Raw genomic sequence first — 47,423 nt, forward strand, 5'->3', positions numbered from 1 at the left:
GGGCGGGCCACCTCTTCTGATGAATCGAGCGTCTGCGGATTGTCGCTCTCGCCGATGCGCAGATCCAGCGCTTGGCGGTGGCGCCTTTGAGAAGGCGGCTTCAAACCTCGACCGCTCTGTTCCACCCGATCTTCATTTCACCGGTGGAGGAGTGGCTGGGAATCTTGGCGGTGGTTTGCGGATCAAGGTCGAAAACAACACTCGAGGGGTCGCTTGGGGTCTTTGTCCTCGCCGAGGCTGCCGGGCTTGCGCGCCCAGCTGTAGAGATCGAGCAGCCCGAGCGCCACCCGATCCGGGGTCACGGCCAGGGTCGGATGCAGATACAGGCCCCAGCGGCGCTCATCGTTCAGCGGCCCAAGCCCGGCAATGCCCTTCTTGGTGGAATAATCCAGCTCGGTCGTATCTTGGATGCACAGCACCCGGGGATGCGCACGCAAGCGCGCCTCGGTACAGGCGATATGCGGTGCCAGCACGCGCTCGGCGGTGACCGCCTCATGGTCGAACAGGCGGTAGGCGGCGCGGGTCTCGTCCCAGCCTCCACAGGCGGCGGGAAAATACTCACCGTCGGTTTGTCTCCCAATTTCTCCAGCAACTCTCGGGCGCGGCGATTCAGACGTTGATCACCCAGATGGATCCCCGCAAACTCGGCGGCCAGTGCACTCATGCCGCCACCCCCAGCGCGGTGCGAAAGTCCACGCGCAGCGGGTAGACATAGACCGTCTTGCGCGGCAAGGCGGCGCGGTGGTGGCGATCGAGCTTGCCACGCCCGGTGGTCTCGCCCAGCGCCTGCCAGTTCGCGGCCCGGTAGCAGGTGCCGGCAAAGCGTGGTGCCTCGACAAAGGTCTCCAGCAGCACCACCGCCTCACCATAGCGCGCCGAGAAGTCCTGCGCGACGCGACGCGCGGCCAATGCCAAGACCTTCGAGGCCAGGTGCTTGACCTGCACCCAGGGCAGGATGAGAAATCGGGCGTTATTCAGGACCCGCCCCAGATGCGCCTCGCGCGCCTGGCGCGTCCAGCCGATCCAGGTATCACGCGCGGCGACCTTCCAGGCCGCGGCACCGAAGCCGACGGCACCCAGCACCCCGTGGTCCCACTGAATCAGGTAGCGCAGTTGGGCGCCAGGTAGCGGTTTGTAGCCGAGATAGTGGTAGCGATCGATGAGCCCGTTCCACAGCCGTGAGGCGCGTTGATCGGCCACCGGCTCAAGGCGCAGGCCGCTCAGCTCCCTGAGCTTGCCGGTCACCGGCATCGGTTCGGGCCAGCTCTCCGGCCCATGCACGAGACCACGACCATTGCCGTTGCCTCGGCTCGGCGCCGGCAGCTCAAAGGCCAGCGCGATGCAGGCGCAGCAGTCCGACCCGGGCGCTCATGAGCTTGGGGCGGCCTTGCACATCCGTCCAGTCCAAAACCTGGCAGACGCGGTGCGCAATCTCGGCGCGTCGCGGCGGCTGCGCCTCGGTGATCGCTTGGTGAATCTGCGCCAGATCCGCCTTGTTAAACGCCCGCCCGCACAGCCGGCTTGGAATCCTGTTGTCCATCCGCTCTCGCCCCCCATCAGGTGTGATAGGCGGCTATCTCAGCAGATGCGGGATTGTGTCTCCAGCGCCAGTTGGCTCTGACCCTTTTGAGATATGGGTAATGGCATGGTTCTGATCGGGCATCTTTTTACTCCAGCCGACATCGTGATCCGATGAGTTTAGCAAGACTGATGACCAACCCCACAAACAGGCTCGCTGAATACGATGGCGACTTCTATGCTTGGACCCTACAAACCGCGCAACAGCTGCGTTCAGGCCAACTTGATCAGGTCGATCTCACGCAGGTCGCCGAGGAGATCGAAGACATGGGCAAGAGCGACCGCCGCGCACTGGAGAGTCATTTGAAGATCCTGATGCGGCACCTGCTCAAGTGGCATCATCAGCCCAGCCGTCGCGGTGTCGGTTGGCGCTTCTCCATCGCTATTGTCCTGACTTGTGTGATCCGGACATCAAGATGCCTCCGGATACTGATAACAAGGGCTTCTGCCGTCTGGATTAGTGCTGGCGGGACAATAATGCGCGCGATGAGATCGCCGCCATCCTGCGCGATAGCCCGAGCCTCCGGCCGGGACTCGACGAACTCGCCGCCAGCCGTTATCCGGGCGCGCGCAAACAAGCGATCCTCGAGACCGGACTTGCGCCATCCAGCTTTCCAGAGACCTGCCCGTTCAGCGTCGAGCAACTGCTCGAAGAAGACGAACTTGCGAACTGATCCTCGACCCAGTTCGGCTCGCACGGAAAGATGACCCTCGCCCGAGCCCGCCTCACAACAGCCGCTCGATGATCAGGCGCGAATCGACCTCGCGCACCCCGGGGATATTTCCGGCAATGGTCTCGGCAACGCTGCGCTCGGCCGATGAGGTCACTGAGCCGCTTAGCGTCACCACCGCTTCGCGCACCTTGATCTCGATCGCGCGCGCGTTGACCGTCGTATCCGACTGCAACAAGGCCCGCAAACGACCCCTGATCCAGTCGTCCTCGCGCTCCAATTGCTCGGCACGTCCCTGCCGCTCGCGCTCACCGGGGATCAAGCCGGGATCGACACTGATGTAATTGAAGACCTCGTTGACGCCCTCGGTGCTCTCGGCCATCGCCGCCATGCGATCCTTGGTCGCCGAGGCGCCGACCTGACCATGTAAGCGCACCACCCCGCGCTCGACCTCCGCCCGCACATCCAGCGGGATGTTCCTGACCTGCCAGCGCAGCCGCTGTTGCAGCCGGGCGGCGGTGGTTCGATCCTGTACCTCGGTGATCAAGCCGCTGTTCGCCTCCGGCATCGGCGCCTCGAGATCCAACGCCGACGCAACCTCGGTGTCCTCGCCGGCGATCAGCCGCGCGAGCTGCGTGGCGAGCGTGGCCTCGATCTCATTGGCAACCGCGCCTTCGAGACGTAATCCAGCATCGCTTGCTTGCACCTCGATGCGATAGCCACCCAGCAAGGGGTTCATATCGATCAGCACCTGTGCCTTGGCCGCGCGCTCGGCGGGCGCGGCGCTCTCGGCACTCACTGGCAGACTCATGGCGCCGAGCACGAGCGCTGCTGCGAAACGGCTTATACGCATACCCATCTCCTGATCACCTGCCCGATCAACTGATCGTCGAAACACAAAGAAAGCCGCCGAACACAATGGCCGGCGGCTCACTTGCGACGCCTTCAGCAAGCGCCGCTCAACAAGCCCGAGAGGGCTTGCGTTGGGTGGATGCCCACGCGATCAACGGGCCTCATTGACGGCCGTCTTCACCCGCTCGGCGAGTTCCGGATCTTGGCGCATGCCAACGGCGATATCATTGTACTGCTCCACCGAGATGCCGCTGTCCTCGACGCTTTTCGCCATCTCATCCTGAGCTTCCCGCTGCATGGTCTGAGCGGCCTCGGCGCTCGGCGCCTCGGATAGCTTCTCGGTCAGATCCTCGCTGATCTCCTGCACCGACAGGAAGGCATCAGCGAATTCCGAGACCGTCGCATCGTCGACATCCAGCGGAGCGCTGGGCGCGGGCGCCTGATAGCCCGCGCCTTGGGCGCCGGCTCCAGCACCCTGCTGAGCCCCAGGTTGGCCAGCCCCGCCCTGAGCAAAGGCAGCGCCCGTGGCGCTCAGCAGGGCAACCGTCGCCAGTGCGGTGATAAGCGGATTGAGTGTCATCGTTTTCATCGTCAAACCTCCAGGTGAGACGTTTGTGAATGGCATTTTCACTCTTTCACTTGCCGTGCCAACTTTGAAAACAGGATGCACCGCCGATCAATCAATGGCTTATAACTCCTGGCCCGCTCCGGCACCGACACGGGACAGTCCGGCAAGCGAGTCATTTCGACACATGTGGCGTTGTGCTACGTGACATCCTGACTCTGTTGATCGAGCTTGCGGGAGTGCTCCCCTGAGCGTCCCAGGGCAATCGCATCAAATATTACTTATATTCTGAATCTTTAATATCTTTTAATTCAATGCGTTATATCTGCTATGCGACGGATCTCGGTTCCATCCAGCAGAAATGCTGCTGGATTCTCCCGCAGACCCCGTGCGACGAGTGTCTCCGAGCGTCGATTGCTGGCAAGGACTTTGAACCCTCGCTCTATCCACGCTCAGAAATTCGGGCTCTACGTTCTCCACCATGCTGATTTCGCTAGCATATAAGTGCTCTTTAATATTAGCGTATCTTGATGCGATTGCCCTGCTGAGCGTCCCGCCGAGCCCCATGCCTGACTTGATGGCCTTCAACCCCCTGCGCATTCATGGAAGATCCGCTTGTCGCAGGTTGCACAGACCGCCTTATCGAGCTTCTGGTAGATCGCATGGATCGCCGCCTCCTTGCCCCGGAACACATTGCGGGCGCCCCTCGCCTCGATACAACCACAGGCTTCGAGCGTCTCCCACAGCCCCTGCTTGACGTTGATCAGGTACAGGTCGCCGCCCTCGCGCTGGCGGCGCTTGGCCTCATCTGCCAAGGCCTGTCCGCCCTGAAGATCGACAAAATTGATGCCATCGGCCAGGATGGCCAGATGTTTTTGGGTCGGATGACGCGCGCGCAGCAGATCAAAGCCGCGCTCGACATGGGCGACCGAGCCGAAGAACAGCGAGCCATCGATACGGATGAAGCGCAGCTGCGGACACTGAGTCACCTCCGGCTCGCTGGAGAAGGCATGCTTGGGCAACCGCGGATCGGGGGCCAGGGTCACGATGCGCGGCTTCGAGGTCCGCTCCAGATAGAGCACCAATGACAGCAACACCCCGGCGAAGATCGCAAACTCCAGTTCCAGGAACAACGCGGAAAAGAAGGTGACGCTGAGGACCGCCGTCTCGCGCTTGGAGGCCACCAGGATGTGGCGGATCTCTTTGCGATCGACCAGCCCCCAAGCGACCAGGAACAGAATCCCGGCCATTGCCGCTGTGGGCAGGTAACTCGCCAGCGGGGCGACCAGCAGCACGATGACCATCAACAGCAGGGCGGCAAAGATCGCTGCTAATGGCGTCCGCGCACCCGCCTCGAAGTTGACGCCGCTGCGATTGAACGAACCAGTGGCGACATAGCCGGAGAAGAACGAACCGGCAATGTTCGACAACCCCTGTCCGATGAACTCCTGATTGCCATCGATGCGATAGCCACCGCGCGCCGCGAGCGCACGCGCAATCGAGACCGCTTCGGTGAGCGCGAATAGGGTCACCGCGAGTGCGGTCGGTGCCAGCTGCTTGATCTGATCGAAGGTCGAGATCGGCGCCGAGAGCGGCGGCAGGCTTGCCGGCAAGGCGCCGACCGTGGCGATGCCCGTGTTTGCCTCACCCAGCCAGGCATTGAGTCCCAGGGCGACCAGGCTGCCACCCAGCATCGCCGCGATCATATAGGGCATCCTTGGCAACCAACGTTTGACCGCAATGCCGACCAGCAAGGTGGAAACGGCAACCGCCGTGGCGCTGGGGTTGATGTCGATCGCATGCTGGCCGAACTCGATCAGGATGTCGTGGAAGTGGCCACTGCTGTCCATCTCCAAGCCAAAAAAGTGCTTCAGCTGCTTGGCGGCGATCAGAAACGCTGCCCCGGCGGTGAAGCCGACCACGACCGAGTGCGAAATGAAATTGACCAGCGCCCCGAGGCGCGCAAACCCGAGCGCCAATTCGAGCACGCCGACCATGAAGGTCAGGGTCAGCGCCAGGCTCACATAGTCCGGTGTCCCCGGCACCGCGAGCAGCGAGAGCGACGAGAACAGCACCACCGAGGCCGCCGTCGTCGGCCCGGAGACCAGGTGGCGCGACGAGCCGAAGAGCGCGGCGATGATCGCCGGCACCATGCCGGCATAGAGGCCATATTCCGGCGGCATGCCGGCGATGGTCGCGAAGGCCACGCCTTGCGGCAGCACGATGATGGCGCCAGTCAGCGCCGCCATGAGGTCGGCGCGCAGATCCTCCGGGCGCACCTTGGGCAGCCAGATCAGGAAGGGAAACAGCCACGTCAGTCGGCCGCGGAGTCGTGCAGGGGCCATAGGCGTCTGACCTCAACTTGCTCATCAGGAGTCAGTTTGACACGGGTCGGATCGACACATGTATCCAATCAATACGCCCGCCTCTCTCTTGCGGGTGCGACTGCTCGGCCTGTGCAGTGCAGCCTGTTGGGGTCTTGCGGCGATCCCAACGCTTGGCATGTCATCTGCATTGCGCTTGGTTCACTGAAAAACCACGGAGCATGATGACGATGAATGATGAACGGCATTCGACGGCGCGCCCGTTTGCAACCTTGACGACGATCAGCCTTGGGCTGTTAGCGAGCGCTGCCCTGGCGCTCACCGTCGGCTGCAACGGAACCGATATGGGTACGCTGGAAGAGCAGGATCTCCCGGAGCCGAAGCAGCCGGAGTGGAATTACAAACAGCCCGAGTCACCGCAAGCACCCGACCCGAACCCAAGCGCGGGTGGCACGATGGGCAACCCGAATGATGGCGCACCCTACGGTGCCCCGGCTGATGAGCCAGCAGGGGATCTAACCGACGGCCAGAGCCAACGCTGACTCTAAACGCATCCGCACCAGGGCGCAGGCATGAACGTGACAGCCGAGCGAGTCATTCCGACATGTGTGGCGTTGTGCTACGTGACATCCTGGCCCTGTTCATCGAGCTTGCGGTAGAGCGTCTTGCGGCCGATCCCGAGGATCTTGGCCGCGCGCTGCTTGTTGCCTTCGGTCCAATCCAGCACCGAGCGGATATAACGCGCCTCGACCTCGGCCAGCGTGTGCCAGTCTTCATCTGAGCGCGCCGCCGATGGCACAGGAGCACCTGCATGAGCGCTGCCCTGATCACCTCGCTGAGCCCGGAACTCGGCGCGCACCCGCTCGGGCAGATCCTCGAGCCCGATCACCGCGTCCGGCGCCAGGGTCACGGCGCGCTCGACCAGACTTGCCAGCTCGCGCACGTTGCCGGGATAGCCGTAGCCCAACAAGGCACGCCAGGCCTCGGGCGCGAAGCGTCGCGCGGGACGCTCGCGCGCGACTGTCTGTGCCTTCAGGAAATGCTGCAACAAGGCGGCGATGTCCTCGCCCCGCTCACGCAGCGGCGGTACCTGGATGCGGAAGGTCTCCAAACGGTAGAACAGATCCTCCCGGAACTGCCCCTCGGCGATGCGCTCGCCGATCTTGCGATGGGTCGCGGCGATGATGCGCACATCGGTGCTGATCTCGCTATTAGCGCCGACCGGGCGCACCTGACCGTCTTGCAACAGCCGCAGCAGCTTGGTCTGCATCGCGGGCGGCATCTCGGCGATCTCATCGAGGAACAGGGTGCCACCATCGGCCTCGACGAACAGCCCCTGACGCGCGCCCCGCGCACCGCTGAAGGCACCGGCGGCATGACCGAGCAGCTCGGATTCGAGCAAGGCCTCCGGGATGCCGGCGCAGTTGAGCGCGACGAAGGGCGCGGCGGCCCGCGGGCTTTCGGCATGCAGCGCCCGCGCGACCAGCTCCTTGCCGGTGCCGGACTCGCCGGTGATCAACACACTGCTGTCGGACTGGGCGACGCGGCGGATCAGGTCATAGAGCGCGCGCATCGCCGGACTCTGACCGCGCATGCCATGGAACTCGCCGCCGGCGAGCACCTCTCGATACTGCGCCACCTCGGCCTGTAATTGCCGGTTCTCCAGTACCCGCGCCACCGCCAGGCGCAGATGCTCGAGATCGACCGGCTTGGTCAGGAAGTCATCGGCGCCGGCCTTGAGCGCGGCCACCGCCTGGCCGATGGTGCCGAAACCGGTCAGCATGATGAAGCCTGGCCTCGGGGTCAGCGCGCGGGTCGCTTGCAAGACCGCGAGCCCATCCTCGCCCGGCAGCCGCAGATCGCTCAGCACCAAGGCCACGCTTTGATGCGCGAGCACGGCGCGCGCGGCGGCGGCATCACCGGCCCCGGTGAGCGCATAACCAGCGTCCTCGAGTTCCTCGATCAAGAGCTGACGATAGCCGCTATCGTCCTCGACCACTAGGATCACATCAGCTTCAGTCATGTCAGCCTCACTGCTCGTTCGACGTCGGCCGAGGCGCGCTCCGACAGCGGCAAACAGATCAGGAAACAGGCACCCCGTTGTTGTTTGGGCTCGAGCACGAGGCGGCCACCATGCTCGGCAATGGCCGCGCGCGCCACCGCCAGCCCAAGGCCGGTGCCCTGTCCAGCTGGCTTGGTGGTAAAGAACGGCTCGAACAAGCGCTCGACGGCCTCGGCGCCGATCCCGGGCCCATCATCACGCACCCGCAACAGCAGTCGATCATCGACGCGCTCGGCGCTGATCTCGACCCAGCTCGCCGCCGCCTGCACGGCATTGTCGAGCAGATTCCCCAAGGCCTGCTCCAGGCGCAGCGGGTCGGCCAGCAGCCTGAGTTCGGCCAGGGCCTCGGGCCGCTCGATCGCCACCTCTACATCCTGGCGCGACGAGGCCTGCCGCGAACGCGCGACGACGCCATCGATCAAGGCCGCCAGTTCGACCGGGCGACGATTCAACGGCCCCTGGCGGGCGAAATCGAGCAATTCGCGCACGATGCGCTCGACGCGTGCGAGCTCGGCCAACAGTTGCGCGAGTTCGGCCTGCGCCGGCGCATCGGCCGGCAAGCGGCGCGCGGCGCGTTGAGCGCGTCCGGCGACGCTGCCGAGCGGGGTGCCAAGCTCATGCGCCAGACCCGCCGCCAGCCGCCCGATCGCCGCCAGCTTCTCCGATTGGCGCAGCTCGCGTTCGAGTTGTGCCTCGCGCGCGCGTTGCTCGCGCAGACCTTGCTCGGAGGCCTCCCAGCGCCCGATCATGGCGTTGATGCTGGTACCGAGACGGCGTAATTCATCCGGTCCACGCTGCGGCACGCGCAGGCCGGCCTGACCGGTCCCGATCGGCTCCATGGCCCCGGTGAGGGCGCGCACATGGCGGCCGACGGCGCGATGATGGCCGATCAGCACCACCAGCACGAAGACCACCGCCAGCAACCCCAACGCGCTGCCACCGAGCCAGCGCAGGCGCGCTAGATAGTCGTGGAAGCGCGACAGATCGCGCGTCACTTGCAGCAGCCCGACCACCTGCCCAGCCGGATCGGACAGCGGCAGAAAGAACGAGAACACCTCACGGCCACGGCGCTCTTCGACACTGCCCTGGGTGCCCTCGGCGGTCACCGCGCGGGCATCGCGGCGGCGCTCCAACAACGGGCTGCGCGGGCCGCTGGTCGCGACCCGCTCGCCGGCGCTGTCATAGACATAGGCGCCGAACACCTGATCGATCTGGAACACCGAGTCCAAGGCCTCGTGGACTGCATCGGTCTCGCCGCGCACCATGGCCGCCGCGATCGGCAGCCGGATCGAGCGCGCCACCAGTTCGATGTCATCCTGCAGGCGCCGCATCATCTGCCCCTCGAGTTCGCGCAGCCCGAGCATGCCCACGGCCACCAGGATGCCGAGCAGCGGCAGCAGCACGAACAGCAGGACGGCGTTGCGCAGGGAGTTGAAACGTTGCATGCCGGGCATTGTGCCGCAGAGCGCCGGCGCGCGTCGCACCGGGCACGGGCGCTGGCGCCCAGCATTGTCATTCATCGATACCTTGCCCTCTTAAACGTCAATGATCGATCCAGGACCAGTAGGCTAGAATCGAGGCCACGAGAACACCGATGACCTGACGTATCGAACTCCGAGACGCCCCATGCGCCCCAACCTGTTGAATAGCTTCTTCCCGTTCCTGCGCTGGTTCCCGCTCTCGGGGGATCAACTGCGTGGGGATCTCATCGCCGGCATCACCGTTGCGCTCGTCCTGGTGCCGCAGAGCATGGCCTATGCCCAGCTCGCCGGTTTGCCGGTGGTCTATGGTCTCTACGCCTCCTTCATGCCGGTGATCGTCGCCTCGCTCTGGGGCTCGCTGCCGCAGCTGCATACCGGCCCGGTGGCGATGCTCTCGCTGATGTCGGCCGCCGCCGTGCTGCCGCTGGCGGCCATCGGCAGTGAGGACTTCATCGTGCTCTCGGTGATGCTGGCGCTGATGGTCGGCGTGCTGCGCCTGGTTCTCGGGCTGCTGCGCATGGGCATCCTGGTCAACTTCCTCTCCAGTCCGGTGATCGTCGGCTTCACCAATGCCGCCGCCCTGATCATCGGCCTGTCACAGCTGAGCAAGATCCTCAATGTGCCCTTCCCGCGCACCGATAACTTCGTGCTCGATCTCTGGACCGTGGTCGAGCAACTGCCGCAGACCCATCTGCCGACCCTGCTGTTCGCGATCGCGACCTTCGCCATCATCCTCGGCGCGCGCCGGGTGATCCCGAAGATTCCCGGCGTCTTGCTCGCCGTGGTGCTGACGACGCTAGTGAGCTGGGGGATCGCCTTCGAGCGCAATCAACTGGTGCCGATCGATGCGCTGCAGGATCAAGAGGCGCGCGAGCTGGCCACTGGCTATGCCAGCACCGCGCGCGCCATCGACTCGCTCGGCGTCACCACCGCGCGCATGAATCAGGAGCTGCGCACGCTGATCAACGCCGATGATCCCGAGCGTTTCAACGAACTGGCGCTGTTGGAGGCCGATCTGCGCGTGCTCAACCGCGAGATGAACCAGCGCAAGCTCGCCAACAACGAGCGCCAGGTGGCGCTGCACAACCTGCGCTTCGAGCATGTGCTGAGCGAGGACGGTCAGGATCTGTTCTATCGTCATGGCAAGGTGCCCGATGCGGTCGACGCGGACGGCCACACCTGGCGTATCAACACCGTCGATGGCGACCAGATCAAGATGATGGGCGGCGGCGCGGTGGTCGGCGCCATCCCGGCCGGGCTGCCGAGCTTCCAGATGCCCGAGATGCGCATGGACTTCTTCTGGACCCTGCTGCCCTCGGCGCTGGTGATGGCGCTGATCGGTTTCATGGAGGCGACCTCGATCTCCAAGGCCATCGCCGCCCAGACTCGCGAGCGAGTCGATACCAGTAAGGAGCTCGTCGGTCAGGGCCTGGCCAACATCGTCGGCAGCTTCTTCAGCTCCTACACCGTCAGCGGCTCCTTCTCACGCTCGGCGGTGGCGGCCAAGAACGGCGCCAAGACCGGCCTGTTCGCGATCATCAGCGCCATCGCCGTGATGTTGGTGCTGCTGTTCCTGACCCCGCTGCTCTATCACTTGCCGCAAGCCGTGCTGGCGGTGATCGTGATGATGGCGGTGTTCGGGCTGATCAACCTGCGCTCCTTGGTGCGCGCCTGGAAGATCGAGCGCCAAGAGGCCGTGGTCGGCATGATCACCTTTCTCGCCACCCTGGCCATGGCACCGCAGCTGGCCAACGGCATCCTGCTCGGTGCCGGCCTGGCCATCATCCTGTTCCTGGTGCGTACCATGAAGCCGCGCACCGATATCCTCGGGCGCCTGCCCGATGGCAGCCTGGGCGGGATCAGCATCAATAAGGTCGAGCCGATCGGCAAACGCTTCATGGCCGTGCGCTTCGACGGTTCGCTCAACTTCGTCAACGCCTCGCGCTTCGAGGACGTGTTGCTCGAGGCGCGCTCGCAGAATCCGCAGGCGCGCGCGGTGTTGATCGACGGCAGTGGCATCAACGATGTCGATGTCACCGGCGAGGAGCGGCTGCGCGATGTGATCGAGACCTTCCGCGACAATGGCGTCGAACTCTACTTCTGCAGCCTTAAGGCCCAGGTCTACGAGACCCTGCACCGCGGCCGACTCTTCGATCTGCTCGATGAGTCGCACTTCATCCGCACCCGGCAGCGGGCGCTCGCGTTCATGGAGGAGACCTTCGACGATGACGACAGCACCCATCCGCCCGCGCCAGCGGTTGGTCCGAGTACGCCGGTGCTCGGATGATCGCTGCGCGGGTTGTCTCGGGCGCCAGCGTCGGTTAGGGTCGGGTCGATGAAATTCTCCGAGTTCGACACCGACGCCGGGCCCCTGATCGAGGCCTACGGGCCTGGGCAGGTGCGTATCCAGGGCCAAGACTACCAGCGCAGTCTGGCGGTGACCGCTGGGCAAGTGCTCAGCGACTGGGGTCCACCCAGGTTCGAGGCGCTTGAGCCCGCGCATTTCGAGGCCCTCGCCGCGCTCGCACCACAGGTGGTGGTGCTCGGCACCGGCGCTCGGCAGCGGTTTCCCGATCCGGCGCTCTATGCCGCGCTGCTCGCGCAAGGCATCGGCATCGAGATCATGGACACCGGCGCCGCCTGTCGCACCTACAACATCCTCGCCGGCGAGGGCCGGCGGGTGGTCGCGGCCCTGATCAACGACGCCTGATGGACCGCAAGATCCTGCTCTCGGTGCTGACCGGCGCCCTGCTCGCCTTCATCGGCCTCTGGATGCTGCTCTCGGCCTTTCCCGACCAGCGCGCGGGCCTGCGGCTCTACCCCTGGGAGGTCGCGCGCACGCCAAGCGGGCAGGTGCAGGTGTTTGGGCTCACCCTCGGCGAGAGCACGCTCGCCGATCTGCGCGCGCTGCTCGGGGAGGACGGCAAGCTGAATCTGTTCGCCGAGACCGCGCCCGATGCGCCCGATACCGATTTCGCCGTCGAGGCCTACTTCGACAACATCCTGCTCAGCAATCTGAAGGCCGATTGGGTGGCCTCGCTCGCCGTCCAGCAGGATCGGCTCAGTGGGATGTATGATCGAGGTCTGCGCGCCAGTAAGCTCGCCAGCGGCAGCCGCAAGGTCAAGCTCGATCCCGACGACGCCGAGGCTCTGAGCGAGGCGCCGATCCGCTCGCTCACCTATCTGCCCTGGAAGAGCCTGCGCCCGGAGGATATCGTCGGGCGTTTCGGTGAGCCACGGCAGCGGATCACCGAGGAACGCGGCGTGGTCCATTGGCTCTATCCGGAGCAGGGCCTCGACATCGCCCGCGATCCCGATGGTGGCGTCGTCATCCAGTACCTGAACCCGGCCGACTTCGAGCGCGCCTTAGCGCCCCTCGACACGGAAACGCACAGCTGAGCGTCACAGCGCACGCGCCATCAGCACCGCGTCTTCGCGGCTGGCTCGGCTTGAGTCGGTGCCCGGACCGGCGTTCGCATCGGCGCTGGGGTAATAGCCCTTGCGCAGGCCGATCTCATCGAACCCCTCGGCCTGGTAGAGCCGGATCGCACCCTGGTTCGAGGCGCGCACCTCGAGGAAGGCGGTATCCGCCTCGCGTTGGCGCGCGAGCGCGAGCGCTCGGCGCAGCAGACGACGTCCCAAGCCACGGCCTTGATGGCTCGGCGCCACGCACAGGTTCAGGATGTGGCACTCGCCTGCGGCCACCGACATCACCGCGTGCCCAATCAAGCGTCCGGCCCGATCGGCCACCAGACAGTAATAGCTTGCACGCAAACAGTCGCGGAAGATGCCCTCGCTCCAGGGCACTGCATAGGCCGCGCACTCGACCTGCATCACCTCGGTGAGATCGGCCTCGGTCATGCGCCGCAAGGCGATCGCGCGCTCCGGTGTCAGGGGTAGAGTCATGCGCCGATTATAGCCAGCCGCGAGATCGCCAACAGTATCATCAGGGAACCGCCAAGGTGTTAATCAATAATGAGATTTAACCCAAACCGAAAGAGACGGAAGGTCTCCCCGAGCCGTTTGGGAGCAACCGTCTCGATTTCCTGACACGGATCATGTGCAAGGTGAATTCCTGGCCGTTCTTGAACCGAGATCAGCCGATGAAGGCCGGAATCTCGTTATAGTTTCGCCGAGTTCTCCGTCTCCGGCCGAGCCGGTGCAACGGGCTCCTCGGCCGGAGCACCCATCACCCATCCAACGTGGTAACACGATGTCGCAACAGCACATGGTCACCATCGACGGCAACGAAGCCGCCGCTTACGTCGCACACTTGACCAACGAGGTCATCGCCATCTACCCCATCACGCCCTCGTCCAACATGGGCGAATGGGCCGATGAATGGTCCTCGTTGGGGGTCAAGAATCTTTGGGGCACGGTCCCCAGTGTCATCGAGATGCAGAGTGAAGCTGGCGCCGCCGGGGCCATCCACGGCGCGCTCCAGGCCGGGTCCCTGTCGACCACCTTCACCGCCTCGCAGGGGCTGCTGCTGATGATCCCGAACATGTACAAGATCGCCGGCGAGCTGACCCCGGCGGTGTTCCATGTCTCGGCACGCTCGCTGGCCGCCCAAGGCCTGTCGATCTTCGGCGATCACTCCGACGTGATGGCCTGCCGCGCCACCGGCTATGCGATGTTCTGCTCCGGCTCGGTGCAGGAGGTCATGGACTTTTCCCTGATCGCGCAGGCGGCGACGCTCGAGTCGCGGGTGCCCTTCCTACACTTCTTCGATGGCTTCCGCAGCTCGCACGAAGTCAACAAGATCGCAAAGCTCTCGCACGAGCAGATCCGCGCCATGATCGACGAGGATTTGGTCAAGGCCCATCGCGAGCGGGCGATGAATCCGGACCATCCGATCATTCGCGGCACCAGCCAGAACCCGGATGTCTACTTCCAGGGCCGCGAGACGGTGAATCCGTACTATGCCGCGCTGCCCGACATCATCCAACAGCGCATGGATCAGCTCGCCGAGCTGACCGGCCGCCAGTACACGCTCTTCGAGTACGTCGGCGCCGAGGATGCCGAACAGGTCATCCTGTTGATGGGCTCCAGCATCGGCGCCGCGCAGGAGGCCGTCGAGCATCTCGCCGCCGAGGGCCAGAAGGTCGGCCTGATCAAGGTCCGGCTGTTCCGCCCGTTCAGCAAGGCGCATCTGCTCGAGGCCCTGCCGGTCACGGTCAAGACCGTCGGTGTGCTCGATCGCTGCAAGGAGCCCGGCTCCAATGGCGAGCCGCTCTATCTGGACGTGATCACGGCACTGGCCGAGGCCGTCGCCGAGGGCAACATGGCGACGATGCCGCGCGTGGTCGGCGGGCGCTACGGCCTGTCGTCGAAGGAGTTCACCCCGGCCATGGTCAAGTTCGTCTTCGACGAGCTGGCCAAGGACACGCCGAAGAACAAGTTCACCGTCGGCATCATCGACGATGTCAGCCACAGCAGCCTGGAGTGGGAGCCCGGTTTCAAGCCAGCCGTGACCCAGGGCGTGACCGAGTGCGTGTTCTATGGTCTCGGCTCGGACGGCACCGTCTCGGCGAACAAGAACTCGATCAAGATCATCGCCGAGGAGACGCCGAACTTCGGCCAGGGCTACTTCGAGTACGACTCCAAGAAGGCCGGCGCGGTGACCATCTCGCACCTGCGCTTCGGCCCCAACCCGATCAACAGCACCTATCTGATCGGTGACGACGAGGCCAGCTTCGTCGCCTGCCATCAGCCGACCTTCCTGACCCGCTACGACATGCTCGCCAAGGCCAAGGACGGCGCGACCTTCCTGCTCAACTCGCCGACCCCGGCGGATCGGATCTGGGATGATCTGCCCAAGTCGATGCAGCAGCAGATCATCGACAAGGGCCTGACGTTCTATGTCGTCGATGCCTACGACATCGCCGAGAAGACCGGCATGGGGCGGCGCATCAACACCATCATGCAGACCTGCTTCTTCGCCATCTCCGGCATCCTGCCCAAGGACGAGGCGATCGCCAAGATCAAGGACGCGGTGAAGAAGACCTACGGCAAGAAGGGCCAACGCCTGCTCGATCGCAACTATGCCGCCATCGATGCCACGCTCGAGGGTCTGCACCAGGTGGCTGTCCCTGGCAGCGCCAGCAGCAGTTTCGAGCGCCCGCCAGTGGTCCCGGCCAATGCCCCGGATTTCGTCCAGCGCGTCACCTCCACTCTGATCGCGAACAAGGGCAACAGCCTGCCGGTGAGCCTGATGCCGGCCGATGGCACCTGGCCGACCGGCACCACGCGCTACGAGAAGCGCAACATCGCCCTCGAGCTGCCGCAATGGGAAGACGATCTCTGCACCCAATGCGGCAAGTGCCCCATGGTCTGTCCGCATGCGGCGATTCGCGCCAAGGTGTTCTCGGAGGAGGCCCTTGCCGCCGCCCCGGAGGGCTTCCAGAGCGCCAAGCTCAAGGGCAAGGATTTCCCCGAGGGCTACCGCGTCAGCTATCAGGTCGCGCCTGATGATTGCACCGGCTGCGGGCTCTGTGTCGAGGTCTGCCCGATCCGCGACCGCAAGGACCCCAGCCGCAAGGCGCTGAACATGCGCCCGGCCGAGGAGCGCCACGACCTCGAGGTGCCGAACTGGGAGTTCTTCCTGTCGCTGCCCGAGTACGACCGCAGCAAGCTCGACGCGAGCAAGATCAAGCACGCGATGATGCTGCAGCCGCTGTTCGAGTTCTCCGGCGCCTGCGTCGGCTGCGGCGAGACGCCCTACATCAAGCTCGCCACCCAACTGTTCGGCGACCGCATGCTGATGGGCAACGCCACCGGCTGTTCGTCGATCTACGGCGGCAACCTGCCGACCACGCCCTACACCACCAATCCCGACGGTCGCGGTCCGACCTGGAACAACTCGCTGTTCGAGGACACCGCCGAGTTCGGCCTTGGCTTGCGCATGGCGGTCGACAAGCAGACCGAGCAGGCGCGCGAATATGTCGCCCTGCTCGCCGACAAGATCGGCACCGACCTGGCCGACGGGCTGCTGACGACCGATCAGAGCACCGAGACCGGGATCTTCGAGCAACGTCAACGGGTCGCCGCGCTCAAGGACAAGCTCGCCGGCATGGACAGCCGCGAGGCCAAGGTCCTGCTCAGCGTCTGCGAGAACCTGGTCAAGCGCAGCGTCTGGATCGTCGGCGGTGACGGCTGGGCCTACGATATCGGCTACGGCGGTGTCGACCACGTCCTCTCGACCGGGCGCGATGTCAATCTGCTGGTGCTCGACACCGAGGTCTACTCCAACACCGGTGGCCAGACCTCGAAGGCCACACCGATGGGCGCGGTGGCCAAGTTCGCCGCTGGTGGTAAGCCGACCTTCAAGAAGGATCTGGCGATGATGGCGATGGCCTACGAGAACGTCTATGTCGCCCAGATCGCCTTTGGCGCCAAGGACGTGCAGACCATCCGTGCCTTCCTCGAGGCCGAGTCCTACCCCGGCCCCTCGGTGCTGATCTGCTACTCGCCCTGCATCGCGCACGGTGTCGACATGTCGAACAACCTGCGCCAGCAGGACATGGCGGTCAACTCTGGCCATTGGCCGCTGTTCCGCTATGATCCGCGCAAGATCGCGCAGGGCGACAACCCATTGCACATGGACAGCAAGGCGCCGAGCATCCCGTATCGGGACTATCTGGCCAGCGAGACCCGCTTCAGCGTGCTCAACCGCACGCACCCGGATGACGCCGAGCGCTTCCTGAAGCTCGCGCAGAAGCACGTCGAGAGCAAGTACTCGCTCTATGAGCAACTCGCCCATCTGGCCTGGCAGAAGGCGGAGAAGCCCGCGAACGCCGAGTGAGACCCTGAACTGCTGTCAGCGCGCGGGGTGCCAAGGCCCCTCGCGCGCGCAGTCACCCGACGACGACCTTCGCCCCGGAGATCCCCATGGACCTGACCACCAACTACCTCGGCTTCACCCTCAAGAACCCGATCGTTCCCTCTTCATCGCCGCTGTCCAAGAGCATCGCGCAAGCGAAGGAGCTCGAGGACCAGGGCGCCTCGGCGCTGATCATGTACTCGCTATTCGAGGAGGCCGTGACCACCGAGACCGAGACCATGAACCGCTTCCTGCACCAGCAGGACACCGGCTTCGCTGAGATCGGCGAGGGCTTCATCCCGGACTGGAACGACTTCAGTACCGGGCTCGACAACTACCTGGACAATGTTCGCAAGCTCAAAGAAGCGCTCGATATCCCGATCATCGCCAGCCTCAACGGCGTCACCCCGGGCGGCTGGATCGCGCATGCCAAGGAGCTCGAGCAGGCCGGTGCCGATGCACTCGAGCTCAACGTCTACTATGTCGCCGCCGACATCAACCTCGATGGCAGCCAGGTCGAGGAGCGCTATCTCGAGATCCTGCGGCTGCTCAAGAGCCAGATCAGCATCCCGATCAACATGAAGCTCTCGCCGAGCTTCAGCTCGGTCGGCAGCATGGTGCGGCGTCTGGCCGAAGGCGGCGCCGATGGCGTGTCGCTGTTCAACCGCTTCTATCAGCCCGACATCAATATCGACAGCCTGCGATTGCAGCCGAGCCTGCATCCCTCGACCTCGGCCGAGGCGCTGCTGGCGATGCGCTGGATCGCGATCCTCTACGGGCGCATCGATGGCCTCTCGCTCGGTGCCACCGGCGGCATCCATACCGCCGAGGATGCCATCAAGCTGCTGCTCGCCGGTACCGATGCGGTGCATCTGTGCAGCACGCTGCTCAAGAACGGCGCCCCGCAGGTCGCGCGCATCCTCGAGGGCATCACGCACTGGATGGAGGAGCAGAGCTTCGAGTCGATCGCTGATATGCGCGGTCGTGTCAGCGCGCTCGCGGTGCCGAATCCGGCCGATTTCGAGCGTGCCAACTACGTCAACATCATCGACAGCTACAGCTTCTCGCCCGGCGTGCTGGTCTGAGGCCGAAGAGGCACATCCACCCAATCACCCAATAACAACGGCCCCGCGTACGTTTGGCGCGGGGCCGCGCTGTGGCGACAATTTCAAACCAGGTCGTGATCCTCAAGCCGGAAGCCCAGCAGCTCGAGAATGAGCCCCGTCACGGCACCACCGAGCATCCCGCCCAAAGCCCCGGAGGGGACCTCGCTCAACACCTGATCGATCACCGAACGCTCGTCGCCGAAGAGCATCGGCGTCGTCATCCCCGCCATCAGCCAGACCCCGGCGCCAACCACCGAGGCGATCAGCCCCGCGACCAAAGGCGCGGCCAGGCTATCCGGCAGCCAGCCATGGCAGGCCTGCACGATCCAATGCTCGTTCAATTGGTACAGCGTACCGACGATGGCCACCACGCCAGCGGCCATCACGAAAGGGCCCACGGGCGTTTCCAGGGTTGTCAGCACCACCACCAGTGCTAAACCGGCACCAAAACCAGCGAGCATCCCGGTCAGCGTCTCGGCTAGGGGTCGGGCATTCTGCCTGCCGGTCCAGGCGAAAAAGGCGCCGGCCGCGATCCCGGTAGCGGCAGCCAAGAGCGTGATCATCGCTAGCTCGATCTGCTGTCCGGAGGTCACAAGGTAGCCGATCGACGCCAAGACACCAGCCGTCGCTCCCACCAGGGCCAAGGGCATGGCGCTGTAGAACGCGGCCGTCGTCATTGCCGCGGCAACGGCCCCAACCACCAGCGGCTGCCAACCGCCGAGCCCGAGCACCACCAAGACCTCATATAAGCCGATGAACAAGCCGCCGAACAAGGCCCCGGCCAGGCTCCAAACCAACAGCGATACGATGATCGCAATCATGCGTTCTCTCAAGGCGACCACTCCTCCAAGCTTGGCGTCATTCTTCTTCGTGCCATTTTAGCTGGCCCGGGCACGCGCGTCGCCGCGAAACGCCGTTGGCGTCTGCGTTACTATGTCGCAAGCGCGATGCGGCTAATCGCAACGCGGCATAACAAGAACCTACCAAAGACGAGAGCGAGAGAGAGACATGGCAAAAACAGCATTGATCACCGGCGGCACCCGTGGCATCGGCGAGGCAATCAGCGTCGCGCTCAAGGAAGCCGGCTATCAGGTCGCGGCCAACTATGGCGGCAATAATCAGGCCGCCCAGGCCTTTACCCAACGCACCGGCATCCCGGCCTACCGATTCGATGTCGCCGATTTCGACGCCGTCGCCGCCGGCATCACGCGCATCGAGCAGGAGTTGGCCCCCATCGATGTGCTGGTCAACAATGCCGGCATCACCCGTGACGGCACCCTGCACAAGATGCGCCCGGATCAGTGGCAGCAGGTCATCGACACCAATCTGGGCTCTTGCTTCAATTGCGCGCGCGCGGTCATCGACGGCATGCGCGAGCGCGCCTTTGGGCGTATCGTCAACATCGGCTCGATCAACGGCCAGGCCGGCCAATATGGCCAGGTCAACTATGCGGCGGCCAAATCCGGCATCCATGGCTTCACCAAGGCGCTCGCCCAAGAGGGCGCGGCCAAGGGCGTCACCGTCAACGCGGTCGCGCCCGGTTATGTGGATACCGAGATGGTGCGTTCGGTGCCGGCCAATGTGCTCGAGAAGATCATCGCCCGCATCCCGGTCGGTCGCCTTGGCCAGCCCGAGGACATCGCGCGCGCGGTGCTCTTCCTGGTCGCCGATGAGGCCGGATTCATCACCGGGACCACCCTCTCGATCAACGGCGGACAGCACATGTATTGATCAGCGGTTGTCCAACCCCCACCGCGCCGATAGACTTCGGCGCTTTGCTCGCGAGTCCCGCCGCCCATGCGTACCTCAGAATTTCCGCTGAACACCGTCAAAGAGACGCCGGCCGACGCCGAAATCGCCAGCCATCGGTTGATGCTGCGGGCCGGCATGATCCGCAAGCTCGCCGCTGGGCTCTACACCTGGCTGCCATTGGGCTTGAGGGTGCTGCGCAAGGTCGAGCGCATCGTGCGCGAGGAGATGGACCGCGCCGGCGCGCTCGAGGTCGCGATGCCGGCGGTGCAACCGGCCGAGCTGTGGCAGGAGTCGGGGCGCTGGGAGCAATACGGTCCCGAGCTGTTGCGGATCAAAGACCGCCATCAGCGCGAGTTCTGCTTCGGCCCGACGCACGAGGAGATCATCACCGAGCTGGCGCGCAATGAGCTGCGCAGCTACAAGCAACTGCCGATCAATTACTATCAGATCCAGACCAAATTCCGCGACGAGATCCGCCCGCGCTTCGGCATCATGCGCGCGCGCGAATTCCTGATGAAGGACGCCTACTCGTTCCATGTCGATCAGGACTCGCTCGCCGACACCTATGCGCTGATGTACGAGACCTATAGCCGCATCTTCCGCCGCTGCGGGCTCGATTTTCGCGCCGTGCAGGCCGACACCGGCGCCATCGGCGGCAACGCCTCGCACGAGTTCCACGTGCTCGCCGACTCCGGCGAGGATGCCATCGCCTTCTCGACCGGCAGCGACTACGCCGCCAATGTCGAGCTGGCCGAGGCGGTCGGACTCGAGGCCAGCGCACCGGCGCCCGGCGAGGAGTCGCGCCTGGTTGACACCCCCAATGCCAAGACCATCGCCGATCTGGTCGACGGCTTTGGCCAGCCGATCGAGCGCACGGTCAAGACCCTGGTCGTCGCCGGCGCCGACCCGGAGACCGGCGCCGAATCCGGCCTGGTCGCGCTGCTGGTGCGCGGCGATCACGAGCTGAATCCGCTCAAGGCCGAGAAGCTGCCGCAGGTCGCGAGCCCGCTGCGCATGGCCAGCGAAGAGGAGATCCGCGCCGCCATCGGCGCCGGCCCCGGCTCGCTGGGCCCCAAGGATCTGCCGATCCCCTGCATCGCCGATCGCAGCGTCGCTGCCAGCGCCGACTTCAGCGCCGGCGCCAACCAGGACGGCAAGCATTGGTTCGGGCTCAACTGGGGCCGCGATCTGCCGACACCCGAGGTGGCCGATCTGCGCAACGTCGTCGAGGGCGACCCCAGCCCGGACGGTCAGGGCACGCTGACCATCGCGCGCGGCATCGAGGTCGGTCATATCTTCCAGCTCGGGCGCAAGTACAGCGAGGCGATGAAGGCCGTGGTGCTCGACGAGGCCGGCAAGGCGGTGACCCTGACCATGGGCTGCTACGGCATCGGCGTCTCGCGCGTGGTCGCCGCCGCCATCGAGCAGCATCACGACGAGCGCGGCATCCGCTGGCCGGCCAGCATCGCGCCGTTCGAGGTCGCGCTGCTGCCGATGAAGCTCGGCAAGTCGTTTCGCGTGCGCGAGGCCGTCGACGACCTCTATGAACGGCTCAAGGCGGTCGGCATCGAAGTCCTGCTCGACGACCGCGACGCCCGCCCCGGCGCCATGTTCGCCGACATGGAATTGATCGGCATCCCCCACCGCGTCGTCATCGGTGACAAGCACCTCGATGACGGCCAGGTCGAATACAAGGGTCGGCGCGACGCCGAGATGCAACTGATCGCGCTCGACGAGATCGTCCCCTTCCTCGAGCGCACGTTGGCCCGCTGAGCACGCGCGCCGGCCACTGCCCTCGCCCCACCGAGACGGAATCCCAAACCCAGAATGAGCAAAACCGAATCCTTCGATCGCGAGCAACTGCTCGCCTGTGGCTACGGCGAGATGTTTGGGCCCGGCAATGCCCAACTGCCGGTGCCGAACATGCTGATGATGGACCGCGTGACCCGCATCGCCGACTATGGTGGCGAATACGGCAAGGGCGAGATCGTCGCTGAACTCGACATCAAACCGGAACTCTGGTTCTTCGGCTGTCACTTCCCCGGTGATCCGGTGATGCCGGGCTGTCTCGGGCTCGACGCCATGTGGCAGATTGTCGGCTTCTATCTGGCTTGGATCGGCAACCCCGGCCACGGCCGCGCGCTCGGCGTCGGCGAGGTCAAGTTCAGCGGCCAGGTGCTGCCGAGCGCCGAGCAGGTCACCTACCGCGTCTGCATGAAGCGGGTGATCTCACGCAAGCTGGTGCTCGGCATCGGCGATGGAACCATGGATGTCGATGGTCGCGTCATCTATACCGCTAAGGATCTGCGCGTGGGCCTGTTCACCTCCACCGAGGGCTTCTGAGTGAGCAGCGAGCCCGGTTTCGACACCGAGAACGATCAGCCGAGGCAGGCCTCGGCAGCATCAATCGAGCTGACCCCCGATGAGGCTCAGTCCCGCGAGGCCATGCTGACGCCGATCGAGGCGCGCGTGCTCGGCTGCCTGATGGAAAAGGAGCGCACCACGCCGGATCAATATCCACTCACGCTGAATGGTCTCGTCACCGCTTGTAATCAGAAGAGCGCCCGCGACCCGGTGATGAAACTCACGCCTGGGGAGGTGGGCCACTGCGTCGGCCAACTGCGCGACCGCGGTCTGGTGCATGCTAGCTCCAACGGCCGCAGTGAGCGTTTCGACCACAAGCTCACCGGGCATTTCATGCTCGATCGCCAGCAACAGGCGTTGCTCTCTGTGCTCATGCTGCGCGGTCCGCAGACCACCGGCGAATTGCGCACCCATTGCGCGCGGCTCGCCGAGTTCGCCGGTCTGAACGCGGTGCAGATCTCGCTCGATCAGCTCGCGCATCACAACCCACCGCTGGTGCGCGAACTGCCACGCCAACCGGGTATGCGCGAGCAACGCTTCGTGCATCTGCTCTGCGGCGAGCCCAAACTCGCGCCACCACGCCCGGCAGCTGCGACCTCCGAACCTGTTACCGTGACAAGGTCGGTCGCAATCTCAATCGAGGACTGGGAAGCGCTCATCGATCGGATTGAACGGCTTGAAGCCGAGGTCAATGAGCTAAAAGCCGAGCGGCCCACAGAACTCTCTCGATGAGGGCGAGCGCAGCCAAGGCTGGCTGCCCGAACCTATCTAAGGGATGGCACGGCCGCGCCGGTTAGCTCGGCGAGCCTAGCGGCAAAAGCCGTGCCCACACGCTCGGCAAAGCGTTCGAGCAGATCGCGTTCCTGGCTGTAGTCGACCAATTTTTCGGTGCCGACGATCTTCCTGGCGACAGAGGCCGCACTGCCAAGACCATCGCTGAGACCAAGTTCGAGACTCTCTTGGCCGGTCCAGAACAGCCCGCTAAACAGCTCATCGCCGCCCTGGAGGCGATCGCCGCGACCTTCCTTGACGGCAGAGATGAACTGCTGATGGAGGTTATCGAGTAGTCCTTGGATGAAGGTCCGGTCCCAGTCGTCGAAATCCGAGAAGGGATCGAGGATGCCCTTGTGCTCGCCGGCGGTGAGCAGGCGGCGTTGGATGCCGAGTTCATCGAGCGCGCGTTTGAAGCCGAAGCTATCCAAGCGCACGCCGATGGAGCCGATCAGCGTCGCCCGGTCGACATAGATTGCATCAGTAGCGCTGGCGATGTAGTAGGCCCCCGAAGCGCAGACATCGGCGGCGACGGCGTACACCGGTGTGTCTGGATAGAGTTCGCGCAGGCGGCGGATCTCGTCGAAGACATAGCCGGACTGGACCGGACTGCCGCCGGGACTGTTGATACTCAGGATGATGGCCTTGACCGTGTCCGCCTCGAACGCCTGGTGCAGCCCCTTGATGATGCGCTCCGCGCTCGCGCTGGTCTTGTCCGCGATCAGCCCTTCGATCTTGATCACCGCCGCATGCTCGCCGGTCGCGCCCATCGAATCGCCGAGGCCGTCGAGGACGAGCGTCGCCGAGAGCAGGATGACATAGGCGAGCAGACCGAGTTTGAGCACCAGGCCCCAGCGCCGCGAGCGCCGTTGCTGACGCAGGAATTCGACCGCGAGCCGGTTGATCAGGGCGCGCTCCCAGTGCGGGTCATCGGTGGCCGGCATCGGGTCTCGGTGAGCACGCTCAGCGCGTGTCCAACGGCTGATCCAGGAAGGTAGCTTCATTGTGTAGGGTACGACAGCAGTCAGGATTGGAGTGTAAGGGAGTCAGTGCAGGAGCCAGTCCGAAAGCACGGCGATCGACGGTGCGCAGGCCAGCGGTTGCTGCGCGAGCAGCCGTTCCGGCGTCTGCGTGCCATAGCCGACCGCGAGCACCCGCACGCCGGCAGTGTGCGCCATCTGCAGATCGTAGTCGGTGTCGCCGATCATTAGGGTGACAGCGGGCGAGACACCGAGTTCATCCATGAGTTCATGCAGCATCCCCGGATGCGGCTTGGAAAAGGTCTCCTCGGCGCAGCGCGTGGCATGGAACCAGGGCCGCAACCCGGTTAGATCCAGGGCTTGATCCAGCCCGCGGCGGCTCTTGCCGGTGGCGACCGCCAGCAGCCGACCCCGCGCATGCAGGCCCTCGATCAGGGCCTGGACGCCCTCGAAGAGCGGCGTCGGGGTGGCATCGGCGATCAGATAATGATGGCGATAACGGGCGATGAGTTCCGCGAGGGTCTGCTCGCCGTCGAAGCCCGGCAGGCGCCGGATGGCCTCCTCGAGCCCGAGACCGATGACCCCACGCACTGCAGTCGCAGGCGGCGAGGCGAGACCGAGATCCCTGAACGCCGCCTGCATGCTCGCCACGATGCGCCCCTCCGAATCCATCAGGGTTCCGTCCCAATCGAACACGACGAGTTCGATGTCTTGCAGCCTCAGGGCTGCCTCGCTGTTTGCCTCACTGCTTAGGTCCATGGTCAGGTCCAAGATGTCTCCTCGAGTCGTTTCAAGACCGCCTCCAACGCCGCTGGGAGCGGTGCCGTGACATGCACGGGCGGCTGATCCTCCCTCGGGCGAAAGCTCAGGGCCGCCGCGTGCAAAAACAAGCGTTTCAATCCGAGCGTCTGCAGGCGTGCATTGGTGGCCGGATCGCCGTATTTGGGGTCGCCCGCGACCGCCGCGCCGAGGTAGGCCGCATGCACCCGGATCTGATGCGTGCGACCGGTTTCCAGTTCGGCCTCGACCAGGGTCAGGGCGCCCAGGCGTTGGCGGACGCGAAAGCGGGTCCGCGACGGCTTGCCAGCGTGCGGGTCGACCCGCACCACCCGCTCGCCGCCGCGCACGCGGTTGGTGCTCAGCGCGGCGGCCACCTCGATCTCGGCTTGCGGCAATGCGCCACAGAGCAATGCCAGATAGCGCTTGTCGACCTCGCCCTCGCGCAGCTGCGCATGCAGGCGCCGCAACGCACTGCGGCGCTTGCTGATCAGCAGGCAGCCGGAGGTGTCCCGGTCGAGCCGGTGCACCAGCTCCAGCTCGGCGCCGGGGCGCATGGCGCGCAGGCTCTCGATCACGCCCAGGTTGATACCACTGCCGCCGTGCACGGCGAGACCGGCCGGCTTGTTCAGCACCAGCACCAGGTCGTCCTCATAGAGCAGCGCCTCGGCGAGGCGATCCTGGAGCCGGGCCGAGGGCGTGATAGACGCGCCCTGCTCCGCTCTGCGCAGCGGGGGCAGCCGCACCTGGTCGCCCTCCTCAATCCGTTGCGATGGGCGGGCGCGGCCCTTATTGACACGCACCTCACCGCGCCGTAGCAGCCGATAGACGAGGCTGCGCGGCACACCTTTCAAGTGCGCCAAGAGGAAATTATCGATGCGCTGGCCAGCGGTCTCCGCGTCGATTTGGACCCATTCCACCTGAGAAATTCCGGCGCGGGTTGGCGCTGAAGCCGGCGCCGAGGGTGCGCGCTCCGGGCTTTCCGAGTGTTTACTCGAGCGCGCCTTCAGCGCCGAGGCGCGTGACTTACCGCGCGCCGAGGGCGCGGACCGGGGGCGCGCGCCGCGCGGGTGTTTCGTCGACGACTTCGGGGTCAATTGCCGGTACCGAGAAAGCTTGCTAGCATTCGAGGCTTGTGCTGTGTGCGAGGGCGCGGTATCGCGCCCTCCGCGATGGGGAGGAGCAGCGCATCTTCCAGGAGGCGTGCCGAGGGGAGCGCATTGGATCAAGTCGTGGTCGTCCCACAAGGTCGGTCTAGCCGAGTGCCTGCTATCCAGGGCCAGATCCGCTGCGCGGCCCTGCGCCAAGCCAACAGTATGGCGCATTGTCCAACCACTGCGACACCCTGCCGTTCCCGACTCCCTACAGTTTTCAACGAGCAGCGGCTCTGGGCCGCTGACTCGACAGGGTCCTTGGCGCGCCGCGCCGGGCACCGAAAGTCAAACGAAAGCGCGTGCTTATGGCATGCCGCGGGCATCAGAGTAGGCTTGCTCGGCGCGACCCTCGCGCGAACGAGCCGCCCCGGCTCCGTAAGCGCGGCGGCACATGAAGCCGCTTGCGCGCGCAACCATGGCCGAACGAGGCTGTGGACCGCGCCTCGCGCGAAGGCGAGAGAACCGATACACGATGAAAAGAATGCTCATCAACGCAACTCAACCCGAGGAGTTGCGGGTAGCCATTGTCGATGGCCAACAATTATATAACCTCGATATCGAAAGTCCCGGGCGCGAGCAAAAGAAGGCCAACATCTACAAAGGTACCATCACCCGCGTCGAGCCAAGCCTCGAGGCCGCCTTCGTCGACTACGGCTCGGACCGCCACGGCTTCCTACCGCTGAAGGAGATCGCGCGCAGCTACTTCCGCCAGGATGCCCCGAAACCGGGCACCCGCGCCAGCATCAAGGAGCTGATCAAGGAAGGTCAGCAGGTGATGGTGCAGATCGACAAGGAGGAGCGCGGCAATAAAGGCGCGGCGCTGACCACCTTCATCTCGCTGGCCGGGCGCTACCTGGTGCTGATGCCGAACAACCCGCGTGCCGGCGGCGTCTCGCGGCGCATCGAGGGAACGGATCGCTCCGACCTGCGCGAGGTGCTGAGTCAGCTCGAACTGCCCGAGGACATGGGCTTGATCGTGCGCACCGCCGGGGTCGGCAAGAACGTCGAAGAGCTGCAATGGGATCTCAACTATCTGCTGCAGCTCTGGGATGCGATCAAGACCTCCGGCGAAGCGCGCAAGGCACCCTTCCTGATCTATCAAGAGAGCGACGTCATCATCCGCTCAATGCGCGATCACCTGCGCGTCGACATCGGCGAGATCGTGGTCGACGATGGCAGCGTCTACCAGAAGGCCGAGACCTTCATGCGTCAGGTGATGCCGAACAACCTGAAGAAACTCAGGCTCTATCAGGACGAGGTGCCACTGTTCACGCGCTACCAGATCGAGAGCCAGATCGAATCGGTGTTCCAGCGCGAGGTGCGCCTGCCCTCCGGCGGCTCGCTGGTGATCGACCAGGGCGAGGCGTTGACCTCGATCGACATCAACTCGGCGCGCGCCACCAAGGGCGCCGATATCGAGGAGACTGCGTTCAACACCAACCTGGAAGCCGCCGACGAGATCGCTCGCCAGTTGCGCCTGCGCGACCTCGGCGGTCTGTTCGTGATCGACTTCATCGACATGACCCCGGCCAAGCATCAGCGCGAGGTCGAGAACCGGCTGCGCGATGCGCTCAAGCACGACCGCGCGCGCGTGCAGGTCGCGCGCATCTCGCGTTTCGGTCTGCTCGAGATGTCGCGCCAGCGCCTGCGCCCCTCGCTCGGTGAGTCCAGCCAGCTGGTGTGCCCGCGCTGCAAGGGGCAGGGCACCATCCGCGGGGTCGAATCTCTGGCTCTCTCGGTGCTGCGCATCGTCGAGGAAGAGGCGATGAAGGACCGCACCTCGCGCATCATCGCGCAGTTGCCCGTCGAGGTCGCGACCTTCCTGCTCAACGAGAAGCGGCTCATGATCGTGCAGATCGAGGAGCGCCAGAAGGTCGACGTGGTACTGATCCCGAATCGACATATGGACACACCCGATTACCAGATCGAGCGCATCCGCGCCCAGGATACCGAACGCCTGAGCGATGGCGAGATCAGCTACGATTTGGCGGAGCGGCCAGATGCGACCGAGCCGGCTTTCGCGCGCCCGAATAGCATCCCGCGTGCGGAGGAACCAGCAGTCAAGGCCCTAGCGCCCTCGATGCCGGCACCACAACGTCACGATCCGGCCGATGACGAGCAGGCCGACACCGATACAGCTGGCAGTGCTAGTGAGCAAGGCCGGCGCACCGAGAGTGTGCTCAAACGGATCTGGACCACCCTCTTCGCGATTCCGCCCGACCAATCGCATGAAGGCACGGCGGCGGGCGATCGCTCGGCAATCGGCACAGGTCGCGCCAACGCTGCCGGGCCGCGAACCGAGAGCGCGCCCAAGAGCGCTTCGGATTCGCGCAGCTCGAAAGGTGACAGCCGCCGCGCTAGCCAAGGCACGCGCAATCAGCGCAGCGAGCGCCGCTCGCGCCGATCGAATGCGCAGCCCGATACTGCTCAGGCCGATCGCTCAACCTCGGCGAGCACCGACACTGATTCCGGATCCGGCTCTAGCACGTCGAGCGCGAACAAGGGTCAGAGTGCTACCCACTCATCCGAAGACCAGCGTTCGTCCTCTGGCAATAGCGGTAGTCAGAACACTGGCCAGAACAGCAGCCAGAGCCGACGCGGGAATTCCCGGCGCGGTTCGCGTGGCGGTCGCGGCCGGCGCAATCAGCAAAACGGCGACAGCACCCCGACAGCGGACGGCCCAAGCAACATCTCGAGCGCTGAGGCTGAATCGCAGGCCTCGACGCAGACGAGGACGCCGATCCCGGGAGCTGAATCCGCATCCAGAGCCCTGGTCGCGACCGAATCGAGTGCCTCTTCCGAGGACTCTGTGAAAGAGCGCCCAGCGAACGCGAGTGCGGCAACGGCGGAAGCCACTGAGCGACCACCCAATAACGAGCGCACCGAGGCCGCGGCAGAAGAAAGCGAAGGCAAATCGAGCAGCCGGACCCGCTCCAGTCGGCGTCGGCGCGGTGGCCGCGGTCGGCGGCGGAGTGAACATAGCGACAGCACAAGCAGCAGCGGTGATTCGCAACAAGACGCGCCGGCTGCATCGCCCAAATCGTCCGAGCCCAAATCGTCCGAGCAGGGGGCCACCGAGGTCACGTCCGCGCCAGCCTCTGCCCCTCCCGTGCAAGATCAGCAAGACAAGCCACGTCTGTCACAGCAACAGACTAACGCCAAGGCCAGCAATCAGACGACCGAAGCCGTCAGCGATAAGGGACCCGAAAGAGCCAGTCCCGCAAGCGTGGCAGCACCAGCCGAAGCCGAGCGCCAACCACCCGCTAAGCCAGACGCCGAGCCCAGCCAGCCTACCGCTGCCCCAACCACGCCCAAACTCACGGAAACGGACTCCAAGCCCGCGCAGCCTAACGCCGCCCCGACCAGGCCCCAAGGCATGGAGACGGACTCCAAGCCCAAGCCGCCCATCGCCACTCCGGAAAAGCACGAAAGCACGGAGACGAAGGCACGCAGCGACACGACAGAGCCGCAGGATCCACACTAACGTCTTCGATTTGAGCGCTAGCTGGGTTAAGATACAAGGCTGCTTACCGCCGCGCCCCGCTCCGTTCAATACCGAGACCGATCTCGCCTGCCATGCTTGAGCTCTTCCTGATCTCGACCAAGCGCTTCATCGGTCTCGTTGGAGCGAGCCTGAGTCGCTCGCCCGATGGCCAAGCGCCGCTGCGCCTGCGGCGCGTGCTGGTGATGCTGGGCTTCTTGCCGCTGTTCGCGTTCGGCCAGGCCCTGCATTGGCTCGGCTTCCTGCTCGATGATCTCTTCTTTCGCGGCTGGCGGCGGGTGTCGGTCGCGGCGCCGCTGTTCGTGCTTGGCGTGCCGCGCAGCGGCACCACGCGCCTGCATCAGGTGCTGGCGCAGGACCGGCAGTTCACCACCTTCCGCACCTGGGAATGCCTGTTCGCCCCGTCGGTGACGCAGCGTTTGTTCTTCCTCGGCCTCGCGCGCCTGGATCGGGCGATCGGAGCGCCGGTCGCGCGCCTGCTGCGGCGCATCGAGCGCCGTGCCTTCGCCGGGCTCGATGAGGTCCATCCGATGGGGCTGACGACACCGGAGGAGGACTATTTCGCCCTGATGCCGGTCCTGTCCTGTTTCATCCTCGCGTTGCCCTTCCCCGGTTTCGAGCACCTCTGGCGGGTCGGGCGCTTCGATGCCGACCTCGATCCCGCCGAGCGCCGGCGCCTGCTCGATTTCTACGAGAGCTGCCTCAAACGCCATCTCTATGTGCATGGCCCCGAGAAACGGTTGCTTTCAAAGAATGCCGCCTTCGCGCCCTGGGCGTTGAGTCTCGCCGAGCGTTTTGCCGATGCCCGCTTCCTCGTCAGCCTGCGCGATCCGCTCGAGACGGTGCCCTCGCAGCTGAGTTCGATCGGCCCTGGGCTGGCCTTCTTCGGCGTGCCCGCCGACAGCCCACCGGTGCGCCAGCGTCTGACCGCGCAGTTGGCGTTCTACTACGAGAATCTGGATCGGCTGCGCGAACGGTTGCCGGAGGAGCAACATGCCGCGCTCGGCATGCAGGATCTGCGGGGCCATCTCGGGCAAACGCTCACCGCCGTGTATCAGCGCTTTGGACTCGTCCTGTCGGACGATTTCGCCCAAGTGCTCGCGCGCGAGGATGGCCAGGCCCGGCGCTATCAAAGCAAGCATCGCTATAGCCTCGAGCAGTTTGGCCTGACGCCGGTCACCCTCGCGGAGCGTTTTGCGGCGGCCTATCGGCATCCGGTGCTGGCTGCAGCGCCCTCGCCCACCGCCGCGCTCGAGCCCCGGGTCGCCTCATGCTGAACTCCCCGCCATCCATTGCCATGTCCTCGCCCACCCTCGAGCAAGCGCCTGCCATCGATGCGCGTGGACTGCGGGTCGCGATCATCTCCGACGCGGCACCCGAGCGCAACGGCGTCGGCACCTACTATCAGGATCTCGCCGAGCACCTGAAGGCGATCGGCGCCAAGGTGGAGTTGATCTCGCCACGCTATCGAGCGAGCAGGTGGCACGGTGGCCTGGCGATGCCGATGCCTGGCGATCCGACCCAACGCTTCCTGATCCCGCGTCCCAAGCTGATCGGGCGTCGGCTCAAGCGCCTGGACCCGAATGCGATCATCATCCCGACGCCCGGCCCCTACGCGATGCTCGGCTTGCTGTTCGCGCGCCGCTACCACGCGCGGCTAGTGGTCGGCTTCCATACCCATTTCGAGCGACTGGCGGCGCTGAACAACCATTGGCGTCTGTTCGGCATCCTCGCCCAGACCTATCTCAACACCTGTCACCGCGCACTGTTCAAGGCCAGCCATCTGGTGCTGGCGAACTCCGATGACATGCTCGAGGTCGCCCGTTCCATCGGCGCGACCCATGTGGGGCTGATGGGCACGCCGATCCCGAAACGCTTCCTCGATGAGCCCGTGAGTCCCTTGCGGGACCGGATCGAGCGCGTGCTCTTCGCCGGCCGGCTCGCCCCGGAGAAGAATCTCGGCGCCGTGATCGAGGCCGCCGAAGCGCTTCCGCAACTGCACGTCCAGATCGCCGGCGATGGCCCGCTGCGTGACTGGGTCGAGCAAGAGGCCGAGCGGTTGCCGAACCTCGAGTACGTCGGCTGGGTGCGACGCCAGCAGATCCTGCCGTTGATCGATCAGACTGACCTGCTGGTGCTGCCCTCGACCATCGAATCCTTCGGCACCATCGCCCTCGAGGCCCTGGCGCGCGGGCGCTTGGTGGTGGTCTCCTCGCAGTGCGGCATCCTGAGCTGGGATCTGCTCAATCGCGCGCTGTTCCAGATGCGCGGCGAGGAAACGCTATCCACTGTCCTCGAGCGCGTCTGTGCGCTGGATCGCGGCATGCTCGAACGCAAGGCGGTGCTCGGCCGCGAGGCCGCGCGCGAGATCAATGACCGCAATCTGCGTCATTGGCTCTCAGTGCTGCGCGATCAAGATCCGCGTGGGCTCGAGCAGTATGAAGACCGCTGAGCAGCGGCCAACGGCGCCGCCACCGCGCGCGCTGATCTCGGTGCACGATCTGATGCCGGAGACGCTACCGGCGGTGCTCCGCACCCTGCAGCGACTCGAGCATCATCAATGCGCGCCGGTCACCCTGCTCGTGGTGCCCGGCCGCGACTGGGACCGCGCCGCGCTCGCGACGCTGCGCAGTCTGCAACGCGATGGCTACCGGCTCGCCGGACATGGCTGGCGGCATCGGGCCGAGACCTTTGGCGGCCTCTATCATCGGCTCCACGGCCTGTTCCTGTCGCGCCGTGTCGCCGAGCATCTGGCTCTCGATGAGGCTGGCATCATCGCGCTGATCCAGCGCTGCCATGCCTGGTTCGGCGATCACGGCTTGGAGTCGCCCGCGCTCTATGTGCCGCCGGCCTGGGCCATGGGCCGGATCTCGCTCGCGCGCTTGCGCGACACCTGTCCCTTTCCGCTCTACGAGCGTTTCGATGGGGTCATCGATATCGCCGCCGGGCGCGTGCAGCACCTCCCCCTGCTCGGCTACGAGGCCGACCATGCGTTCCGGGCACCGATCCTGCGGCTTTGGAATCGTTGGAATTGGCGGCGCGCCCGGCGTCAGGGGCGGCCGATCCGCATCGGTATCCATCCGCGCGACATCGAGCTTGCCCTCGCCCATGACCTCGAGTGCGATCTCGCGCGCGCGCTCGTGCCCATTGCCTACGACAGCCTGAGCGGTGCGGCGGCGGCGGCGACGGCCACAGGCTCGGCCTAGACGCGCACGCGTTCGCGCTAGGCACGGGTGAGATGCTCGCGGCGAATCGCCTCGAGCAGGCCACGCGAGGCCGCATCGACCATATCGAACACGGCCTCGAAGCCATTCGCCCCCCCATAGTAGGGGTCCGGCACCTCACGTTGTCCGAGCTGTGGCGCGTAGTCCATGAACAGCCGTAGCCGCCCTTCGAAGCCGCTCGGGCAGAGCGCCGACAGCGCTCGATGGTTCGCCTTGTCCATCGCCAGGACATAGTCGAAGCGCTCGAAATCCTCGGCCACCGCCCGCCGCGCACGCTGGAGCGAGAGATCGATCCCGCGCCGCTGAGCGGTCTCGCGCGCGCGCGCATCCGGCGGCTCGCCGACGTGATAGGCATGGGTGCCAGCCGAATCGATCTCGATCAGGTGCGAGAGGCCCTCCTCGATCACATGTTTGGCGAACACTCCTTGCGCGGTTGGCGAGCGGCAGATATTGCCCATGCACACGAACAGCACACGGATACGAGGGTGAAAGCGTTGATTCATCGATTCTTTCATCATTGAGTTGATCCTGGTACATGGGGACGCTTGACGGACAGCGCGAACAGCGTCGGGGCTAGAAGCGCACTTCTTTGGTGCAAACGCGCGCAGGGCTGATCCAATCGGTACCTACTCGTCCCCCTTCGATTCCATGCCTTTTCATCGGGTTTTAGCGCCGCCGCCCTTCACCTGAGTGCCTGGCGTCGGCCGGTTGGCGGGTCGAGAGAGGCGGCCAAAAAAGTTGGCATCGATACTGCCTGGTCAAAGGCGAGGCGGAAACCTCCCTCTCTGCCCTTTCCGTCCTCTGACCTCCTCAGTGGTGAATTGCCCCGTAGCCTTGCGGGGCATTTTTTTTGCGACCACCGCAACCATATACAGCAGTTTCAATACTCAGGATTGACGTTCGAGACTGCCGATGATCGACCATGCCTTCACCCACCGCTTGCGCGCACTGATCGGCCGCAATTGCTGCTACTTCGGTCGCGATTGCCGGATCGTCGAGATCCTCGCGGAGACCGACAGTGATCAGGGCCATTTGGTTCTCGAGGCCTTCGATCAGCTACCGCCGATCCAGACCGACCAATTCGGCCAAGCGGTGTTCCGCGCCAACGAGCACATCGAGGTCCCGATCCATGGCGCTCAGGGCGACGTCTCCGACGAACTCATGCATCTGCTCGACGCTCTTCAGGCGACCCACGCGCGCTGACCCGCAGCCACTCTGTCACGCGCTGCACATCATCCGGCGTATCCACCCCAGGCCCCGGCACCATCGCCGCCAGCGAGACATGGATGCGCTCGCCCTGCCAGAGCACGCGCAGTTGCTCCAGCGATTCGGCCTGCTCGAGTGGCGCTGCGGGCCAGCCGACGTAGCGCGCCAGAAAGCCGGCGCGGTAGGCATAGAGACCGATATGGCGAAGGAACGGGACGCCTTCGGGCAGGTGCTGGCGATCGCGTAGAAAGGCATCGCGAGGCCAGGGCACCGGTGCGCGGGTGAAATAGAGCGCATAGCCCTGGCCATCGGTCACCACCTTGACCACATGCGGATCGAACAGCGCCTCGGCGTCCTCAATGCCGCAGGCCAGGGTCGAGAGGCCCGCATCCGCATGCTCGGCCAGGCCGCGCGCGACCTGATCGATCAGGATCGGCGCGATCCCCGGTTCATCGCCCTGCAGGTTGACGATGATCGCCTCCGAGTCCCAGCCGCGACGCTCGGCGACCTCGGCGAGCCGTTCCGAACCGCTGCGATGATCCGCGCGCGTCATCACCACCTCGGCGCCGAAACCGGCGCAAACCTCGGCGATGCGCGCATCATCGGTGGCGATCAACACCTCAGCCGCCGCACTGGCGCAGGCGCGTTCCCAGACCCAGCCGATCAGCGGCCGCCCACCGATCTCGATCAGCGGCTTACCCGGCAAGCGGGTGGCGCCATAGCGGGCCGGGATCACGACGCGAAAGGGGGGTGCGTGCGCCTCCTTCTGCTCAATCATCAGTGCCTCCAGGAAAATCCCCAAGCCGATCCCCAAGCTGATCCAGGGCCGCATCCAGTGCGTCGACGAAGGCCGCTCCAGGGACCGCCGTCACCGGCACGAACCACTGATCGGGCCCCGCGAATGCACGACATTTCACCGCATCCTTCTCAGTCATCAGCACCGGCCCCTTGGGCCAGTGTTCGAGATCGGCGGCATTGAACCGATGATGATCTGGATAGGGGCGCGGTTCGATCTCGAGCCCGAACCCGCGCAACAGCGCAAAGAAGCGCTGTGGATGCCCGATGCCGGCGACCGCCGTCACGGGCTGCCCGAACCAGCTTGCCGACGCGCGTTGACAGGCCGGATCGCGCAGGTTCACCGCCGCCCCCGGCTCCAGTTGCATTTGGAACCCATCGGTGTTGGCGCCCCCGTCGGCGTCGGCGATCCCATCAGCGTCGGCGGTCTCATCAGCGCCGGGTCCGCCGTTATTGATCACCAGATCGACCTCATGGCGGCGCGCAATCGGCTCGCGCAGCGGTCCTGCGGGCAGGCAGCGACCATTGCCGAAGCCGCGCAGCCCATCGACGACCAGGATCTCGAGTTGCCGACGCAGTCGCTCATGTTGCAGTCCATCGTCGCTCAGCACGCGATTGCAGCCAAACTCCTCGACCAGCACGCGCGCGGCGGCCACCCGATCGCGACCGACCACCACCGGGCAGCGCGCGCGCTGAGCCAGCAACACCGCCTCGTCACCGAATTCACTCGGGTCGGCATCGCCGGTCACCCGGCGCGGCCGTCGTGCTGTCTTGCCGCCTCGCTCACTCCCTGGCGCGCCATACCCCCGCAGCACGATACCCGGCCGCTCGCCACGCGCGATCAGGTGCTCGGCCAACCAGAGCACGAGCGGCGTCTTGCCGGTACCGCCGACGGTCAGATTGCCGACCACGATCACCGGCACGGACACCGCATGAGAGGCCAGCCAGCCGCGCGCATAGGCCCAGCGCCGCAAGCGCGCGCTGGCACAGTACAGCCCGCCGAGCGGCGCCAACAAAGTGCCGAGCCAATGCCCCTGATACCAGACCTGTTCCGACAGCCGTGCCAGCGTCAATGCGAGGCGACGCGCGAATCCCTTCACGGCCGCCCTCGCCAAGTGCCGCGAACCGGCAAGGCGTCCAGCTCGCCGTCGTGCGCGCTGGGCGGCATTCAGGTTAGTCGGGATCAACCCCAACCTCGGCGAACTGCATCCGGTGTAGGCGGGCATAGTACCCCCCGCGCGCCATCAGCTCAGCGTGCGTGCCACGCTCGACGATGCGACCGGCGTCCAGCACCAGGATCTCGTCGACATGCTCGATGGTCGACAACCGATGCGCGATCACCAGCGTCGTGCGATGCCGCATCAGAGCCGACAAGGCGGCTTGGATATGGCGCTCGGCCTCGGTATCCAGCGCCGAGGTCGCTTCATCCAGCACCAGGATCGGCGCATCCTTGAGCATCGCGCGGGCAATCGCGATGCGCTGGCGCTGCCCGCCCGAGAGCAGCACGCCCCGATCGCCGACCAGAGTATCCAGCCCCTGCGGCAAGGCGTCGATGAACGCGCTCGCGTGCGCCGCCTCGGCGACACGTTCGATCTCGGCGCGGCTCGCCGAACCCTGCTGACCATAGGCGATGTTGTTGGCCAAGGTGTCGTTGAACAGCATCACGTCCTGGGTCACCAGCGAGATCTGCGCGCGCAGACTGGCCAGGGTCAGCTGCCGAAGATCGACGCCATCGATCAGCACCTGCCCCTCGGTGGGATCATAGAAACGCGGCAGCAGGCTGGCGATGGTCGACTTGCCGCTGCCCGAGCGCCCGACCAGCGCCACGCTGCGCCCCGGCTCGATGACCAGATTCAGCGCCTCGAGCACCGGCCCCTTGCTCGGATCATAGGCATGGGTCACCTGCCGGTATTCGACCCGTCCCTCGGCGCGGGTGAGCACCTGCTCGCCGGTATCGGTCTCGATCTCGCTGTCGATCAGCTCGAACAGGCTCTCGGCGGCGACGATGCCACGCTGCAGGTGTGAGTTCACCGCCGTCAGCCGTTTCACCGGCGGCAGCAGCAGGCCCATGGCGACGATGAACGACATGAAGGTGCCGACGGTGATGTCCTCGCGCAGGCCCTGCAGCGTCGAGAGATAGACGATGACGCCGATGGCGATGGCGGCGATCAACTGCACCAGGGGTACGCTGATCGAATCGGTGGCGACGATCTTCATCTGCAAGGAGCGGGTCTTTTCGTTCACGGCGGTGAAGCGGCGGGTCTCGTAGTCCTCGCCGCCGAAAGCCTTGACCACCCGATGCGCTTCGATCACCTCTTGGGCCGCGTGCGAAAGCGAGCCCATGCGCTCCTGCACCCGTTTGCCATAGTGGCGAAAACGCTTGGTCGCATATTTGATCGCCACCGCCATCGCGGGCGCGACCAGCAGGAAGATGGCCGAGAGCGCCGCATCGATATAGAGCATGTAGAGGATCAACGCCAGCGCCGTGAAACCATCGCGCACCAAGGTCGTCAAGGCCGAGGTGGACGCGTTGGCGACGTTCTCGACGTTGTAGGTGAACTTGGCAATGAGCTGGCCCGAGCCATGGTGATCGTAATAACGCGCCGGGGCCCGCAGCAGATGGTCGAACATCTGCTGGCGCAGATCCGCCACCACCCGGCGCCCCACCCATTTCAAACAATAGGTATTGACGAACCCCGCCAGACCGCGCACCAGGAAGATGCCGACCAGCACGAACGGCATCAGGCGCACCACGTCCGGGTCGCGCTCGACGAAACTGCCATCGAGCAGCGGTTTGATCATGGCCGCGAACAGGGGCTCGGTCAGCCCAAAGATCAGCATGCCGACGATCGCGATCGCGAACATCTTGCGGTACGGATGCACATAGCCCAGCAGACGCCGATAGATCAGGCGGGCCGAGGCCTCGCCCGGCCGGCTGAAGACGGCACCGACGCCGGTCGCCGAGGTCATGGCGCGGGCCCCATCGTTGCGTCACCCGGACGCTGACGGGCGGCAAAGGCCACCTGCGTCAGCCCCAACTGGCCGGCCGCGTCGAGTACGGTCATCACCGCCTGATGCGGGGTGCGCGCATCGGCCTTGATCACCACCGGCAGCCCGCGCTCGGCGCCCACTGCGTCGCGCAGCGCGCGTTGCAGCGTCTCGAGATCATTGCCGGCCAACGCCTGGCGGTTGACATAGAAACGCCCGACGCGATCGATCATCACCTCGACCAGGTCGATCTCCTCGGCCGGCACCGCCTTGGCATCGGCCTCCGGGAGCTGCAAGCGCAGCCGCCCCTCATCGCGAAAGCTGGTCGTGACCATGAAGAAGATCAGCAGCAGGAAGACGACGTCGACCAAGGGGGTCAGATTGATCTCGGGGATCTCGCGGCGATGCGGGCGCAGGTTCACGGCATCTCCCCATCGGCGGCCTCGCGCTCGCCCTGCATCACCTCGATCAGGCGCAGCGCCTGCTCCTCCATGCCGACCACCAGCTTGTCGACATGGCTGATGAAATAGCGATGGAACATCAGCGCCGGGATCGCCACCGAGAGCCCGGCGGCGGTGGTGATCAAGGCCTGCGAGATGCCGCCGGCGAGCACACCGGGATCGCCGACACCGACGTCCATGATGACGCTGAATACATCGATCATGCCAATCACGGTGCCCAAGAGCCCGAGCAAAGGGGTCACTGCGGCGATGGTGCCGAGCGTGCTCAGGTAACGCTCCATGCCGGAGACCACATGGCGGCCGGTTTCCTGAATCGCCTCCTTCATCACCTCGCGCGCGTGGAAGCGGTTGACCAGTCCGGCGGCGAGCATGCGCCCGAGCGCCGAGCCCCGGCGGATGGCATCGATGCGTTCGTCGTCGAGCTGTTGGTGTTGCTGCCACTGCCAGATCTGGGTCACCAGGCCATCGGGCATGATGCGCTGGCGGCGCAAGGCCCAGAAGCGCTCGATGACGATGGCCATCGCCGCCACTGAGCACAGCAGGATTGGTACCATCAGCCAGCCGCCGGCCTTCAGCAGATCGAGCACTAGGGGGTTGCCTCGCAACGCAAGTGAGTCAATGAGATCAGACCGGGCATCATAACGCACTGCAAAACCATCGGGCCGGGATCACCTCAAGGGCTGCTCCGAGGCGGGATCGCGGGCGCGGGATGATGACGCCACAGCCGATCCGCTCGCTCGCGATAGGGAGGCTCCAGGCGCAACCCCGCCTGCGGATCGACCGAGAACGCAATGGCACCGGCGCTCGCCGTGTCCAGGCTCGCGGCGCCCGAGGCGATCACGCGCTCGCGCACGGAGGCGGCTGGAAAACCGTAGCGGTTCTTCCACCCCATGGTGAAGAGCACCAACCGCGGCGACACCCGCGCCAGAAAAGGCTCCGTCGTCGAACTCGCGCTGCCATGATGGGCCGCGATTAGCACCTCGGCGGCCAAGGCATCGCCCTCGCGTTGCAGCAACTGCCGCTCGACCTTGGCCTCCGCGTCTCCGGGCCAGAGCAGCGCGGTCCCGCCGACCGAGACCCGCAGCACGCACGAGCGATCGTTGCCGCTTCCGGTCGTATCCACGGGATGCAGGATCGCAAAATCGACGCCATCCCAATGCCAACGCTGGCCGCGTCGACAGGCATCCACGGGGACATCGACAAGGAGTCCGCTCGGCGCGCCTTTGCTCTCGCCCTCGTCCTTGCTTTCAGCCCCGATCTCGGCCCGAATCTCCTCGGGTTCACCACTGAGGATGCGCCGTGCCGGCACCGCATCGAGCAGCCCCCGCAGGCCGCCGGCATGATCCAGATCCGCGTGCGAGATGATCAGCAGATCGATGCGGTCGATGCCCCGGTGGCGCAGATAGGGCGCAACCACCGCCTCGCCGGTATTGAAGCCACTGCGAAAACGCGGCCCGGTGTCATAGACCAGCGTATGGCGATGGGTACGCAGCACGCCGGCGAGGCCTTGGCCGACATCCAAGAGCGTGACCTGCAGCTCACCGGGCGCCGGCGCCGGCGGGCGCACCAGCCACAGCGGCAGCAGCAGCACGGCACCGAGCCAACGTCCGGGGATGCCGCGCGGTGCCAGCAACAACAGGGTGCCCACACCGGCGATCAGCCAAACCCAGCCCGGCCGGCCGCCGAGCATGAGCGTGGCCCAAGGCAGATCCGCCGCCCAAGCCAGCAGCGCATAGCCGTGCGTCAGCAGCTCATCGACGGCGCGCAGCGGCCAGCCCCAGCCACTGAGCAAGAACGCCAAGGTCGCGAGCAGGATGACCGGCAACAAGAGCCCGAACAGCGGCACCGCGAGCAGATTCACCAGCGGCGCGATCAGCGAGGCCTGGCCGAAGAAGGCGATCAGCAGCGGCAGCAGCCCGAGCGCGACCGCCCATTGCGCCGCGCCCCAACGCGCGATCCAGCCCGGTGGCCCGAGCCGCCAGCCGAGCGCATAGAGCAGCACGGCAACGGCGCCGAACGAGAGCCAAAAGCCGTAGTCCAAGACCGCCGCCGGATCGACCAAGAGCACCGCCGCCAGCGCCAGCAGCAATGCGCTCCCAGCGCGCAAGGTGCGACCCGCGACCACGGCGATCAACACCACCGCCAGCATCACCAAGGCACGCTGGGTCGAGACCGAAAAGCCCGCCAGCGCGGCATAGCCGAAAGCCGCCGCGAGCGCGGCCAGCGCTCCGGCACGCGGCGCCGCGATCCATAGCGCCAAGCCAGGCAGCAAGGCCCAAGCGCGCCTCACCAACAGGAACAGGGCACCCGAGACCAAACCGACATGCAGCCCGGAGATGGCGATCAGATGCGAGGTACCGGTGCGCGAGAACACGCCCCATTGCGCCGGCGTCAGCGCGCCGCGATCGCCGATCACCAGCGCCGGTAGCAAGGCTGCGCCAACCCCCTCGGGCAAGGCCTGCTGCAAACGCGCGCGCAAGTGCTGTCGCCAGCGGTCCAGCCAGTAGCGCCCGGCACCTGACGCGAGCCGCTGCGGGGCTGGTTCGGCGCGCACATAGCCGGTCGCCTTGATCCGTTGTCGAAACAGCCAGCGCTCATAGTCGAAGCCGCCGGGATTGACGAAGCCATGCGGTGACTTGAGGCGGACCGTGAAACGCCATCGCTCACCGGCCATCAGCGCTGGCGCATCCTGGTACCAGGACAGGCGCACGCGGCCGCTGAAGTCGATTGGCTCGCCAGCCTGGCTCAGGCGCTCGACTTCGAACAGGAAGCGCGTGCGCTCGGGCGTGGCATCCGGCAGCGAAGCGATGCGTCCGACGATGGTCACATCCTGCTGCGCCAGCGCCTCCGGAAACGGCGCGCACAGCACCGCGCAGACCCAAAGATGCGACCAACAGAGGCCAAGCACCAAGGCCGCAAGCGGCTCCACCAGCGGCCCCAGCCCCACCTGCGGCCAAGCGAGCCGATGCAGCATGCGCCCGCTGAGTAAGCGCAGCACTACGAGCAGCAGCACCAAGGCCAAGAGCACGGGCCATGGCAGCGGCTCGCTGGCGAGGAAATAGCCACCCGCGCCGAGCGCAAAGCCAAGCCCGATCGACGCCAGCCCCGGGCCTGCCGCCGAGCCCTTGTCCTGAGCTGGCTCAGGCTCTAGTTCAGGCGCTGGCCGCCGAGCCCTAGTCGCGTCCTCAAGCGTTCGTTTGCGCACCTGACCCATGCGCACCTGACCCAGCGGCGGCGCGCCCGCCTCAGGCGGCCTCGACCAACCGCCCCTCGTCCAAGCGCCAGACCTGATCGGCGCGCCCCGCCAGCGCCGGATCATGAGTCACGATCACGATGCTGGTGCCGATCTCGGCGTTCAGCTCCAACATCAGGTCATAGACGGCTTCCGCGGTCTGTCGGTCGAGATTCCCGGTGGGCTCATCGGCGAGCACGCAGGCCGGATGCGTCACCAATGCCCGCGCGATCGCGGCACGCTGGCGCTCGCCACCGGAGAGTTCAGACGGCTTGTGCGCCTCGCGATGGCCCAGCCCGACGCGGCCGAGCATCGCCGCCGCCGCGTCCCTGGCCGCCGCCGCGTCCCTGGCCGCTGCCGGCGCGCTGCCACGGATCAACAACGGCATGGCGACGTTCTCCAGCGCGGTGAACTCGGCGAGCAGATGATGGAACTGGTAGACGAAGCCGAGCTGGCGATTGCGCAGCTCGCCGCGCACCCGCTCCGAGAGCCCCATCGCCGCCCGCCCCGACCAGAACACCTGCCCGCTCGTCGGCTGCTCCAGGCCTCCGAGGCAATGCAGCAGGGTGCTCTTGCCCGAGCCCGAGGCGCCGATGATCGCCATCCGCAGACCAGCGGGCACCACCAGATCGATGCCGCGCAGCACCTCGACATCGAGCGGGCCCTGGCGAAAGCGTTTGCCGACGCCGCGCGCCTCGAGCACCGGCGTCGTCACCGTGGTTTCGCTCACCACGGCATCACTCACAGCGGCTTCATTCATAACGCAGCGCCTCCGCCGGGTCCGTGCGTGCCGCGCGCCAAGCCGGATACAGGGTCGCCAGCACCGTCATCGAGAAGGCCCCGAGCGCGATTCGAATCACATCCTCGGCGCGCACGTCCGAGGGCAAGACGCTGATGTAATAGATGCCTGGGTCCAGGAAATGGACATCGAACAGGGACTCGATCGAGGCGACGATGGCCTCCACGTTCCAGCCGAGCAGCACCCCACCGATCACCCCAAGCAAGGTGCCGAAGACGCCGATCGCGGTACCTTGCACCATGAAGATCGCCATGATGCGCCCCGGTGAGGCACCGAGCGTGCGCAGCACGGCAATATCGGCACGCTTGTCGGTGACCACCATCACCAGCGTCGAGACGATATTGAACGCGGCCACGGCGACGATCAAGAACAGGATGATCGACATCATCCGCTTCTCGGTGCGCAGCGCGGCGAAGAAGTTGCGATGGACCTGGGTCCAGTCGGAGACGCGGTAGGGTCCATCCAATGCATATTGGATCTCGCGCGCGATCATCGGCGCGTCCCACATATCGGTCAGCTTCAACCGCACACCCTCGGCGGCCTCGCCGAGGCGCATCAAGCGGGCCGCATCCTCCATGTGCATGAAACCGGCGCCGCGGTCGTAATCGGACATGCCGACCTCGAACAGGCCGACGACGGTAAAGGCTTTCAGGCGCGGCATCACCCCGACCGGTGTTGCGTTCAACTGCGGGGTCACCACCGTGACCTGATCGCCGAGCCCAACGCCGAGCACGGCCGCCAGCTCGCGGCCGAGCACAATGGTGAACTCACCCGGCATCAGCGCATCGACCGAGCCCGCGATCATGTCCTGTCGCAACTCCGAGACCGCGTTCTCCTGGACCGGCAGGATGCCGCGCAGCAAGGCCGCCTGGGTTTTCCCGGCATGCATCAGCATCGCCTCGATCTCGACGAAGGGCGCGGCGCCGATCACATCCGGGTGCTGGCTCAGCTCGTCGACCAGCTCCTGCCAATCGCTGATCCCGCGTGGATCGGACAGGGTCGCATGCGAGGCCATGCCGAGGATGCGCTCCTGGATCTCCTTGTGGAAGCCGTTCATCACTGAGAGCACGACGATGAGCGCGACGATCCCGAGCATGATCCCGAGCATCGAGATCAGCGAGATGAAGGAGATGAAGTGATTGCGCCGCCGCGCACGGGTGTAGCGCAGGCCGACGAACAATGAGAAGGGGCGGAACATGGGCGCGGATGAGGCCAGGAAGCGGGCGTGCAGGATAGCAGGGATCGGCGGGCGCTGCGGTCAAAAAGTGGCAAAGGCTTTGCTTTAGACTGTGTGCATCCGTGGCCTGTCGCCACCTGCTGTACCCCGAGTATTTCCCATGTTGATACCGAATCGAAAGACCAAGATCGTCGCCACCATCGGCCCGGCCTCCGACCAGCCCGAGGTGTTGCGTGCACTGATCCGCGCCGGGCTCGATGTCGCCCGCCTCAACTTCTCGCACGGCAATCCGGACTATCACGCCGAGCTGATCAACGCCATCCGCGAGGCGGCGCTCGAGGTCGGGCGCCGGGTCGCGATCATGGGCGATCTGCCCGGCCCGAAGATGCGTATCGGCGATCTCGACGAGGAGCCGATCGAGCTGGTGCGCGATCAGCGCTTCACCCTCACCACCGAACCCGGCGTCGGTCAGGCCGATCGCGTCAGCATCACCTTCCCCGACCTGCCGGCGGCGGTCAAGCCCGGCGATCGGCTGTTCCTGAACGATGGCTTCATCCTGCTCAAGGTGGTCGAGGTCAGCGCGACCGATGTGATCTGCAATGTGCGCGCCGGGGGTGAACTCAGCTCGCGCAAGGGCTTGAATCTGCCCGGCATCGACCTCGGCATCTCGGCCTTCACCGAGGACGATCATCGCTGGCTGCATTTCGCCGCCGAGCACCATTTGGATGCGGTGAGCCAATCCTTCGTCGCCAGCGCCGCCGACCTCGAGGCGGTGCGCACGGCCGCGCAAGCGCTCGACTACGCCCCCTTCATCATCGCCAAGATCGAGCGCGCCTCGGCCCTGGAAAATCTCGACAGCATCCTCGAGGCCGCCGACGGCATCATGGTCGCGCGCGGTGACCTCGGTGTGGAGATCCCGATCGAGACCATCGCCGTCGCCCAGCGCCGCATCACCGAGCAGGCTAATCTGCTCGGCAAGCCGGTGATCACTGCGACCCAGATGCTCGAGTCCATGGTCAAGCTGCGCCGCCCGACCCGGGCCGAGGCCACCGATGTGGCCAACGCCATCCTCGGCGGCACCGACTGCGTGATGCTCTCGGCCGAATCCGCGATGGGGCGCTTCCCGATCGAATCGGTGCAGATGCTCGCCAGCATCGCCGCCGCCATCGAGCCCGAACGCGATAACCGTCTGCTCGCCCAAGCGCTCGGCGCCTACGGCGATGGCGGCCCGCTGCGCGCGGTCGACCTGATCGCGCGCAGCGTCTATCACACGGTCGAGCGCAGCGCCCCGCAAGCGGTCATCGTGCCGACGCGCAGCGGCAACACCGCGCGCAGCATCGCCCGCTTCCGCCTCCCCTGCTGGGTCATCGCCTTCAGCCCGGTGCCGAGCACCAGCCAGACCCTGAAATTCTCCTATGGGGTGTTGGCGGTGGATGTCGATGGGGATCTGCCCGACTGGAGCGAACACGTGCGCTGCTGGCTCGCCGAGCAAGGCATCGACGACGGGCTCGCGCTGCTGACCCAGGGGCCGTCCGAGGAGCACCCCTGCGGCAACCATCGGCTCGAGATCATGGAGTTGGGCGCGCGTCGCAATCCCGCCTGTCACTAGGGCGCGTCTCGGACACGCTCATCGGTGCCGCCTCCAAGCACCAACCCTCACCCGTTGATCGGCGCCGCGCGCGCCGCCCTGAGTAGCCGTGACCACTACCGATATTCCGTCTCCCGAAGAAGTCACTCTCGAACAGCTCGAATTCGCCACCACTGCGTCTGGTCGGCGCATCGCCTTCTCGCAACTGGGCGCCGCCGACGGTCAGCCACTGATCTACGCCCACGGCTTTCCGAGCTCGCGGCGCGAGGCCTGGCTGTTGCGCGACGCCGCCCGCGCGGTCGGCGCGCGCGTCATCAGCCTCGACCGCCCCGGCTACGGCGACAGCGATCCCGACCCCAAGCGACGGATCACCGACTGGCCCGACGACGTCCTCTGCGTCGCGGACGCGCTCGGCCTCGAGCGCTTCGGCTTGATCGGCGTCTCTGGTGGCGGCCCCTATGTGCTGGCCTGCGCCTGGCGCCTCGCGCAGGCCGAGGCCGAATCGCAGAGTCTTGAGCCACAGGGCCTGCAAGGGCGCCTCACGCGCTGCGGCTTGGTCTGCCCCTTGGGTCCGATCTACCGCGACGAACAGCTCGAGCAGATGCACTGGGCGGCGCGGACGAACCTGCGCATTGGTCGACAGGGCGACTGGCTCACCGATCTGGTGTTCGGTGGCCCCACCACCGCCATGCTCGAGCGTTGGCCGGCCTTGGTCGAGAACACCCGCAGCCTCGTCGCGCCGGCGGCCGATCGCGCCGTGCTCGCCGAGCCCGAGACCAATGCCGTGCTCAACCGCACCATCGCCGATGCCATGCGCAACGGCGCGCCCGGCGCGCGCCGGGATCTCTATCTCTACACCCACGACTGGGACATCGACTTCCAGCGGATCGCCCTGCCGATACGCCTCTGGCACGGCCAAGCCGATGGCACCGTCTCCATCGACCATGCGCGCTGGTATGCCGAGCAGCTCCCCCATGCCACCCTCACCGAGCTTGCCGATGAGGGCCATTATTCGGTGCCGTTTCGCTACAGCCGGGCGATCCTCGCAGAGCTGATCGAACCGGTGACTTGAGAACTTGAGATTTCGCGCTTTGCAAGCCGGTTCGATTTGACCGCCAGCGAAGTGCCGGCTATCCTTCTCGCCTGCCCGCATCCAGGGCGCGTAGCTCAGTGGGAGAGCACTGCCTTCACACGGCAGGGGTCGCTGGTTCGAACCCAGCCGCGCCCACCATTAAATTCAAGCAGTGATCCTGTTTCCTGTCTTCGTCCAAATCGGTTGCGTGATGCGATCATGACACGCGATCAAGATTGGTGACGGCGCTTCTGATGCGTTCGGGGGCTAGACTGTTTAGCGACCGGTGACATGCCGGCCGGCAGCGTCCGTCGCTAAGCGCGCGGGAGCCAGGGCATCGTAATCGGCCTCGAAACCGGCGGCGAGTAGGGCTTCGCGGAGCGGTGACTCCAGCGCTGGCAGGCCATCGATATGTTGTATCAGCAGCCGCTTACGACCGGCTGAGGGCTCCCGCAGCAAGGCTGCCAGCGCCAACTCGAGTTCATTGCAGCCAATCTGATCCGGCGCCTCGGTGCGCACGCGATGCCGATAACCGGTCAGCACGTTCTCCGAGCGGGTAAGCCGGAACAGAAACAGATGGAAGGCGAACAACAGCAGATGATCCAGCCCGATGCCAAGCTCGCTGGCGAGCTTGTCCAACCTCCGGCGCGTCGACTCCAGCAGGCTCATGCTGAACTGGTTCTCCTCGAGATGGGTTTCGATCCGCGGCGGGCGCCATTCGAAGGCCGTATCGCGCAGTAGCTTGGACCAGAAGCGCAAGCTCTCGGCGGACCGATCCGGATCGGCAACGCGCGCGGCCTCTTCTTGCAGAAGCAACGACTGCGCCAGCGCTAGCTGCTCCGGCAACGGCTCGCCGCGATACGCGCGCGCCAGCGCTCGGAACAGCGGTCGCAGTCAGAAGCGATCCAGGATCAACGGATGGCAAACGAACACCAGTTAGGCCGCCTCGCGGCTCTGGATCAGCGAGAACTGATAGGGGGCGCCGCTATTGAGCAGCAATTCCAAATTTGAAACCCTCATGTTACCAGTAGCTTTTCTGAAAGCGGTTGAAACTTGAGTTGTTAGCCGATGGTTCTCAAGCCCACCCCCACAGCCACACCGACGCCCCCGGTGTTCGCTA

41 protein-coding genes, 1 tRNA gene and 3 pseudogenes are annotated in these 47,423 nt (G+C 65.5%); 19 read left to right on the forward strand and 26 right to left on the reverse strand.

The window, feature by feature from the left end; all coding sequences use genetic code 11:
- Positions 1 to 182: 182 nt before the first annotated feature.
- The 5 genes and pseudogenes from CCR82_RS18415 to CCR82_RS18420 all read right to left on the reverse strand — a co-directional run bounded on the left by CCR82_RS18415 (position 183) and on the right by CCR82_RS18420 (position 1,540).
- Positions 183 to 473, reverse strand: coding sequence for a hypothetical protein (locus CCR82_RS18415; RefSeq protein WP_242513208.1), 291 nt, complete (start codon positions 471 to 473; stop codon positions 183 to 185).
- 42 nt (positions 474 to 515) lie between these two features.
- A pseudogene (locus CCR82_RS19240) lies at positions 516 to 581 on the reverse strand (hypothetical protein); the annotation flags it as partial.
- Between the two features lie 23 nt (positions 582 to 604).
- Positions 605 to 664 (reverse strand): annotated as a pseudogene (locus CCR82_RS19245) (hypothetical protein); the annotation flags it as partial.
- Positions 661 to 1,251 carry a Druantia anti-phage system protein DruA gene (locus CCR82_RS02875; RefSeq protein WP_338073088.1) on the reverse strand — a complete coding sequence of 197 codons (591 nt, stop codon included), beginning with the start codon at positions 1,249 to 1,251 and terminating at the stop codon, positions 661 to 663. The gene CCR82_RS02875 and the pseudogene CCR82_RS19245, both read right to left, overlap by 4 nt.
- Positions 1,252 to 1,324: 73 nt before the next feature.
- Positions 1,325 to 1,540: a hypothetical protein gene (locus tag CCR82_RS18420; RefSeq protein WP_242513209.1), complete on the reverse strand. Its 216-nt coding sequence runs from the start codon at positions 1,538 to 1,540 to the stop codon at positions 1,325 to 1,327.
- A gap of 170 nt (positions 1,541 to 1,710) precedes the next feature.
- Here CCR82_RS18420 and CCR82_RS19250 point away from each other — a divergent pair.
- A pseudogene (locus CCR82_RS19250) lies at positions 1,711 to 1,902 on the forward strand (DUF29 family protein); the annotation flags it as partial.
- Between the two features lie 17 nt (positions 1,903 to 1,919).
- Here CCR82_RS19250 and CCR82_RS19460 read toward each other — a convergent pair.
- The 4 genes from CCR82_RS19460 to sulP form a co-directional block, all read right to left on the reverse strand.
- Complete coding sequence (locus CCR82_RS19460) at positions 1,920 to 2,276, reverse strand: hypothetical protein (protein ID WP_242513210.1); 357 nt, start codon at positions 2,274 to 2,276, stop codon at positions 1,920 to 1,922.
- Positions 2,277 to 2,304: 28 nt separating this feature from the next.
- Positions 2,305 to 3,102 carry a BON domain-containing protein gene (locus CCR82_RS02885; protein WP_201243856.1) on the reverse strand — a complete coding sequence of 266 codons (798 nt, stop codon included), beginning with the start codon at positions 3,100 to 3,102 and terminating at the stop codon, positions 2,305 to 2,307.
- Between the two features lie 150 nt (positions 3,103 to 3,252).
- Positions 3,253 to 3,690: a DUF4168 domain-containing protein gene (locus CCR82_RS02890; protein WP_242513211.1), complete on the reverse strand. Its 438-nt coding sequence runs from the start codon at positions 3,688 to 3,690 to the stop codon at positions 3,253 to 3,255.
- A 560-nt stretch (positions 3,691 to 4,250) separates the two neighbouring features.
- Positions 4,251 to 6,011, reverse strand: a complete 1,761-nt coding sequence (sulP, locus tag CCR82_RS02895) for a SulP family inorganic anion transporter (RefSeq protein ID WP_201243857.1) — start codon at positions 6,009 to 6,011, stop codon at positions 4,251 to 4,253.
- Between the two features lie 209 nt (positions 6,012 to 6,220).
- On the opposite strand from sulP, the gene CCR82_RS02900 reads away from it, so the two are divergent.
- Complete coding sequence (locus CCR82_RS02900) at positions 6,221 to 6,532, forward strand: hypothetical protein (protein ID WP_201243858.1); 312 nt, start codon at positions 6,221 to 6,223, stop codon at positions 6,530 to 6,532.
- Positions 6,533 to 6,609: 77 nt separating this feature from the next.
- Here the strand turns inward: CCR82_RS02900 and CCR82_RS02905 are convergent, their stop codons facing one another.
- Positions 6,610 to 8,013 carry a sigma-54-dependent transcriptional regulator gene (locus tag CCR82_RS02905; protein ID WP_201243859.1) on the reverse strand — a complete coding sequence of 468 codons (1,404 nt, stop codon included), beginning with the start codon at positions 8,011 to 8,013 and terminating at the stop codon, positions 6,610 to 6,612.
- Entirely contained in the window at positions 8,010 to 9,572 is a 1,563-nt protein-coding gene (locus CCR82_RS02910; RefSeq protein WP_242513212.1) for an ATP-binding protein, read from the reverse strand. Before CCR82_RS02910 ends, CCR82_RS02905 begins: the two co-directional genes overlap by 4 nt.
- Positions 9,573 to 9,678: 106 nt before the next feature.
- Between CCR82_RS02910 and CCR82_RS02915 the strand changes: the two genes are divergently transcribed.
- From CCR82_RS02915 to CCR82_RS02925, 3 genes are read left to right on the forward strand one after another with little or no spacing between them, the layout of a single operon-like run.
- Complete coding sequence (locus tag CCR82_RS02915) at positions 9,679 to 11,820, forward strand: SulP family inorganic anion transporter (protein WP_201243860.1); 2,142 nt, start codon at positions 9,679 to 9,681, stop codon at positions 11,818 to 11,820.
- A 48-nt stretch (positions 11,821 to 11,868) separates the two neighbouring features.
- Entirely contained in the window at positions 11,869 to 12,243 is a 375-nt protein-coding gene (locus CCR82_RS02920) for an Mth938-like domain-containing protein (RefSeq protein ID WP_201243861.1), read from the forward strand.
- Entirely contained in the window at positions 12,243 to 12,932 is a 690-nt protein-coding gene (locus CCR82_RS02925) for a hypothetical protein (protein ID WP_201243862.1), read from the forward strand. Before CCR82_RS02920 ends, CCR82_RS02925 begins: the two co-directional genes overlap by 1 nt.
- 3 nt (positions 12,933 to 12,935) lie before the next feature.
- Here the strand turns inward: CCR82_RS02925 and rimI are convergent, their stop codons facing one another.
- Entirely contained in the window at positions 12,936 to 13,439 is a 504-nt protein-coding gene (rimI, locus tag CCR82_RS02930; protein WP_201243863.1) for a ribosomal protein S18-alanine N-acetyltransferase, read from the reverse strand.
- 307 nt (positions 13,440 to 13,746) lie between these two features.
- Between rimI and nifJ the strand changes: the two genes are divergently transcribed.
- Together nifJ and CCR82_RS02940 are read left to right on the forward strand one after the other, a co-directional pair.
- Positions 13,747 to 17,337, forward strand: coding sequence for a pyruvate:ferredoxin (flavodoxin) oxidoreductase (gene nifJ, locus CCR82_RS02935; RefSeq protein ID WP_201243864.1), 3,591 nt, complete (start codon positions 13,747 to 13,749; stop codon positions 17,335 to 17,337).
- 86 nt (positions 17,338 to 17,423) lie between these two features.
- Positions 17,424 to 18,440 (forward strand): dihydroorotate dehydrogenase-like protein, encoded by a 1,017-nt coding sequence (locus tag CCR82_RS02940; RefSeq protein WP_201243865.1) that lies wholly within the window; start codon positions 17,424 to 17,426, stop codon positions 18,438 to 18,440.
- 83 nt (positions 18,441 to 18,523) lie between these two features.
- On the opposite strand, the gene CCR82_RS02945 is transcribed toward CCR82_RS02940, so the two are convergent.
- Positions 18,524 to 19,282, reverse strand: coding sequence for a spermidine synthase (locus CCR82_RS02945; protein ID WP_201243866.1), 759 nt, complete (start codon positions 19,280 to 19,282; stop codon positions 18,524 to 18,526).
- Positions 19,283 to 19,469: 187 nt separating this feature from the next.
- Here CCR82_RS02945 and phbB point away from each other — a divergent pair, with 187 nt between their 5' ends.
- From phbB to CCR82_RS02965, 4 genes are all read left to right on the forward strand, one after another.
- Entirely contained in the window at positions 19,470 to 20,192 is a 723-nt protein-coding gene (gene phbB, locus CCR82_RS02950) for an acetoacetyl-CoA reductase (protein WP_201243867.1), read from the forward strand.
- A gap of 66 nt (positions 20,193 to 20,258) precedes the next feature.
- The gene (locus CCR82_RS02955) at positions 20,259 to 21,986 is read left to right on the forward strand and encodes a proline--tRNA ligase (protein WP_201243868.1); all 1,728 of its coding nucleotides are present in this window, start codon (positions 20,259 to 20,261) and stop codon (positions 21,984 to 21,986) included.
- Positions 21,987 to 22,040: 54 nt separating this feature from the next.
- A complete protein-coding gene (gene fabA / locus CCR82_RS02960; protein WP_201243869.1) occupies positions 22,041 to 22,556 on the forward strand; it encodes a 3-hydroxyacyl-[acyl-carrier-protein] dehydratase FabA in 516 nt (171 codons plus the stop codon).
- Entirely contained in the window at positions 22,557 to 23,309 is a 753-nt protein-coding gene (locus CCR82_RS02965) for a YceH family protein (protein ID WP_338073089.1), read from the forward strand. It begins immediately after the preceding gene.
- 32 nt (positions 23,310 to 23,341) lie between these two features.
- Here the strand turns inward: CCR82_RS02965 and CCR82_RS02970 are convergent, their stop codons facing one another.
- From CCR82_RS02970 to CCR82_RS02980, 3 genes are all read right to left on the reverse strand, one after another.
- On the reverse strand, positions 23,342 to 24,292 hold the full coding sequence (locus CCR82_RS02970; protein ID WP_242513213.1) for a S49 family peptidase: 951 nt from the start codon (positions 24,290 to 24,292) through the stop codon (positions 23,342 to 23,344).
- A gap of 102 nt (positions 24,293 to 24,394) precedes the next feature.
- Entirely contained in the window at positions 24,395 to 25,087 is a 693-nt protein-coding gene (locus tag CCR82_RS02975; protein ID WP_201243871.1) for an HAD-IA family hydrolase, read from the reverse strand.
- Positions 25,088 to 25,089: 2 nt separating this feature from the next.
- Positions 25,090 to 26,025: an RluA family pseudouridine synthase gene (locus tag CCR82_RS02980; protein WP_338073090.1), complete on the reverse strand. Its 936-nt coding sequence runs from the start codon at positions 26,023 to 26,025 to the stop codon at positions 25,090 to 25,092.
- Positions 26,026 to 26,731: 706 nt separating this feature from the next.
- On the opposite strand from CCR82_RS02980, the gene rne reads away from it, so the two are divergent.
- The 4 genes from rne to CCR82_RS03000 all read left to right on the forward strand — a co-directional run bounded on the left by rne (position 26,732) and on the right by CCR82_RS03000 (position 32,967).
- Positions 26,732 to 29,743, forward strand: a complete 3,012-nt coding sequence (rne, locus tag CCR82_RS02985; protein WP_201243873.1) for a ribonuclease E — start codon at positions 26,732 to 26,734, stop codon at positions 29,741 to 29,743.
- Between the two features lie 92 nt (positions 29,744 to 29,835).
- On the forward strand, positions 29,836 to 31,038 hold the full coding sequence (locus CCR82_RS02990; RefSeq protein ID WP_201243874.1) for a sulfotransferase: 1,203 nt from the start codon (positions 29,836 to 29,838) through the stop codon (positions 31,036 to 31,038).
- Positions 31,039 to 31,058: 20 nt separating this feature from the next.
- Entirely contained in the window at positions 31,059 to 32,213 is a 1,155-nt protein-coding gene (locus tag CCR82_RS02995; RefSeq protein ID WP_242513215.1) for a glycosyltransferase, read from the forward strand.
- Positions 32,200 to 32,967, forward strand: coding sequence for a polysaccharide deacetylase family protein (locus tag CCR82_RS03000; RefSeq protein ID WP_201243876.1), 768 nt, complete (start codon positions 32,200 to 32,202; stop codon positions 32,965 to 32,967). The genes CCR82_RS02995 and CCR82_RS03000 overlap by 14 nt, the downstream gene beginning before the upstream one ends.
- 17 nt (positions 32,968 to 32,984) lie before the next feature.
- Here CCR82_RS03000 and CCR82_RS03005 read toward each other — a convergent pair whose 3' ends face one another.
- Positions 32,985 to 33,488 carry a low molecular weight protein-tyrosine-phosphatase gene (locus CCR82_RS03005; protein ID WP_242513216.1) on the reverse strand — a complete coding sequence of 168 codons (504 nt, stop codon included), beginning with the start codon at positions 33,486 to 33,488 and terminating at the stop codon, positions 32,985 to 32,987.
- Between the two features lie 409 nt (positions 33,489 to 33,897).
- On the opposite strand from CCR82_RS03005, the gene CCR82_RS03010 reads away from it, so the two are divergent.
- Positions 33,898 to 34,188: a hypothetical protein gene (locus CCR82_RS03010; protein WP_201243877.1), complete on the forward strand. Its 291-nt coding sequence runs from the start codon at positions 33,898 to 33,900 to the stop codon at positions 34,186 to 34,188.
- On the opposite strand, the gene kdsB is transcribed toward CCR82_RS03010, so the two are convergent.
- From kdsB to CCR82_RS03050, 8 genes are all read right to left on the reverse strand, one after another.
- The gene (gene kdsB / locus CCR82_RS03015; RefSeq protein ID WP_201243878.1) at positions 34,145 to 34,969 is read right to left on the reverse strand and encodes a 3-deoxy-manno-octulosonate cytidylyltransferase; all 825 of its coding nucleotides are present in this window, start codon (positions 34,967 to 34,969) and stop codon (positions 34,145 to 34,147) included. The genes CCR82_RS03010 and kdsB overlap by 44 nt on opposite strands.
- The gene (gene lpxK / locus CCR82_RS03020) at positions 34,962 to 36,086 is read right to left on the reverse strand and encodes a tetraacyldisaccharide 4'-kinase (protein WP_338073092.1); all 1,125 of its coding nucleotides are present in this window, start codon (positions 36,084 to 36,086) and stop codon (positions 34,962 to 34,964) included. The genes kdsB and lpxK overlap by 8 nt, the downstream gene beginning before the upstream one ends.
- A 73-nt stretch (positions 36,087 to 36,159) precedes the next feature.
- Positions 36,160 to 37,956, reverse strand: coding sequence for a lipid A export permease/ATP-binding protein MsbA (gene msbA, locus CCR82_RS03025; protein WP_201243880.1), 1,797 nt, complete (start codon positions 37,954 to 37,956; stop codon positions 36,160 to 36,162).
- Positions 37,953 to 38,396 carry a biopolymer transporter ExbD gene (locus CCR82_RS03030; RefSeq protein WP_201243881.1) on the reverse strand — a complete coding sequence of 148 codons (444 nt, stop codon included), beginning with the start codon at positions 38,394 to 38,396 and terminating at the stop codon, positions 37,953 to 37,955. The genes msbA and CCR82_RS03030 overlap by 4 nt, the downstream gene beginning before the upstream one ends.
- A complete protein-coding gene (locus CCR82_RS03035; RefSeq protein WP_201243891.1) occupies positions 38,393 to 39,022 on the reverse strand; it encodes a MotA/TolQ/ExbB proton channel family protein in 630 nt (209 codons plus the stop codon). The genes CCR82_RS03030 and CCR82_RS03035 overlap by 4 nt, the downstream gene beginning before the upstream one ends.
- A gap of 86 nt (positions 39,023 to 39,108) precedes the next feature.
- Positions 39,109 to 41,640 (reverse strand): DNA internalization-related competence protein ComEC/Rec2, encoded by a 2,532-nt coding sequence (locus tag CCR82_RS03040; protein ID WP_338073093.1) that lies wholly within the window; start codon positions 41,638 to 41,640, stop codon positions 39,109 to 39,111.
- Positions 41,641 to 41,680: 40 nt separating this feature from the next.
- Positions 41,681 to 42,427, reverse strand: a complete 747-nt coding sequence (locus CCR82_RS03045; protein WP_201243883.1) for an ABC transporter ATP-binding protein — start codon at positions 42,425 to 42,427, stop codon at positions 41,681 to 41,683.
- A complete protein-coding gene (locus tag CCR82_RS03050) occupies positions 42,420 to 43,664 on the reverse strand; it encodes a lipoprotein-releasing ABC transporter permease subunit (protein ID WP_201243884.1) in 1,245 nt (414 codons plus the stop codon). The genes CCR82_RS03045 and CCR82_RS03050 overlap by 8 nt, the downstream gene beginning before the upstream one ends.
- A gap of 139 nt (positions 43,665 to 43,803) precedes the next feature.
- Here CCR82_RS03050 and pyk point away from each other — a divergent pair, with 139 nt between their 5' ends.
- The 3 genes from pyk to CCR82_RS03065 all read left to right on the forward strand — a co-directional run bounded on the left by pyk (position 43,804) and on the right by CCR82_RS03065 (position 46,462).
- On the forward strand, positions 43,804 to 45,252 hold the full coding sequence (pyk, locus tag CCR82_RS03055) for a pyruvate kinase (RefSeq protein WP_201243885.1): 1,449 nt from the start codon (positions 43,804 to 43,806) through the stop codon (positions 45,250 to 45,252).
- An 88-nt stretch (positions 45,253 to 45,340) separates the two neighbouring features.
- Positions 45,341 to 46,303 (forward strand): alpha/beta fold hydrolase, encoded by a 963-nt coding sequence (locus tag CCR82_RS03060; protein WP_338073094.1) that lies wholly within the window; start codon positions 45,341 to 45,343, stop codon positions 46,301 to 46,303.
- An 84-nt stretch (positions 46,304 to 46,387) separates the two neighbouring features.
- Positions 46,388 to 46,462 (forward strand) — tRNA-Val (locus CCR82_RS03065).
- A gap of 117 nt (positions 46,463 to 46,579) precedes the next feature.
- Here the strand turns inward: CCR82_RS03065 and CCR82_RS03070 are convergent.
- Positions 46,580 to 47,197 carry a condensation domain-containing protein gene (locus CCR82_RS03070; protein ID WP_338073095.1) on the reverse strand — a complete coding sequence of 206 codons (618 nt, stop codon included), beginning with the start codon at positions 47,195 to 47,197 and terminating at the stop codon, positions 46,580 to 46,582.
- Positions 47,198 to 47,423 lie beyond the last annotated feature (226 nt).

The sequence above is a fragment of the Halochromatium salexigens genome, from assembly GCF_016653295.1.
GTDB lineage: Bacteria > Pseudomonadota > Gammaproteobacteria > Chromatiales > Chromatiaceae > Lamprobacter > Lamprobacter salexigens.

Coding starts and splice junctions, on each gene's coding strand:
- CCR82_RS02875 (WP_338073088.1), bottom strand. CDS start 1,251: ATGCCGGTGACCGGCAAGCTCAGGGAGCTGAGCGGCCTGCGCCTTGAG.
- msbA (WP_201243880.1), bottom strand. CDS start 37,956: ATGACCTCGGCGACCGGCGTCGGTGCCGTCTTCAGCCGGCCGGGCGAG.
- CCR82_RS02900 (WP_201243858.1), top strand. CDS start 6,221: ATGAATGATGAACGGCATTCGACGGCGCGCCCGTTTGCAACCTTGACG.
- CCR82_RS02990 (WP_201243874.1), top strand. CDS start 29,836: ATGCTTGAGCTCTTCCTGATCTCGACCAAGCGCTTCATCGGTCTCGTT.
- phbB (WP_201243867.1), top strand. CDS start 19,470: ATGGCAAAAACAGCATTGATCACCGGCGGCACCCGTGGCATCGGCGAG.
- CCR82_RS18420 (WP_242513209.1), bottom strand. CDS start 1,540: ATGGACAACAGGATTCCAAGCCGGCTGTGCGGGCGGGCGTTTAACAAG.
- CCR82_RS02890 (WP_242513211.1), bottom strand. CDS start 3,690: ATGAAAACGATGACACTCAATCCGCTTATCACCGCACTGGCGACGGTT.
- pyk (WP_201243885.1), top strand. CDS start 43,804: ATGTTGATACCGAATCGAAAGACCAAGATCGTCGCCACCATCGGCCCG.
- CCR82_RS03000 (WP_201243876.1), top strand. CDS start 32,200: ATGAAGACCGCTGAGCAGCGGCCAACGGCGCCGCCACCGCGCGCGCTG.
- CCR82_RS02970 (WP_242513213.1), bottom strand. CDS start 24,292: ATGCCGGCCACCGATGACCCGCACTGGGAGCGCGCCCTGATCAACCGG.
- CCR82_RS02975 (WP_201243871.1), bottom strand. CDS start 25,087: ATGGACCTAAGCAGTGAGGCAAACAGCGAGGCAGCCCTGAGGCTGCAA.
- nifJ (WP_201243864.1), top strand. CDS start 13,747: ATGTCGCAACAGCACATGGTCACCATCGACGGCAACGAAGCCGCCGCT.
- CCR82_RS03005 (WP_242513216.1), bottom strand. CDS start 33,488: ATGAATCAACGCTTTCACCCTCGTATCCGTGTGCTGTTCGTGTGCATG.
- rne (WP_201243873.1), top strand. CDS start 26,732: ATGAAAAGAATGCTCATCAACGCAACTCAACCCGAGGAGTTGCGGGTA.
- CCR82_RS02885 (WP_201243856.1), bottom strand. CDS start 3,102: ATGCGTATAAGCCGTTTCGCAGCAGCGCTCGTGCTCGGCGCCATGAGT.
- CCR82_RS02925 (WP_201243862.1), top strand. CDS start 12,243: ATGGACCGCAAGATCCTGCTCTCGGTGCTGACCGGCGCCCTGCTCGCC.
- CCR82_RS03010 (WP_201243877.1), top strand. CDS start 33,898: ATGATCGACCATGCCTTCACCCACCGCTTGCGCGCACTGATCGGCCGC.
- CCR82_RS02955 (WP_201243868.1), top strand. CDS start 20,259: ATGCGTACCTCAGAATTTCCGCTGAACACCGTCAAAGAGACGCCGGCC.
- kdsB (WP_201243878.1), bottom strand. CDS start 34,969: ATGATTGAGCAGAAGGAGGCGCACGCACCCCCCTTTCGCGTCGTGATC.
- CCR82_RS02920 (WP_201243861.1), top strand. CDS start 11,869: ATGAAATTCTCCGAGTTCGACACCGACGCCGGGCCCCTGATCGAGGCC.
- CCR82_RS02905 (WP_201243859.1), bottom strand. CDS start 8,013: ATGACTGAAGCTGATGTGATCCTAGTGGTCGAGGACGATAGCGGCTAT.
- rimI (WP_201243863.1), bottom strand. CDS start 13,439: ATGACTCTACCCCTGACACCGGAGCGCGCGATCGCCTTGCGGCGCATG.
- CCR82_RS02940 (WP_201243865.1), top strand. CDS start 17,424: ATGGACCTGACCACCAACTACCTCGGCTTCACCCTCAAGAACCCGATC.
- CCR82_RS03050 (WP_201243884.1), bottom strand. CDS start 43,664: ATGTTCCGCCCCTTCTCATTGTTCGTCGGCCTGCGCTACACCCGTGCG.
- sulP (WP_201243857.1), bottom strand. CDS start 6,011: ATGGCCCCTGCACGACTCCGCGGCCGACTGACGTGGCTGTTTCCCTTC.
- CCR82_RS03045 (WP_201243883.1), bottom strand. CDS start 42,427: ATGAATGAAGCCGCTGTGAGTGATGCCGTGGTGAGCGAAACCACGGTG.
- CCR82_RS02915 (WP_201243860.1), top strand. CDS start 9,679: ATGCGCCCCAACCTGTTGAATAGCTTCTTCCCGTTCCTGCGCTGGTTC.
- CCR82_RS02995 (WP_242513215.1), top strand. CDS start 31,059: ATGTCCTCGCCCACCCTCGAGCAAGCGCCTGCCATCGATGCGCGTGGA.
- CCR82_RS02945 (WP_201243866.1), bottom strand. CDS start 19,282: ATGATTGCGATCATCGTATCGCTGTTGGTTTGGAGCCTGGCCGGGGCC.
- fabA (WP_201243869.1), top strand. CDS start 22,041: ATGAGCAAAACCGAATCCTTCGATCGCGAGCAACTGCTCGCCTGTGGC.
- CCR82_RS02910 (WP_242513212.1), bottom strand. CDS start 9,572: ATGAATGACAATGCTGGGCGCCAGCGCCCGTGCCCGGTGCGACGCGCG.